This is a genomic window from Flindersiella endophytica (assembly GCF_054779015.1).
In genome coordinates, this window is record NZ_BAAGYY010000013.1 from 510,303 (window position 1) to 567,973 (window position 57,671).

Annotated in this window: 51 protein-coding genes (1 of these 51 only partly in view); 15 read left to right on the forward strand and 36 right to left on the reverse strand. The window is 68.8% G+C overall.

Features of this window, described 5'->3' with window-relative positions; translation table 11 throughout:
• Positions 1-29 precede the first annotated feature (29 nt).
• From ACYVF6_RS14685 to pdxT, 12 genes are all read right to left on the reverse strand, one after another.
• Positions 30-908: an aminoglycoside phosphotransferase family protein gene (locus tag ACYVF6_RS14685; RefSeq protein WP_460521320.1), complete on the reverse strand. Its 879-nt coding sequence runs from the start codon at positions 906-908 to the stop codon at positions 30-32.
• The gene (locus tag ACYVF6_RS14690; protein ID WP_460521642.1) at positions 908-3,148 is read right to left on the reverse strand and encodes a RelA/SpoT family protein; all 2,241 of its coding nucleotides are present in this window, start codon (positions 3,146-3,148) and stop codon (positions 908-910) included. Before ACYVF6_RS14690 ends, ACYVF6_RS14685 begins: the two co-directional genes overlap by 1 nt.
• 620 nt (positions 3,149-3,768) lie before the next feature.
• Positions 3,769-4,314, reverse strand: coding sequence for a purine phosphoribosyltransferase family protein (locus tag ACYVF6_RS14695; protein ID WP_460521323.1), 546 nt, complete (start codon positions 4,312-4,314; stop codon positions 3,769-3,771).
• Complete coding sequence (gene secF, locus ACYVF6_RS14700; protein WP_460521325.1) at positions 4,311-5,522, reverse strand: protein translocase subunit SecF; 1,212 nt, start codon at positions 5,520-5,522, stop codon at positions 4,311-4,313. The genes ACYVF6_RS14695 and secF overlap by 4 nt, the downstream gene beginning before the upstream one ends.
• 1 nt (position 5,523) lies before the next feature.
• Entirely contained in the window at positions 5,524-7,233 is a 1,710-nt protein-coding gene (gene secD, locus ACYVF6_RS14705; RefSeq protein ID WP_460521328.1) for a protein translocase subunit SecD, read from the reverse strand.
• A 47-nt stretch (positions 7,234-7,280) separates the two neighbouring features.
• Complete coding sequence (gene yajC, locus ACYVF6_RS14710; protein ID WP_460521330.1) at positions 7,281-7,703, reverse strand: preprotein translocase subunit YajC; 423 nt, start codon at positions 7,701-7,703, stop codon at positions 7,281-7,283.
• Positions 7,704-7,975: 272 nt separating this feature from the next.
• Positions 7,976-9,046, reverse strand: a complete 1,071-nt coding sequence (gene ruvB, locus ACYVF6_RS14715; protein WP_460521332.1) for a Holliday junction branch migration DNA helicase RuvB — start codon at positions 9,044-9,046, stop codon at positions 7,976-7,978.
• Positions 9,047-9,068: 22 nt separating this feature from the next.
• Positions 9,069-9,686: a Holliday junction branch migration protein RuvA gene (ruvA, locus tag ACYVF6_RS14720; protein WP_460521334.1), complete on the reverse strand. Its 618-nt coding sequence runs from the start codon at positions 9,684-9,686 to the stop codon at positions 9,069-9,071.
• A gap of 5 nt (positions 9,687-9,691) precedes the next feature.
• Positions 9,692-10,345 carry a crossover junction endodeoxyribonuclease RuvC gene (gene ruvC, locus ACYVF6_RS14725; RefSeq protein WP_460521336.1) on the reverse strand — a complete coding sequence of 218 codons (654 nt, stop codon included), beginning with the start codon at positions 10,343-10,345 and terminating at the stop codon, positions 9,692-9,694.
• 92 nt (positions 10,346-10,437) lie between these two features.
• Positions 10,438-12,231, reverse strand: coding sequence for a serine/threonine-protein kinase (locus ACYVF6_RS14730; RefSeq protein ID WP_460521338.1), 1,794 nt, complete (start codon positions 12,229-12,231; stop codon positions 10,438-10,440).
• 31 nt (positions 12,232-12,262) lie between these two features.
• A complete protein-coding gene (locus tag ACYVF6_RS14735) occupies positions 12,263-13,024 on the reverse strand; it encodes a YebC/PmpR family DNA-binding transcriptional regulator (protein ID WP_460521340.1) in 762 nt (253 codons plus the stop codon).
• 6 nt (positions 13,025-13,030) lie between these two features.
• Entirely contained in the window at positions 13,031-13,669 is a 639-nt protein-coding gene (gene pdxT, locus ACYVF6_RS14740) for a pyridoxal 5'-phosphate synthase glutaminase subunit PdxT (protein ID WP_460521342.1), read from the reverse strand.
• Between the two features lie 125 nt (positions 13,670-13,794).
• Between pdxT and ACYVF6_RS14745 the strand changes: the two genes are divergently transcribed.
• The gene (locus tag ACYVF6_RS14745) at positions 13,795-15,132 is read left to right on the forward strand and encodes a polysaccharide deacetylase family protein (protein ID WP_460521344.1); all 1,338 of its coding nucleotides are present in this window, start codon (positions 13,795-13,797) and stop codon (positions 15,130-15,132) included.
• Between the two features lie 84 nt (positions 15,133-15,216).
• On the opposite strand, the gene pdxS is transcribed toward ACYVF6_RS14745, so the two are convergent.
• A complete protein-coding gene (gene pdxS, locus ACYVF6_RS14750) occupies positions 15,217-16,158 on the reverse strand; it encodes a pyridoxal 5'-phosphate synthase subunit PdxS (protein WP_460521346.1) in 942 nt (313 codons plus the stop codon).
• Between the two features lie 66 nt (positions 16,159-16,224).
• Between pdxS and ACYVF6_RS14755 the strand changes: the two genes are divergently transcribed.
• Positions 16,225-16,869: a hypothetical protein gene (locus ACYVF6_RS14755; protein ID WP_460521348.1), complete on the forward strand. Its 645-nt coding sequence runs from the start codon at positions 16,225-16,227 to the stop codon at positions 16,867-16,869.
• 16 nt (positions 16,870-16,885) lie between these two features.
• Here ACYVF6_RS14755 and ACYVF6_RS14760 read toward each other — a convergent pair whose 3' ends face one another.
• The 4 genes from ACYVF6_RS14760 to dut are packed head-to-tail and all read right to left on the reverse strand — an operon-like array spanning position 16,886 to position 19,323.
• On the reverse strand, positions 16,886-17,689 hold the full coding sequence (locus ACYVF6_RS14760; RefSeq protein ID WP_460521350.1) for a DUF3159 domain-containing protein: 804 nt from the start codon (positions 17,687-17,689) through the stop codon (positions 16,886-16,888).
• A complete protein-coding gene (locus ACYVF6_RS14765; protein ID WP_460521352.1) occupies positions 17,686-18,111 on the reverse strand; it encodes an OB-fold nucleic acid binding domain-containing protein in 426 nt (141 codons plus the stop codon). The genes ACYVF6_RS14760 and ACYVF6_RS14765 overlap by 4 nt, the downstream gene beginning before the upstream one ends.
• A 1-nt stretch (position 18,112) precedes the next feature.
• On the reverse strand, positions 18,113-18,823 hold the full coding sequence (locus ACYVF6_RS14770; RefSeq protein ID WP_460521354.1) for a DUF3710 domain-containing protein: 711 nt from the start codon (positions 18,821-18,823) through the stop codon (positions 18,113-18,115).
• Entirely contained in the window at positions 18,820-19,323 is a 504-nt protein-coding gene (dut, locus tag ACYVF6_RS14775; protein ID WP_460521356.1) for a dUTP diphosphatase, read from the reverse strand. The genes ACYVF6_RS14770 and dut overlap by 4 nt, the downstream gene beginning before the upstream one ends.
• 124 nt (positions 19,324-19,447) lie before the next feature.
• Between dut and ACYVF6_RS14780 the strand changes: the two genes are divergently transcribed.
• Positions 19,448-19,837, forward strand: coding sequence for a DUF4235 domain-containing protein (locus tag ACYVF6_RS14780; protein WP_460521644.1), 390 nt, complete (start codon positions 19,448-19,450; stop codon positions 19,835-19,837).
• A gap of 179 nt (positions 19,838-20,016) precedes the next feature.
• On the opposite strand, the gene ACYVF6_RS14785 is transcribed toward ACYVF6_RS14780, so the two are convergent.
• The gene (locus tag ACYVF6_RS14785) at positions 20,017-20,316 is read right to left on the reverse strand and encodes a DUF4193 domain-containing protein (RefSeq protein ID WP_460521358.1); all 300 of its coding nucleotides are present in this window, start codon (positions 20,314-20,316) and stop codon (positions 20,017-20,019) included.
• 460 nt (positions 20,317-20,776) lie between these two features.
• Here ACYVF6_RS14785 and ACYVF6_RS14790 point away from each other — a divergent pair, with 460 nt between their 5' ends.
• The 4 genes from ACYVF6_RS14790 (at position 20,777) to ACYVF6_RS14805 (ending at position 24,811) form a co-directional block, all read left to right on the forward strand.
• Positions 20,777-21,625 carry an ABC transporter ATP-binding protein gene (locus ACYVF6_RS14790; protein ID WP_460521646.1) on the forward strand — a complete coding sequence of 283 codons (849 nt, stop codon included), beginning with the start codon at positions 20,777-20,779 and terminating at the stop codon, positions 21,623-21,625.
• Positions 21,622-22,764 carry an ABC transporter permease gene (locus tag ACYVF6_RS14795; protein WP_460521360.1) on the forward strand — a complete coding sequence of 381 codons (1,143 nt, stop codon included), beginning with the start codon at positions 21,622-21,624 and terminating at the stop codon, positions 22,762-22,764. Before ACYVF6_RS14790 ends, ACYVF6_RS14795 begins: the two co-directional genes overlap by 4 nt.
• Positions 22,765-22,838: 74 nt before the next feature.
• The gene (locus ACYVF6_RS14800; protein ID WP_460521362.1) at positions 22,839-23,663 is read left to right on the forward strand and encodes a hypothetical protein; all 825 of its coding nucleotides are present in this window, start codon (positions 22,839-22,841) and stop codon (positions 23,661-23,663) included.
• Positions 23,660-24,811 (forward strand): ligand-binding sensor domain-containing protein, encoded by a 1,152-nt coding sequence (locus ACYVF6_RS14805; RefSeq protein WP_460521364.1) that lies wholly within the window; start codon positions 23,660-23,662, stop codon positions 24,809-24,811. Before ACYVF6_RS14800 ends, ACYVF6_RS14805 begins: the two co-directional genes overlap by 4 nt.
• Positions 24,812-25,061: 250 nt before the next feature.
• On the opposite strand, the gene ACYVF6_RS14810 is transcribed toward ACYVF6_RS14805, so the two are convergent.
• The 8 genes from ACYVF6_RS14810 to ACYVF6_RS14845 all read right to left on the reverse strand — a co-directional run bounded on the left by ACYVF6_RS14810 (position 25,062) and on the right by ACYVF6_RS14845 (position 34,493).
• Positions 25,062-26,882: a periplasmic substrate-binding domain-containing protein gene (locus ACYVF6_RS14810; protein ID WP_460521366.1), complete on the reverse strand. Its 1,821-nt coding sequence runs from the start codon at positions 26,880-26,882 to the stop codon at positions 25,062-25,064.
• A gap of 62 nt (positions 26,883-26,944) precedes the next feature.
• Entirely contained in the window at positions 26,945-27,160 is a 216-nt protein-coding gene (locus tag ACYVF6_RS14815; protein ID WP_460521368.1) for a hypothetical protein, read from the reverse strand.
• Complete coding sequence (locus ACYVF6_RS14820; RefSeq protein ID WP_460521370.1) at positions 27,157-28,044, reverse strand: ABC transporter ATP-binding protein; 888 nt, start codon at positions 28,042-28,044, stop codon at positions 27,157-27,159. Before ACYVF6_RS14820 ends, ACYVF6_RS14815 begins: the two co-directional genes overlap by 4 nt.
• On the reverse strand, positions 28,037-28,924 hold the full coding sequence (locus ACYVF6_RS14825) for an ABC transporter ATP-binding protein (RefSeq protein ID WP_460521372.1): 888 nt from the start codon (positions 28,922-28,924) through the stop codon (positions 28,037-28,039). Before ACYVF6_RS14825 ends, ACYVF6_RS14820 begins: the two co-directional genes overlap by 8 nt.
• A 12-nt stretch (positions 28,925-28,936) precedes the next feature.
• Positions 28,937-29,866 (reverse strand): ABC transporter permease, encoded by a 930-nt coding sequence (locus ACYVF6_RS14830; protein ID WP_460521374.1) that lies wholly within the window; start codon positions 29,864-29,866, stop codon positions 28,937-28,939.
• Positions 29,867-29,869: 3 nt separating this feature from the next.
• Positions 29,870-30,967: an ABC transporter permease gene (locus tag ACYVF6_RS14835; protein WP_460521376.1), complete on the reverse strand. Its 1,098-nt coding sequence runs from the start codon at positions 30,965-30,967 to the stop codon at positions 29,870-29,872.
• Between the two features lie 420 nt (positions 30,968-31,387).
• Positions 31,388-33,430, reverse strand: a complete 2,043-nt coding sequence (locus tag ACYVF6_RS14840; protein ID WP_460521378.1) for a S9 family peptidase — start codon at positions 33,428-33,430, stop codon at positions 31,388-31,390.
• A gap of 88 nt (positions 33,431-33,518) precedes the next feature.
• Positions 33,519-34,493 carry a sugar-binding transcriptional regulator gene (locus ACYVF6_RS14845; RefSeq protein ID WP_460521380.1) on the reverse strand — a complete coding sequence of 325 codons (975 nt, stop codon included), beginning with the start codon at positions 34,491-34,493 and terminating at the stop codon, positions 33,519-33,521.
• Between the two features lie 126 nt (positions 34,494-34,619).
• Here ACYVF6_RS14845 and ACYVF6_RS14850 point away from each other — a divergent pair, with 126 nt between their 5' ends.
• Positions 34,620-35,960: an MFS transporter gene (locus ACYVF6_RS14850; RefSeq protein WP_460521382.1), complete on the forward strand. Its 1,341-nt coding sequence runs from the start codon at positions 34,620-34,622 to the stop codon at positions 35,958-35,960.
• A complete protein-coding gene (locus ACYVF6_RS14855; protein WP_460521384.1) occupies positions 35,957-37,399 on the forward strand; it encodes a sulfatase family protein in 1,443 nt (480 codons plus the stop codon). Before ACYVF6_RS14850 ends, ACYVF6_RS14855 begins: the two co-directional genes overlap by 4 nt.
• 339 nt (positions 37,400-37,738) lie before the next feature.
• Here ACYVF6_RS14855 and ACYVF6_RS14860 read toward each other — a convergent pair whose 3' ends face one another.
• Complete coding sequence (locus tag ACYVF6_RS14860; RefSeq protein WP_460521386.1) at positions 37,739-38,215, reverse strand: SRPBCC family protein; 477 nt, start codon at positions 38,213-38,215, stop codon at positions 37,739-37,741.
• An 83-nt stretch (positions 38,216-38,298) separates the two neighbouring features.
• Between ACYVF6_RS14860 and ACYVF6_RS14865 the strand changes: the two genes are divergently transcribed.
• Positions 38,299-39,000 carry a TetR family transcriptional regulator gene (locus ACYVF6_RS14865; RefSeq protein ID WP_460521388.1) on the forward strand — a complete coding sequence of 234 codons (702 nt, stop codon included), beginning with the start codon at positions 38,299-38,301 and terminating at the stop codon, positions 38,998-39,000.
• 463 nt (positions 39,001-39,463) lie between these two features.
• On the opposite strand, the gene ACYVF6_RS14870 is transcribed toward ACYVF6_RS14865, so the two are convergent.
• The gene (locus ACYVF6_RS14870) at positions 39,464-40,735 is read right to left on the reverse strand and encodes an MFS transporter (RefSeq protein ID WP_460521390.1); all 1,272 of its coding nucleotides are present in this window, start codon (positions 40,733-40,735) and stop codon (positions 39,464-39,466) included.
• 51 nt (positions 40,736-40,786) lie between these two features.
• Between ACYVF6_RS14870 and ACYVF6_RS14875 the strand changes: the two genes are divergently transcribed.
• From ACYVF6_RS14875 to ACYVF6_RS14885, 3 genes are read left to right on the forward strand one after another with little or no spacing between them, the layout of a single operon-like run.
• Positions 40,787-41,884 (forward strand): ferrochelatase, encoded by a 1,098-nt coding sequence (locus ACYVF6_RS14875; protein ID WP_460521392.1) that lies wholly within the window; start codon positions 40,787-40,789, stop codon positions 41,882-41,884.
• Positions 41,885-41,943: 59 nt separating this feature from the next.
• Complete coding sequence (locus tag ACYVF6_RS14880) at positions 41,944-45,039, forward strand: discoidin domain-containing protein (RefSeq protein WP_460521394.1); 3,096 nt, start codon at positions 41,944-41,946, stop codon at positions 45,037-45,039.
• Between the two features lie 13 nt (positions 45,040-45,052).
• Positions 45,053-45,853, forward strand: coding sequence for a hypothetical protein (locus tag ACYVF6_RS14885; RefSeq protein ID WP_460521396.1), 801 nt, complete (start codon positions 45,053-45,055; stop codon positions 45,851-45,853).
• A gap of 4 nt (positions 45,854-45,857) precedes the next feature.
• Here the strand turns inward: ACYVF6_RS14885 and ACYVF6_RS14890 are convergent, their stop codons facing one another.
• Positions 45,858-46,691, reverse strand: a complete 834-nt coding sequence (locus ACYVF6_RS14890) for an inositol monophosphatase family protein (protein WP_460521398.1) — start codon at positions 46,689-46,691, stop codon at positions 45,858-45,860.
• Positions 46,692-46,791: 100 nt separating this feature from the next.
• Here ACYVF6_RS14890 and ACYVF6_RS14895 point away from each other — a divergent pair, with 100 nt between their 5' ends.
• Positions 46,792-47,502 carry a hypothetical protein gene (locus tag ACYVF6_RS14895; RefSeq protein WP_460521400.1) on the forward strand — a complete coding sequence of 237 codons (711 nt, stop codon included), beginning with the start codon at positions 46,792-46,794 and terminating at the stop codon, positions 47,500-47,502.
• Here the strand turns inward: ACYVF6_RS14895 and ACYVF6_RS14900 are convergent.
• From ACYVF6_RS14900 to ACYVF6_RS14915, 4 genes are all read right to left on the reverse strand, one after another.
• The gene (locus tag ACYVF6_RS14900) at positions 47,499-47,846 is read right to left on the reverse strand and encodes a type II toxin-antitoxin system PemK/MazF family toxin (RefSeq protein ID WP_460521402.1); all 348 of its coding nucleotides are present in this window, start codon (positions 47,844-47,846) and stop codon (positions 47,499-47,501) included. The two genes, ACYVF6_RS14895 and ACYVF6_RS14900, sit on opposite strands and share 4 nt — an antisense overlap.
• Positions 47,818-48,087 (reverse strand): antitoxin, encoded by a 270-nt coding sequence (locus ACYVF6_RS14905; protein WP_460521404.1) that lies wholly within the window; start codon positions 48,085-48,087, stop codon positions 47,818-47,820. The genes ACYVF6_RS14900 and ACYVF6_RS14905 overlap by 29 nt, the downstream gene beginning before the upstream one ends.
• Positions 48,088-48,136: 49 nt before the next feature.
• Entirely contained in the window at positions 48,137-50,320 is a 2,184-nt protein-coding gene (locus ACYVF6_RS14910; RefSeq protein WP_460521406.1) for a HelD family protein, read from the reverse strand.
• Positions 50,321-50,444: 124 nt separating this feature from the next.
• Positions 50,445-51,875 (reverse strand): MFS transporter, encoded by a 1,431-nt coding sequence (locus ACYVF6_RS14915; protein ID WP_460521409.1) that lies wholly within the window; start codon positions 51,873-51,875, stop codon positions 50,445-50,447.
• A gap of 15 nt (positions 51,876-51,890) precedes the next feature.
• Between ACYVF6_RS14915 and ACYVF6_RS14920 the strand changes: the two genes are divergently transcribed.
• A complete protein-coding gene (locus tag ACYVF6_RS14920) occupies positions 51,891-52,772 on the forward strand; it encodes a LysR family transcriptional regulator (RefSeq protein ID WP_460521411.1) in 882 nt (293 codons plus the stop codon).
• Positions 52,773-52,778: 6 nt separating this feature from the next.
• Here ACYVF6_RS14920 and ACYVF6_RS14925 read toward each other — a convergent pair whose 3' ends face one another.
• The 3 genes from ACYVF6_RS14925 to ACYVF6_RS14935 all read right to left on the reverse strand — a co-directional run.
• Complete coding sequence (locus tag ACYVF6_RS14925) at positions 52,779-56,324, reverse strand: discoidin domain-containing protein (RefSeq protein ID WP_460521413.1); 3,546 nt, start codon at positions 56,322-56,324, stop codon at positions 52,779-52,781.
• Positions 56,325-56,346: 22 nt separating this feature from the next.
• Positions 56,347-57,402 carry a glycoside hydrolase family 43 protein gene (locus ACYVF6_RS14930; RefSeq protein ID WP_460521415.1) on the reverse strand — a complete coding sequence of 352 codons (1,056 nt, stop codon included), beginning with the start codon at positions 57,400-57,402 and terminating at the stop codon, positions 56,347-56,349.
• A gap of 104 nt (positions 57,403-57,506) precedes the next feature.
• A protein-coding gene (locus tag ACYVF6_RS14935; protein WP_460521417.1) for an alpha-ketoacid dehydrogenase subunit beta crosses the window boundary here: on the reverse strand, positions 57,507-57,671 show its 3' end. The gene runs 819 nt beyond the window's last position; 165 of the gene's 984 nt are visible here — the last part of the coding sequence; its start codon lies off the right edge, out of view — the gene reads right to left on this strand; its stop codon occupies positions 57,507-57,509.

Consider the following 57,671-nt stretch of genomic DNA (forward strand, 5'->3'; position numbering starts at 1 on the left):
GCGAAACAACCCAAGCCCCGTGCTCCGACTCAGGGCCGGTTGGCCCAGATGAAGTCGACGTAGCCGTCGGGCACTCGGATGCCTTCCCTGTGCATCCAGTGAACCCGGCTCGCGCCCACGAGGGCGAGAGTCGCGCGATACCCCAGGTCCGCCGCATGCCTGTCGAACCGGCCGTCGAGGCCCGAGAGGTACGCGGTGAGCAGGTCCTGCTGTGCGCTGAGTGCGAGGTAGGCCAGGTCGGAGCCCAGTGGAGCCCGCCCGAGCGTCCCCCAGTCCAGCGCGACGATGCCGCCGGTTTGGTCGAGGCGCAGGTTGCCCAGGTGGAAGTCGCCGTGGGAAAGCACGTGGGGCATGCCGGCCAGACGGTCGAGCAGGGTGGCACGGCTGCTCCACAGCTGTTCAGCTCGTGAGTCGGCGTCGACGGCTGACCAGTCGAGGTTCGAGACCTCGACGCGCTGCGCGAGCTGATGGCCACTCAGCCACGGGACGACCGGCAGAGTGCTGCTGGTGTGCCAAGCAGCCAACTGCCCAGCAGCCTCCTCAGGATCGGGTGAGGCGGGCCCGGCGTCTTCGAGGTAGACGGTGTCGTCGACGATGGCGTGGCAGCGTGGGGCACGCAGGCCCGGGCCGGCGGGCAGCAGGCCGGACTCGTACGCCAGCAGTTCTCGCTTCCAATATGCCCAGTGGGCCGGGTCCTCGGCGCCGTGCTGGTGTGGGCCGCCGCGGAGGGGGTGGAACTCCTTGCGGATCAGCGTCAGCACGGTCGCGGCGTCGAGAGTGAGGGTGAGGTGGGTGATCGCCCGGGTGGCCGCGCCGGTCGAGCCGGACAGGGAGCGCTCGGTGATCCGGGCAGCTGACGACACCGGACCGCCGGGCAGGCTTGCCAGGACCTGGGGTGGCAGACCCACTAGTTGGTGACGCGGTAGGCGTCGAAGACGCCGTCGACACCGCGGACGGCGCGGAGGACGTGGCCGAGGTGTTTCGGGTCGCCCATTTCGAAGGTGAAGCGGCTCTTGGCCACGCGGTCGCGGGTGGTGACGACGGATGCCGACAGGATGTTGACGTGCTGGTCGGACAGCACGCGCGTGATGTCCGACAGCAGCCGTGCCCTGTCGAGCGCCTCGACCTGGATCTGGACCAGGAACAGGCTCTGCGCCGTCGGGGACCAGTGGACCTCGACGATGCGTTCGGGCTGCTCGGCAAGGTGGCCGATGTTGTGGCAGTCACGGCGGTGCACCGACACACCGTCGCCGCGGGTGACGAAGCCGACGATCGGGTCGCCTGGGACCGGGGTGCAGCAGCGGGCGAGCTTGACCCAGACGTCGCCGGCGTCCTTGACCTCGACGCCGGGGGTGCCACGCGGCAGGTCGCGGCGCTTGAGCTCCTGCGCCAGCATCGTGTTGTCGACGCCCTCGTCGTCGACTTCCTCGGCTTCGGTGCCGGTGCCCAGCGACTCCACAAGGCGGCGCAGCACTGACTGGACGGTGATGTTGCCCTCGCCCAGCGCGGCGTACAGCGCTTGTACGTCGGGCAGGTTGAGCTCGGATGCCACGCCGGTGATGGAGTCCTGCGACAGCGCGCGCTGCAACGGCAGACCTTCCTTGCGGACCATCCGGGTCAGGAGGTCCTTGCCGTGCTCGATGGCCTCCTCGCGGCGCTCCTTGGTGAACCACTGCCGGATCTTGTTCTTCGCCTTCGGGCTCTGAACGATCTCCTGCCAGTCGCGGCTCGGCCCGGCGTTCTCGGCCTTGGAGGTGAGCACGTCGACCATGTCGCCGTTCTCGAGCGTGCTCTCCAGCGGCACCAGCCGGCCGTTGACCCGGGCGCCGATACAGCGGTGACCCACATCGGTGTGAATGGCGTAGGCGAAGTCGATCGGCGTCGAGCCGGACGGCAGGTCGAGCACGTCGCCCTTCGGGGTGAAGACGTAGACCTGGTTGGCCGACATCTCGAACTGCAGCGACTCGAGGAACTCCTTGGGGTCCTCGGTCTCCTTCTGCCAGTCGAGCAGCTGCCGCAGCCACGACATGTCGTTGGGCCCGGAGCCGGCGGACCGTTCGGTGTCGCGGCCGACAACGGAGTCTTCCTTGTACTTCCAGTGCGCGGCCACACCGTATTCGGCACGGCGGTGCATGCTCTTGGTGCGGATCTGGATCTCGACCGGCTTGCCTTCCAGCCCGATCACCGTCGTGTGCAACGACTGGTACATGTTGAACTTCGGCATCGCGATGTAGTCCTTGAACCGCCCCGGCACGGGGTTCCAGACACCGTGCAGCACGCCTAACGCGGCATAGCAGTCGCGCACGGAGTCGGTCAGGACGCGGATGCCCACCAGGTCGTAGATGTCGCCGAACTCGCGGCCACGCACGATCATCTTCTGGTAGATGGAGTAGTAGTGCTTGGGCCGGCCGGTCACGGTGGCGCGGATCTTGGAGCCGAGCAGGTTGCGGTCGACCTCGTCGATCACCTTCTGCAGGTATTCGTCCCGCGACGGCGCCCGCTCGGCGACCAGCCGCACGATCTCGTCGTAGAGCTTGGGCTGCAGGGTCGCGAACGCGAGGTCCTCGATCTCCCACTTCAGCGTGTTCATGCCGAGCCGGTGGGCCAGTGAGGCATAGATGTCGAGGGTCTCCTGCGCGATCCGCTCCTGCTTGGCCTGCTTGAGGTAGCGCAGCGTGCGCATGTTGTGGAGCCGGTCGGCGAGCTTGATCACCAGGACCCGGATGTCGCGGGCCATCGCGATGACCATCTTGCGGATGGTCTCGGCCTGGGCGTGCTGGCCGTACTTGACCTTGTCGAGCTTGGTCACGCCGTCGACGAGGTAGGCGATCTCCTCACCGAAGTCGCCGCGCAGCTCCTCCAGGGTGTACGGAGTGTCCTCGACGGTGTCGTGCAGCAACGCGGCACACAGCGTGGGCGGCGTCATGCCGAGCTCGGCGAGGATCGTCGCGACCGCGACCGGGTGGGTGATGAACGGGTCGCCGCTCTTGCGGGTCTGACCCTTGTGCCACTTCTCGGCGGTGCGGTAGGCCTTCTCGATCAGGACGAGGTCGGCCTTGGGGTGGGTGGCCCGGACGATCCGCAGCAGCGGCTCGAGAACGGGGTTGGAGTGGGACGAACGACCCAGGCGGGCCAGCCGCTCGCGCATGCTGCGCGGCGCCCGCCGGCCGTTGCCGACCCGAGGTTTGCTCGGTTTGGTGCCTTTGTCGTCAGCGGGCGACTTGGCCGGCTTCGGCGAGACCACGCCAGTGCCGTTGCCGTTGCTGCTGCTCACACCGTTGTCATGGCGGGCCGGTGCCGGCTCGGCGGCCGGTTCGGGCGACGAAGCCGCAGAGGCCTGGGAGCCGTCAACCTGGGTTGGCGGCAACGGGGCATTGCCCGACGGCCGCTGCTCGGCCGTCTCGACCTGGGCACGCTGGACGACCCCGGCAATAGGAAGCCTGTTGTCCGCCACCACGCACCTCTCGGTCCGGGGGGTTTCCCCGAAGTTCAGACAGCAGTAACGCGAGACTCCAGTCTACGGGCCGCTTGACCGCTTCGCCCGATCTGCGTCTCACGTTGTGCTGCGTCGTCGAAAGATCCCTTGCCCATCCTGCTCTCTGTCGCGCAGTTCGCACTGCTCGGCCACCCTGAGCATCAGGGTATCGGCTTCCACGCCGGTACGCCCAAGGAGTGACGGCGACAGTGGGTAATCAGGGAGCAAAAATGGGCGGTGGGAACGGGTGGGTGTGATCGGGTCCCTGCCGGAACTGGCCTCGGAGCCCTGGTTCAGACGCTGAGCAGGATCTGGAGGTTCCTGCCCGGCAGCCGCTCGCGGCCGGGCAGGAAGGTCAACTCCATCAGCAGGCTGACGCCCGCGACCTCGGCGCCGCACGACTCCACCAGCTCAGCGGTGGCCGCGACCGTGCCGCCGGTGGCCAGCACGTCGTCGATGATCAGCACGCGCTCCCCCGGCTCCAGCGCGTCCTTGTGCATCTCGAGCGTGGCCTCGCCGTACTCCAGGGCGTACGACCGGCTGTAGGTCTCGGCCGGCAGCTTGCCCTGCTTACGGACTGGTACGAAGCCGGCCCGAAGGTCGAGCGCGAGCGGCGCGGCCAGGATGAAGCCGCGCGCCTCGACACCCACCACCTTGGTGATGCCGGCGTCCCGCCACGGCTCGGCCATCACCCGCACGGTGGCCTCGAAGGCCGCCGGGTCGGCCAGCACGGGCGTGATGTCCTTGAACAGGATGCCGGGCTTGGGATAGTCCGGCACGTCGCGTACCAGCGACCGCAGCAGGTCGACGACCTGCTCGCGGTCGAGCGCCTGGCTCACCGGCGTCCCTTCGGCCGGCGCGACGAACGCGACTTGCGCTGCGGCTGGCTGCGGCCACCCGGACCGGGTGCCGAACGCCGGGCGGCGGCTCCCGTGCTCACCTTCGCGTCGGATGGGGCGTCGGATCCTGCGCCGGAGGTGCCGTTGGAGGCCTTCGCGGCCACCGGCTCGGCGAGCTCGTCGTCGCCGGCCACCGCGGCCGCCTTGTTGGCCTCGGAGGTCCGCCGCTGCTCCACCCGCCTGCTCAGCGCCTGCATCGCCGGCTCGCGTTCCTTCAGGCTGCACAGGAACGGAGTCGCGATGAAGATCGAGGAGTAGGTGCCGGCCGCGATACCGATGAACAGCGCAAGCGCCAGGTCCTTCAGCGTGCCCGCGCCCAGCAGGCCGGCACCGACGAACAAGATGCCCGCGACCGGCAGCAGCGCGATCACGGAGGTGTTGATCGAACGGACCAGTGTCTGGTTCAGCGCGAGGTTGGCGGCCTCGCTGTAGGTGCGCCGGCTGGTCGCGGAGATGCCGTTGGTGTTCTCCCGTACCTTGTCGAACACGACCACCGTGTCGTACAGAGAGTAACCGAGAATCGTGAGCACACCGATGATCGTCGCCGGTGTGACCTCGAATCCGACCAGGGCGTAGATACCGACCGTGATCAGCAGGTCGTGCGCGAGCGCGACGAGGCCGGACACCGACATCCGCCATTCCCGGAAGTAGAGCCAGATCACGATCATCACGAGGACGAGGAACACGCCGAGGCCGACCAGCGCCCGCTGGGTGATCTGCCCACCCCAGGTCGGGCCGATGGCGGAGTAGTTGACCTGCGTCTCGTTGATGCCGAGTTGGTCCGCGATCGCCTTGCGTACCTGCGACGTCTCGTCGACGCTCAGCGGCGGCGCCTCGATCCGGACCCGGTCGTTGCCGATCGCCGTGACGATCGGCTCTGCGCTCTCGGTGGTGCCGGTGTTCTCCACCGCCGTTCGGACGTCGGGGATGACGGACTTCCCAGTGCCTACCGACGCGGGTACCGGCGCGGTGAAGTCGACGCCGCCGCGGAACTCGATGGAGAAGTTGAGCCCGCGCACCGCGATCGCGCCGATCGCGATCACGATGATCGCGGCCGAGATGGCGTACCACAGCCGCTTCTTGCCGACGAAGTTGTAGGAGGCCTCGCCGGTGTAGAGCTTGTGGCCGAGTCTGCCGAGCCGGGACATCTCAGGCTCCCTTCGTCGCCGCGGCGGGCCGGCGGGTCCGAGTCGTGGCGGTGGTGGGTGCCAACTGCTTCGCCGTTACACCCAGCCGCTCCGGGTTGAGACCGGACAACCGATGGCCCTGGCCGAAGAACTTGGTTCTGGCCAGCACAGTCATCAACGGCTTGGTGAACAGGAACACGATCACGAGGTCGATCAGCGTGGTCAGGCCGAGCGCGTAGGCGAAGCCGCGGACGTTGCCGACCGACAGGAAGTAGAGCACCACGGCGGCCAGCAGCGAGATCGAGTCGGCCGCGAGGATCGTACGCCTGGCGCGGTTCCACCCGGTCTCGACAGCTGTGCGCAGGCTCTTGCCGTCGCGTACCTCGTCACGTAGCCGTTCGAAATAGACCACGAACGAGTCGGCCGTGATGCCGACCGCGACGATCAGGCCCGCGATGCCGGCGAGCGTCAGCGTGAAGCCCTGCGCCTTGCCGAGCAGCACCGCCGCCTCGTAGGTCATCCCGGCGGCGATTGCCAGCGACAGCACGACCACGATGCCGAGGCCGCGGTAGTAGAAGAAGGAGTACAGCACGACCAGGGCGAGGCCGATCGCGCCGGCCAGCAGGCCGCCGCTCAGCTGGTCACTGCCGAGCGTCGGCGAGACGGTCTCGACCGAGGACGTCTCGAACGACAGCGGCAGCGCGCCGTACTTCAGGACGTTCGCCAGGTCGGTGGCCGACTGCTGGGTGAACTGACCCTCGATCGAGGACCGGCCGTCGGAGATCACCGCCTGCATCACGGGAGCCGAGACGACCTTGCCGTCCAGCACGATCGCGAACTGGTCGATCGGCGTCTTGTCGTGCAGGTTGACCAGCTGAGCGCTGGCTTTGGCGAAGTTCTTGGTGCCCTGGCCCTTCAGCTCCAGGTTGACGATCCACTGCGTCTGGTACTGATCCATACCAGGAGTGGCGCCGCCGATCTGATTGCCGAGCACGATCGCCGGGCCGAGGAGGTACTTCGTACCGCCGGACTCGTCACAAACCATCACCGGCTTGTCGGGGTCGTCCTTGGAGCGGTCGTAGTCCTTGCACTCGAACCCCGCCAGCGCCGCCTGTTGCTCGGCCGTGGCAGGGGTCGTGCTGACCTTGATGTCGCCGGTGGCCGCGCCGGGCTTCTTGCCGGACGTCGTGGGCGTCGGGGAAGGACTGGGCTTGTCGCCGCGAACGGCCGCGCTGCCGGCCTGGCCGGCGTCGTCGGTCGGGGTGGCGGAAGGCTTGGCGGTCTGCTTCGGCGTCTCCGTGGCCCCAGGGGTGGGGGTTCCGGTCGTCGTCGGAGTCGGCGTCACCTGCGGCTGGCCGGCGGCGGCTTGCGCGAGCACCTGCCGGAACCGCATCTCGGCCGTCGTGCCGACCCGCTTGACGATCTCGTCCTGGTTGACGCCCGGGACCGCGACCACGATGTGGTTGCTGCCCTGAGTCGTCACCTCGGCCTCGGCGATGTCACCCACACGGTTGCGGATGATGTTGACCGCCTCGTCGAGCTGCTCCGTGGTCACCTGACCCTGCCCGGCCGCCGGCCGGGCGGTCAGCGTGATCGAGGTGCCCCCGGACAGGTCCAGCCCGAGCTTCGGTTTCCAGCTCTGCAGCAACGCCATCGTGCCCGCGCCGATCGCGAGCGCGAGCACCAGGACGGCGAGTGCCAGCCCTGGGCGCGACCGCTTGGGCGAACTCATGCTTCTCGCCACGTGTACTCAGCTCCCTCTAAGCCCGCGGTACGCGATCAGCGGTCGGTCTTGTCTGCCTTGTCGGCTGTGTCAGCCTGGTCGGGACTGTCGGCCGTCGGGTCGGTGACCTCGTCGACCGAACCGTCGGTCGTCGTCGCCTCGGACTCGTCGGCACTCTGGTCGACCGGGGTGACGACCTGCACGATCGCACGCCGGGTGTAGCGCTGGGTCACGCCAGGCGACGTCTCGAGCACAACGACGTCCTCATCGACGGACTCGATGGTCCCGTAGAGGCCGGCCGCGGTCATGACCTCCTGGCCCGGCTGCAGGTCGTTCTGCATCCGGGCAGCTTCCTGCTGCCGCTTGCGCTGCGGCCGGATCATCACGAACCAGAAGAACACGAGGAGGAGAATGGGCAGGGCGAGCGTCAGCGGGTTGAACCCCGCCTGCCCCCCTTGAGCGGCGGCTTGCAGCAACATCGTCGGGTCGATTCCTTCCCCGGCGGGGACGCCTGCGCGCTGGTCCCGCCATCATGATTTTGGGCCCCGGCCCCATTGTCGACCGCGACCGGTCGGATCGCGTGTGATCACGTGATCACGTGGCCACCGGCGGAGTCTAGCCGTGCGTGCCCGGCCGCGCACCACACGGCCTCGGTGTGGCCCGTCTGTGACCAAGGTTTGGTCAGGGCACGCATCGGAACCGGGGAACCGGCTCCCACCACGCTACCCGGCGAATCGCCAGGTGCCGGCGCCTAATCCTGAGGATTGTCGAACAATGTGGGATCGCCGAACACCGAGCCGGGCATGCCGGCCGGCACGGCCAGCCCGAGCTGGTTCCAGGCAGCAGGAGTGGCAACCCGGCCGCGGGGCGTGCGGACGAGGTAGCCGGAACGCACCAGGAACGGCTCGGCGACCTCCTCGACCGTCTCGCGCTCCTCGCCGACCGCGACCGCGAGGGTCGCGAGGCCGACTGGTCCCCCACCGAACCGGCGGCAGAGCGCGTCGAGCACCGCCCGGTCGAGGCGGTCCAGGCCCTGCTCGTCGACTTCGTAGAGAGTGAGCGCGGCCTGCGCGACGTCGGTGCGTACGGTGCCGTCGCCGCGGACCTGGGCGTAGTCGCGGACCCGCCGGAGCAGTCGGTTGGCGATCCGGGCGGTGCCACGCGAACGGGAGGCGACCTCGCGGGCGCCACCGTCGGTGACCGGAACGTCGAGCAGCCGGGCCGAGCGGCGGACGATCTGCTCCAGGTCGTCGACCTCGTAGTAGCCCAGGTGCGCGGTGAACCCGAACCGGTCGCGCAACGGTCCCGGCAGCAGGCCGGAACGCGTGGTCGCGCCGACGAGCGTGAACGGCGGCAGCTCCAGCGGGATCGCGGTCGCTCCCGGCCCTTTGCCGACGATCACGTCGACCCGGAAGTCCTCCATCGCCATGTAGAGCATCTCCTCGGCGGGCCGGCTCATCCGGTGGATCTCGTCGAGGAACAACACCTCGCCCTCGGTGAGCGAGGACAGGATCGCGGCCAGGTCGCCGGCGTGCTGGATCGCGGGACCGCTGGTGATGCGTAACGGCGCGGCCAGCTCGTTGGCGATGATCATGGCGAGCGTGGTCTTGCCGAGTCCGGGAGGACCGGACAGCAGAACGTGGTCGGGCGCCTTGCCGCGGCTGCGGGCCGCCTCGAGCACGAGGCTGAGCTGCTCGCGTACGCGGTGCTGGCCGATCAGCTCGGCCAGCGTGCGCGGGCGTAACGCGCTTTCGACGGCACGCTCGTCGCCGCTGGCCTCGGCTTCGACCAGTGCCCGGCCGATCGCAGTGTCGTCGGTCATGAGCTCCCTAGCTTACGAAGGCCTACGAGCGCGAGAGCGACTGCAACGCCGCGCGCAGCAGTGCGGGTACGTCGGTCACGCCCTGCTCCGCCTGCTGTTCCTCGGCGAGGTCGGCCACCTTGTCGAGCGCGCCGTCGGCCTCCTTCGCCGACCAGCCGAGACCGAGCAGCGCCGGCCGGACCTGCTCGCGCCACGGCGCCGAGGTGGCCGCGGAACCGTTGCTGAGCACCGCACTCGCCGGCGGGCCGAGCCGGTCCTTCAGCTCCAGCACGATGCGCTGGGCGCCCTTCTTGCCGATGCCGGGCACCTTGGTCAGCGCCACCAGGTCGTCGGCGGCGACCGCGCGGCGCAGCTCGTCGGGCCGGTGCACGGCGAGCATCGCCTGAGCCAGCCGCGGGCCGACGCCGCTGGCGGTCTGCAGCAACTGGAAGACCATGCGCTCGTCGTCGTCGGCGAAGCCGTAGAGCGTCAGCGACTCCTCGCGTACGACCAAGCTCGTCGGCAGCGTCGCGGCCGTGCCGACGCGCAGATCGGCAAGCGTGCCGGGCGTCGCCAGCACCTCGATGCCGATCCCGCCGACATCGACGACGGCCGAGTCGAGCCCGACCGCGGTGACCTTGCCACGTACGAAAGCGATCACGCGACCTACTCTCCTATCGACGTCGATCCGCGCTTTGCCCCGGGGATCCGGGAGTCGCCACCCGGTGTAGATGAGCCGAGCAGCGGTGGCTCGGCCCGCGCGGCGGAGCCGCCGGATCGAGTACCGCGGCGAGCAGACTCCTGCCTCCTCGGCTGTGCGGCCAGCGCCGCGGCGATCCGTCCGTTGGCCGGGCCGCGCCACAGCTGGCAGATCGCCAGCGCCAGCGCGTCGGCCGCGTCGGCGGGGCTCGGCCTGGCCGGCAGCGCCAGGATGCGGGTCACCATCGCGGTCACCTGTGCCTTGTCGGCCCGGCCGTTGCCGGTGACCGCCGCCTTGGCCTCGCTCGGCGTGTGCAGGTGGACGGGGATGCTCCGGCGCGCGGCCGCCGCGATGATCACGCCGCTGACCTGCGCGGTGCCCATCACCGTGCGGACGTTGTGCTGGCTGAACACGCGCTCGATCGCCACACAGTCGGGCTTGTGCTCGTCGAGCCAGGAATCGACCGCGCGCTCGACGGCGAGCAGTCGCTGCCCGAGCTCCCAGTCGGGACTGGTGCGCACGACGTCGACCTCGACCAGCGCGAGCCGGCGCGCCGGGCCGCCGTCGACCAGGCCGAGCCCGCACCGGGTCAGCCCAGGGTCGACTCCCAGCACCCGCACAGCCGCCTCCTACCGATTTACGAACGTTTGTTCGGAACGCTATCGGCTCAGCCGGCCGATTCGGCGGTACGACACGCGAGTGGGCGACAGAGCTAGCGATCCCAGTGGTTCAGGATCTGGTCGAGGGGTTCCGGCAGGTTGGGCAGCATGTCCTCGCTGAGCGGCCACCAGTAGATGGCGCCCTCGCTGTTGAACGCGGTCAGCGCCAACATCGCCAGCACGACCGACACGAACACGCCGACGACCAGCATCGTCGTGTTGGGCATCGCCCAGCGGATGATCCGCCGGCTGCCGTCGCGCACACTCCCGCCATCGATGCCCCACCAGGCGAGCACGGCCGTGCACAGCATGGCGAGTGCGAGATAGGCGTCGAGGCGACGCGGCAGCACCCCGGCGTAGGCGAGCAGCGCCGCCAGCCCGACCAGGCACACCGCACCGATCAGCATGACCGGCGCGGTCAGCGCCGTCAGCAGGCCGCCCCGGAGCGCGTGCCAGGGCAGCGTCGTCACCGCGACCAGCGAGTCGCTCTTGGTCCGGCCGCCGCGACGGTCACGCCTGGCTTCGACGTGCCGCCCGGCCCGATCGACGGTGCGGGCGAGCACCAGCCAGCCGAGCATCGCGGCGAGCGCCACGATCGGCACGACGCCGCCGAACCCACCAAGCGCGACGAACAACGCGCCGACCGAGATCGCGTGCCACATCGTCCAGCGCGGCTTGGTGTCGGGCGGTGGCTCGACAGGCGGAGCCTCGGCGGTGTCGTCGAGCGGCATGGCAGCCGTCGCCGGCCCGGGCTGCTGGTGCCCGTGGCCGTCGTAGGGCGCGCCGTTGTATGGAAGCTGCTGGTGGTAGGGCGGCTGGTTGAACGGCTGCTCGTAGGGCGGCTGCGGATAGGCCTGCGGCTGCTCCTGTGGCAGCGGCGGGGCGTAGGCCACCGCCTGCGGATAGCCGACCGGCGCCTCGAGGCCAGGCGAGTCGTAGGCCGAAGGCTCCTGCCGGGTCGGTGACGAGTCGCTCGGTGGCACCGCACCGGCCGGGGTGCCGAGGTTGATCGCCGGAGGCGGCGGCACCTTGCCGAGCTCCAGCCAGTCGAGCAGTTCCTTGGCGTTCGGCCGCACCGCCGGGTCCTTGGAGAGGCAGCGCTCGATCACCGGGCGCAGCCAGGGCGGGCAGTCGTCGAGCCGGGGCTCGTCGTGGAGAACGCGGTAGGCGACCGCTTCCAGCGGCCCGGAGCCGAACGGCGAGTGGCCGGTCGCCGCGAACGCGACGGTGGCCGCCCACGCGTGGATGTCTGCCGCCGCGCTCACGTCTCCCCCACTGAGCACCTCCGGAGAGACGTATCCCGGTGTGCCGTAGACCATGCCGGTGCGGGTCCAGCGGGTCTCGTCGACGAACTGCGCGATGCCGAAGTCGATGACGACCGCGATGCCGTCCTGGATCAGCACGTTGCCGGGCTTGAGGTCGCGGTGCACGATGCCGGCGCCGTGGATGGAGTTGAGCGCGTCGGCGAGGTCGCCGGCCAGGTCGGCCAGGTCGCCGCCGCGCAACGGGCCACCGTGCGTGATGACGTCGTAGAGTGCCGGCCCGTTGACGTAGCGCGTGACGACGTACGGCGTCTCGGCCAGCACGTCGGCGTCGAGTACCTCGGCGATGTGGTTGCCGCGTACGCGCGACAGCACGCGCGCCTCCCGCGCGAACCGCCGGCGGATCTCCGGGTCGGCCGCGATGTGCGGCTTCATCAGCTTGATCGCGACGGTCCGGCCATGCGGGTCGTCGGCCTTGTAGACCACGCCCATGCCGCCCTCGCCCACGCGTTCACGCAGCACGTAGCCGTCGAGCCGCAACAGCTCGACGGTCGCGCTGGCGACGTCCTGAGCCTCCCCGTGCATGGACCTACCGTAGCCCTCCACGCGGTGGGAGCTAGCCCACCTTTTCCAGGATCTCGTCGGAGACATCGAAGTTGGCGTAGACGTTCTGCACGTCGTCGCTGTCTTCGAGCGCCTCGATCAGCCGGAAGACCTTACGGGCGTTGTCCTCGTCGAGCGGCACGGTCATGCTCGGCACGAAGCTCGACTCCGCCGAGTCGTAGTCGATGCCGGCGTCCTGCAGGGCGGAGCGGACGGCCACCAGGTCGGTCGGCTCGCAGACGACCTCGAACGACTCACCGAGGTTGTTGACCTCCTCGGCGCCCGCGTCGAGCACCGCGCCGAGTACGTCGTCCTCGCCGAGCGGCTTGCCCTCCTGCTCCAGCGGAACGACCACGACGCCCTTGCGCGTGAACATGTAGGACACGCTGCCGGCGTCGGCCATGTTGCCGCCGTTGCGGGTCATCGCCGTGCGCACCTCGCCGGCGGCGCGGTTGCGGTTGTCGGTGAGGCACTCGACCAGAACCGCCACGCCACCCGCGGCATAACCTTCGTACATCTGAGTCTGGTAGTCGGCGCCGCCTGCTTCGAGGCCCGCACCACGCTTGACGGCACGGTCGATGTTGTCGTTGGGCACCGAGCTCTTCTTCGCCTTCTGGATGGCGTCGAACAGCGTGGGGTTGCCGGCGGGGTCAGCTCCGCCGACGCGGGCCGCGACCTCGACGTTCTTGATCAGCTTGGCGAAGAGCTTTCCCCGCTTGGCGTCGATCACGGCCTTCTTGTGCTTTGTGGTCGCCCACTTGGAGTGGCCGGACATGACGGACTAGACCTCCTTGGCAAGCTGAACGAAGTACTCGTGCACTCTTGCGTCGCCGGTCAGCTCCGGGTGGAATGCCGTCGCGAGCAGATGACCCTGGCGAACGGCGACCACCCTACCGTGAGCTGGGCCGGAGCTCACTGGGCCACTGATGTGAGCGAGTGCTTGCGCATTGGCACCAACCGACTCGACCCAGGGCGCACGGATGAAGACCGCGTGGAACGCGGGGTCGTCGGCGGCTCCCGCGAGGGCCGGGAAGTCGAGGTCGGCCTCGAACGAGTCGACCTGACGGCCGAACGCGTTGCGCCGCACCGTGACGTCGATGCCGCCGATCGTCTGCTGGCCCGCGATGCCGTCCTCGATCCGGTCGGCCAGCATGATCATGCCCGCGCAGGTGCCGAACGCCGGCATGCCGTCGCCGATCCGCTTGCGCAGCGGCTCGAGCAGCTCGAACGCCTCGGCCAGCTTGATCATCGTGGTCGACTCGCCGCCGGGGATGACGAGGCCGTCGACGGCGAACAGCTCCTCGAGCCGGCGTACGGGGATCGCACGTGCGCCAGAGGCCTCGAGCATGCGCAGGTGCTCGCGGACGTCACCCTGCAGGGCGAGGACACCGATGGTCAGGTTGGAAGGGTTGGAAGGCACCCTCCCAGCGTACGGATCCGAGCCATTTGCTCACGAACGCATGGCTTTGTGTAACCACCCCGCCCTCGCAGCAGTCTGGTTGCCAACGGGTTGTTCACATTCGCACAGACCTGCAGGGGCACTCCATGTACACATCCGGCCCACGAAGGGGGCGCCGCCGGCTCGGGTTGCTGGCCGCCGGCCTCGCCGTGGCGGCGCTCACGCTGACGCTTCTTCAGGCGCCAGCCAACGCGCTGATCCTCCCACGGACCTATGTCTCGTTCACCTTCGACGACGGTCTCGCCGACAACATGACGGCGATCCCGATGTTCGATCGGTACAACATGGACGCGACGTTCTATATCAACTCGGCACTGATCGGGCAGTCCGGCTACATGACCCGCGCCAACCTCGACACCCTGAAGAGCAAGGGTCACGAGATCGGCGGGCACACGGTCACCCACCAGAGCCTGATCACGCTGTCGCCTGCCGAAGCCAATCGGCAGGTCTGTACCGACCGCAACACCTTGACTTCGTGGGGCTACCGCGTCACGTCGTTCGCCTATCCGTTCGCCGACGTCAACGACACGGCCAAGTCGATCGTCCAGCAGTGCGGCTACAACACCGGCCGCGCGGTCGGCGACATCTGGTCGCCGGAGACCTGCACGGACTGCCCGAACGCCGAGTCGGTCCACCCGCTCGACCCGTACGCGCTGCGGACGCCCGACGACATCGACACCACCTGGTCGCTGGCCGAGCTGAAGCAGTCGGTACAGCGCGCCGAGCGCAACGGCGGCTGGCTGGTCTACAACCTGCACCACGTCTGTGACGGCTGCAACCCACTCGCGATCAGCCCGACCGTGCTGAACCAGTTCCTCTCCTGGTTGTCCTCGCGGTGGCTGATCCAGGGCACGTACGTGCGTACGGTCGACCAGGTCGTGGGCGGAACTGTCAAGCCGACCGTGACACCGGCCGCGCCGCCCGCGCCCCAGGGACCGGGTGTGAACGTCGCACGCAACCCCAGCCTCGAGACACCCGGCGACGGCTCGGGCAACCCCGAATGCTGGAGCCCGAGCGGCTACGGCACCAACACGCCGTCGTTCGCCCGGGTGCCCGACGCGCACACGTCCAGCTGGGCGGAGCGGGTCACGATCAGCAGCCTGACCGACGGCGATGCGAAGCTCGTTCCGAGGTTCGACCTGGGTGAGTGCTCACCGCTGGTCCAGACGGGCCATTCGTACACCGTGAAGGTTTGGTACAAGTCGAGTGCCGAGGTCTTCTTCACGATGTACCAGCGCAACGCGATCGGGCAGTGGGCGTACTGGACACAGAGCCCGCGGCTGCCGGCCGCGGCCGACTGGACCGAGGCGACCTGGACCACGCCGGCCGTGCCGAGCGGCATGGTGGCGACCAGCTTCGGGCTGACACTCGACAGCGTCGGGACGCTCACGACCGACGACTACTCGTTCGCCGACGCCGGCTGACGAGCTCTCCAGGGGGTACGCGAACGCGCCGGTCACACGGGTCCGTGGCCGGCGCGTTCGCCTTCTTTACATACGGCCTTGCGGTTACCAGCCGCGGGTGGCCAGCCGCTGGTCGTCGTTGAGGTCGGTGAGGTTGATGCCGACCATCGCCTCGCCGAGCCCGCGCGAGACCTTGGCGATCACGTCGGGGTCGTCGTGGAACGTCGTCGCCTTGACGATCGCGGCGGCCCGCCGGGCGGGGTCGCCGGACTTGAAGATGCCGGAGCCGACGAAAACGCCCTCGGCGCCGAGCTGCATCATCATCGCCGCGTCGGCGGGCGTGGCGATGCCGCCGGCGGTGAACAGCACCACGGGCAGCTTGCCGGCGGCGGCGACCTCTGCCACCAGGTCGTACGGCGCGCGCAGCTCCTTGGCGGCGGCGTACAGCTCTTCCGGGGCGAGTGTGGTCAGACGGCCGATCTCCGTACGGATCGACCGCATGTGACGGGTCGCCTCGACGACGTTGCCCGTGCCGGCCTCGCCCTTGGAACGGATCATCGCCGCGCCCTCGGAGATCCGGCGCAGCGCCTCACCGAGGTTGGTCGCGCCGCAGACGAACGGAACGTCGAACGCGAACTTGTCGATGTGGTGCGCCTCGTCGGCGGGCGTGAGCACCTCGGACTCGTCGACGTAGTCGACGCCGATCGCCTGCAGGACCCGGGCCTCGACGAAGTGGCCGATCCGGGCCTTGGCCATCACCGGGATCGATACCGCCTGGATGATCCCGTCGACCATGTCGGGGTCGCTCATCCGGGCCACGCCGCCCTGCGCGCGGATGTCGGCGGGTACGCGCTCCAGTGCCATCACCGCGACCGCACCGGCGTCCTCGGCGATCTTCGCCTGCTCGGGGGTCACGACGTCCATGATCACGCCGCCTTTGAGCATCTCCGCCATGCCGCGCTTGACCCGCGCGGTGCCGGTGGCGGGGCCGTTGGGAGAAACCGCCTGGTTGCTGCTGGCAGCGGAAGTGTCGGTCTGATCAGTCACGTCAACCATCGTAAGCGCAGGCCAGATGGCGGCAACTGGCTGTTACGGGCGCCTATCGTGGTGCTCATGAGCCGCCGGCCACGCAAGCATCACCTCGTTCCGTACGCCCTGGCCGAGTGCCCGGCCGTGCCGGACCAGGGCATGGTCGAAGCCTGGATCAGCCGGCGCGGGCGGCCCGTGCTCTGCTGCGACGTCTGCCACACCACGTGGTACGACCCGCGCGACCTCGACCCCCTTTCGGAGCTCGTCGTCGGGCCTGACGGCAAGTGGAGGGATGGCGACCAGGAGGACGAGCTCGACCGGCCGGCCCGCCGCGAGGAGCTGGAGGCACTCGGCTGGTGGCCGCTCGTCCATCCGCTGTCGCTGCGGGCGCATGGTGAGGAGCCGGGCCGGCAACCTCCGCTCGCGCCGGGTACGTGGAGCCCGCCGCATCCCGCGGCGTACTGGCTCTCCGAGTGCCCGGCCGGCGACGACGGGCGGCTGGTCACCTGGACGACTTGGGCCGGGCGAACCGTGCTGTTCTGCGACCTGTGCTTCCGCACCTGGGACGACCCACACGGGCGGGAGCCGGCCGGACGTCTGCCGGAGTCCGGAAGCTGGCCGGACGGCGACCGGCTGCGCCGGCCCGCGACGCGCGAGCAGCTCGCGGAGATCGGCTGGTGGGAGCTGGTGTCTCCGCAGTCCCTGCAGGCGCGGGGTGAGCAGGCGTAGAAGCGGCGGGACGCGCTCAGCGATCGCGCTTGGCGGCCGCGGCCTCGGCCGACTTCTTGACCTCGGTCCACTTGCTGGGCGGCACGGAAGCCTTGATCACGAGGTAGGTCAGCCACATCAGCACGAGGAAGAGCGGCCAGCCCATCGCGACCCGGGCGATGCCGAGCGCGTCGACCTGACCGGCGAGGTAGAGCGGCAGCTGGACGGCGATCCGCAGCGCGAACACACCGACCCACAACCAGCCCGCACGTACGAACGCGCGGACCAGCACGGGATCCTGCCGCCAGGTCAGACCCCAGCCCGCGCCGAGGCCCACCACGAGACCGATCGGCGGCCAGCGCAGCAGGTTGGCGACGAGGTAGACCAGGGCGTACCCGGCGTTGATGAACAGTCCGGGAAGATAGAAGTTCTTCGCGTCGCCGGTCTTGTGGGCGATCCACGCTGCCAGCGCGAGGGCGAGGAAGCCGCCGATCACGTTCTGCAGCGGGTCGCGGCGAACCAGCCGGGCCGCGGTGAGCAGCACGCCGACCCCGATCGAGATGATCAGGGCGAGGCGGAGGTCGCGACCGGACACGGGATAGCTGATCAGGAACGCGATCGTCGGCAGGCCGGCGTCGAGCAGGCCACCCCAGCCACCGAACGCCTTGATCAGCGAGAACGCCTCACCGGAGCCGGAGGTGGGCTGCCCCGGCTCGGCGGGCTGATCAGGGCCCGGCGGTGGCTGCGTCGCCTCGGTTGTCTCGGTCGCTTCAGTCGCCTCGGTCGCCTCAGGACGAGCGGCGGGCGTCCACCCACCCTGGGCCGGCGGCTGCTGACTCATGAGGCCCCCATCGGACAGAGCTCGTAGCTCGGGTTGTACATGATGCGCCGGTTGTCGTGGATCGCGATCCGGCCGGAGACCATGATGTCGCGCCCGGGTTCGACGCCGACGATCCGGCGCCGGCCGAGCCAGACCAGGGTGACCGTGCCGGAACCGTCGTACAGCTCGGCCTCGAGCGTCGGCGTGCCGGCCCTGGGCGACAGCGTGACGGTACGCAGCGTGCCGCGCAGCTTCACCCGCTGCCTGTCCGCACAGCGGCCGACGGGGTTGTATCCGGACTTCTGGACGGTCTCCTGCAGCTCGGCCGCCACCTGCTCCTCGTGGCTGCTGGCGAACCGGGACAGTGCCCGCCGCCACAGCCCGGGCTTGCCGGCCTTGTCGGCCGGGTCAGCGTTGCCGGCCTTGTCGCTCGTCTGCGCCATCTCAGGCTCCCTGGGCTCCCTGCTCCGGTAGTCGAAGCGGAATCATGTCGCGCGGGGCCATCGGTGCCTTGCCGCGTACGACGACGACCTGTGCCAGCGCCTGCAGCAGCGGACCGGCGACCTGCGGCTCTCCCGCGGCCCTGCCGATCAGCGTGCCACGCAGGAACCAGCGCGGCCCGTCGATTCCCATGATCCTTGATACCTGGCTAGCCTGGGAGCCGTCGGGCGCGCGAACCGGGACGATCACCTTCAGCTCGGTGCCGTACGGCCCGCGGTTCTCGGTGACGACGCCGTTGCGGCGGCTGGTCTCCGACGAGATCTCCTTGCGGAGCTCGTCCCACAGTCCCGAGCTGCGCGGGGCGGCGAACGCCCGCAGCTCCAGCGCCGAGTCGTCCATCACCAGCAGCGCGGCGACGACGGTCTGGCTCGCCTCGTCGATCTGCAGCCGCAGTTCCATGCCCGGCAGTGGCGTGATCACGAGCCCACCGAGGTCGATCCGGTGCTGCGACTCGTCGGAGATGTCGATCTCCGAGACGTCGTAGGGGCCGGGGTGGTCGGGCTGCTTCGGCGGGCGCGGACGGTCGTGGCCGCCGCCAGTCAGATGAGCGTACGGGTCGGCCTCCTCGCGCTCGCGCCGCCGGCGGCCGCGCTTGCGGTACTGCTCCTCGAGCTGTTCGGAGTACTCCGGCTTCTCAGACTTGCGGAAGATCACGACCGCGCCCCCTCTGGCTTCGCCTGTGCTTCCTTGGTACCAAATCCCCCGCTGCTCCCAAAGCCGTTGGCACCCCGGATGGATCCGGGCAGCGTGTCGACCTCGACGAACCGGGCGTGTTCGACGCGCTGGACGACCAGCTGCGCGATCCGGTCGCCGGGATGCAGCTCGACCGGCGTCTTCGGGTCGAGGTTGACCAGGATGATCTTCAGCTCGCCGCGGTAGCCGGCATCGACGGTGCCGGGCGTGTTGACGATCGAGACGCCACAGCGGGCGGCCAGGCCGGAACGCGGGTGGACGAACGCGGCATAGCCGTTCGGAAGCGCGATGGCGATGCCGGTCGGCACCACGGCTCGCTCACCGGGCTGCAGGGTCACCTCGATCGTCGACACCAGGTCCGCGCCCGCGTCACCTGGATGGGCATAGCTCGGAATCGGGACGTCCGGATCGAGGCGGTTGAACAGCACCGGAACGTCGTCGTGGTCACTACCGCTGGTCACGGGGTCCGACCTTATCTCTAGAGAATATTTGCGCGCTGAGTGCCACATCTGGAGCTTGAGGGTAGGGCAAGGTAGATCCAAGCTGAGGAGGTTGTCGATGTCTGCTGCGGGCAAGGTCGGCTGGATGGTCGTGCGTACCGTGAGCACCGTAGTCGCTGTGACGCTGACCAAGAAGGCATTGGACGGCAGCTGGCGATTCGTCACGGGCAAGGAGCCGCCGGAGAAGAAGCCGGCCGGAAATCCGGATGCGCACCTGGCGGAAACTCTCGTCTGGGTCGGCGCCAGCGCCATTGGGATCGCCGCGGCGCAGCTTGTCGCCACGAAGGTGGCCGCCAACCGCTGGCAGGCCTGGACCGGCGAGCTGCCGCCCGGGCCCAAGGAGTCCAAGGAGTCCAAGCCGAAGAACACCAAGCCGGGCAACTCGCTGGTGCTCGCCGGAGAAAAAGGCAAGGCGAAGGCCGGCAAGGCGGGCAAAGCCGTCAAGCGCAAGGCCCGCAAGCTCGCCAAGCACTAGAGGTGCCCCGGCGCGCATCCGCCTCGGGCATGCCAAACGCGCCCACCGCATGGAGGTGGCGGCAGGGTCGCCCCTGCTGTCAACCTCCACGTGCGATGGACGCGTTGTTCTTGTTCGTCCGGACCCCGCCCCTGGGCCCTTTCACCCGCATGCCACGAAGATCGTGGTACGGAAAGCTTTCAGGCGGCGCAGTCCATGCAGACCAACTGACCGTTCTTCTCACTGGCGAGCTGGCTGCGGTGGTGAACAAGGAAACAGCGCGAGCACGTGAACTCATCGGCCTGGCGGGGTAGCACTCGTACCGAGAGTTCCTCATTGGACAAGTCGGCACCGGGCAGCTCGAACGTCTCGGCCACTTCGGCCTCGTCGACGTCGACCTTTCCGGAATTCTTGTCCATCCGCCGCGCCTTGAGCTCCTCGATACTGTCCTCGGAGAGCTCTTCCTCGGTTTTGCGAGGCGCGTCGTAGTCGGTGGCCATCGTCCCTCTTCCCCTGGCTTACGCGGTATCGCGGTCGCACAACTTTGTGCGGGTCGTGCTGGCTGCAGGTGGTTCGCCGACCTTGGCCGCCCCATGGCCCTCAACCGGCCGCACACGCCTGCTGTCGTGCACCTAACGCTCAACGAAGCGAACTTGTGCCCGATCCAGCGGGCAGATTTTGCCCTATCCGATCGCGCGATGCCGCAACCTTGCCCGCGTGTCGCGTGGGTAACCCCGGATCTACGCAGACGGGAGGTTTTCGACCTCGCGGAACCGGCCTCCACCAGGTGTCGAGCCCAGGTCCTCCCCCCGAGCGAGGCTGAACTGTACCCGAGGAGGACAAATCTGCCCAGTCGGCTCTGCGAAACTACTGAGCGTGCTGGAACTTCGAGGCGTGACCAAGCGGTACGGCGACCTGCTCGCCGTCGACGGGCTCGATCTGACGATCGAACCCGGTCAGATGTTCGGCTTCGTCGGTACGAACGGTGCCGGCAAGACCACCACCATGCGGATCATCATGGGCGTGCTCGCCCAGGACGCCGGAACGATCACCTGGCAGGGCCGCCGGGCGGGTTCCGATGCAAGGCGCGGCTTCGGCTACATGCCGGAGGAACGCGGCCTCTATCCCAAGATGCGGATTCGCGACCAGTTGATCTACCTCGCCGAACTGCGAGGCGCGCCCGCCAGGGCCGCCGAGCAGGCCACCGACGAGCTGCTCGGCGAGTTCGGCCTGTCGGACCGGGCCCGTGACCGGGTGGAGCAGCTCTCGCTCGGCAACCAGCAGCGGGTCCAGCTGGCGGCCGCCCTCGTCCACGACCCGACGTTCCTGGTGCTCGACGAGCCGTTCTCCGGCCTCGACCCGGTGGGCGTCGACGCGCTGGCCCACATCCTCGACCAGCGCGTACGGCGAGGCGTCGGCGTGCTGTTCTCCAGTCACCAGCTCGACCTGGTGGAGCGGCTCTGCGACGCCGTCGGCATCATCCGCGCCGGCCGGATCGTCGCGACCGGCACAGTGGAGGAGCTGCGGACCAAGGACCGGCCGCGGCAGTACCGCGTGGTGCTCGACGCACCCGCCTGGACCGTCGACGTACCGGGCGTGCACGTGCTCGACCAGAGCCGCAACAACGGCTCCGGGCTGATCACGATCACCGAGCTGACCGAGGCCGCCGACGAGCAGGTGCTGCTGGACGCCGCACGTACGGCGGGCCGGGTCGCGGAGTTCCGGCCGATCCAGCCGACGCTGGCCGAGCTGTTCCGTTCGGTCGTCTCCGAAGAGAACGTTCCGGCTCCGGAAAGGACCGTCGCATGAGTGCCCCACTGTCCCAGGGCGCGGCGATCCGCCTGGTCGCCCGCCGCGAGCTGCGGGAGCGCCTGCGCGACCGGTCGTTCGTCGTCTCGACGCTGATCACGGTGGCGATCCTCGCGGCCGTGCTGTTCCTGCCGAGGCTGTTCGGCGGCGACGACACGTACCAGGTCGCCTACGCCGGCCCGCGGGCCGACACGATGCAGACGGTCGCCGACGCGGCCGCGAAGCAGTCGGGCATCACGCTCGAGCGCACCCGCCTGGAGGACGAGGCACAGGCGCGTACGGCGCTGGAGAGCGGCGACCTCGACGCCTACATCACGAGCGACAAGGTCGTGGTGAAGAAGGACCTCGACACCGACCTCGGCCTGGTACTGCAGACCGCGCACCAGCAGGTCATGACCGGCGGACAGCAGGTCAAGCCGCTGGCCGTCGAGAGCGTCGACCCCGTCGACCCGGCGGCCGAGCAGCGCGGTCAGGTGGCGTTCGTCGGCGCGATCCTGCTCTACGGCCAGATCCTCGGCTACTGCATGTGGGTCGCGTTCGGCGTGGTCGAGGAGAAGTCGTCGCGGGTCGTCGAGCTCATCCTCTCGGCGGTGCCGACCAAGGCGCTGCTCGCCGGCAAGATTCTCGGCATCGGCCTGCTCGGGCTGCTGCAGTTGGTCATCATCGCGGCGTTCGGCCTCACGATCGGCGACGTGACCGGCATGCTCACCGTCGACACCAACCTGCTGATACCTGTCGGGTACGTCTTCGCGTGGTTCGTCCTGGGCTACGCGTTCTACAGCTCGGTGTTCGCCGCCACAGCGGCGCGGGTGTCGCGTCAGGAGGAGCTGCAGAACGTCATCGGGCCGCTGAACATGCTCGTGATGGTCTCGTTCTTCGCGACGTTCTACGTCAACTCCAACCCCGACAGCTGGGTCTCCCGCCTCCTCGGCGTCGTGCCGCCGTTCTCGGCGCTGGCCTCCCCCGTCCGGATGGCCCGCGGTTCGGCGCCCTGGTGGGAGCTGCTTCTTGCGATGGGCCTGATGATCGCCGCGATCGCCGCACTGATCACGATCGGCGGCCGGATCTACGAAGGCGCGGTCCTGCGGATGGGCGCCAAGGTCAGCGTCAAGGACGCCTGGCGCACTGCCCGTACGTAATCCAGACACCACGCATCGCTGCCGGAAGTGCCGGATGGGACTGGTCCCAGCCGGCGCTTCCTACTCTCCAGTACGTGTTGGCGGACAAGGTGCGTGAGATCGACAACGTGCGGGCGCGGGTGGTGCTGGCACTCGAGGACTACATCGCGCTGTCGGACCGGATGCGGAGGCTCGAGGCCGCGTTCAGCGTTCAGGTGCTGCACACCGCCGCGCGGTTGCACGAGACGATCGCGCGGCGGAGGACGTTGGAGGCGGAGTACGAGCGGATCCGCGGCAAGCTGGAGCGCGGTGGCTATGCGAGCGCCGAGGCGCTCTATGAAGAGGTGTGCGAGGCCCTGGTCACGGTCGAGACCGAGCATCCCGACGGCGACGAAGCCGGAGCCGAGCCGCAATCTGGAGCCGAAGGCGACGCCGCCGCGCCGGACACCTCCGGCGCGTTCGACCGGTCCGCGCTCGCAGAGGACGAGAAGGAGCTGGACGCGGCCGTCAAGGCACGGATCGTCCGCGACTTCAAGCGGATCGTGCTGCCGAACGTCCACGCCGACACCTCCGACACGCCCTACGCCGTCTTCGACGTCGCGCACTCCGCCTACAAGGCCAGGGACTACACGCTGATGGAGGCGTTCGTCATCCGGTTCCGGATCCTGCCGGATCAGGAGGTGTGCTCGCACCTCGCGCAGTACCTCGCCGCCGAACGCAGGCTCGACCGGCGGCTGCGCACGCTTCGGCAGGCGGCGACGTTCGACGAGCTCAACGACACCGAGGAGGCCGCCAACCAGCGGATGCGGCAGCAGAGCGAGGAGTTCCGCCGCGCCATCGACGAGGAGTGCGAGCGGCTCGCCGAGGTCCGCGGTGCACTGCGGGCGCTGCTCCACGGCCAGGACGGAGCCCGTCGATGACCGAGCCGGACGACTCGTCCCGCCGGCCGGCGGCGTCGGCCCCGGTCCCGTCCCCGGCCTCGCCGGCTCCCGGCCGTCAGACCGTACGCGACCTGATGCGGCGGTTCCTGGAGCAGGCCGACCAGGACGAGACGCTCGAGTGGGAGTCGTTCACAACGGCCGACGGCCTGCCACACAACTGGATCTACGACCTGTTCCAGGACTCCGCCGGCCGGATCTGGGTCGGCACCTGGGGCGGCGGCCTCGCGAAGTACGAGCCGAACAAGGGGCACGGCGGCTGGACCACCTACAACCGGCGGCACGGCCTGGCCAGCAACGCGGTGACCTGCATCCGCGAGGACGCCGCGAACCGGATCTGGGTCGCCACGGACGCGGGCCTGAACCGGCTGGAGGGCGAGCGGTTCGTCGACGCCGGCCTGAAGGGCACGAGCATCCTCAACATCCACTTCGACCAGTCGCAGCGGCTGTGGGCGGGCTGCTGGCGCGCGGCCTGGTCCGGCGGTGGGCTGCACCGGTTCGACGGTACGGACTGGCGGTCGTTCAGCAAGCGGGACGGCCTGCCGAGCCGCGAGATCCTGAAGGTGTTCGAGGACTCCCGCGGCCGGATCTGGGTCGGGACGTACGAGCACGGCCAGGGCGCCGGCGTCGGCTGCTGGGACGGCTCGCGCTGGCGCCGCTACACCCGCGACGACGGCCTGATCGACGACTGCGTCTACTCGATGTTCGAGGACCCCGACGGCCGGATGTGGTTCGGCACGATCAACGGCGTCTCGATCCTCGACGGCGACACGTGGTACCGCCTGACGACGCTGGACGGCCTGGTCAACGAGCGCGTCTACGCCATGCTGATCGACGCGAGCAAGACCATGTGGTTCGGCACGGAGGGCGGCGTCAGCCGCTACGACGGGACGACGTGGCAGTCGTACACGAAACAGAACGGTCTGGTCGAGGACCTGGTGCGCGCGATCATGCAGGACCGGGACGGCGACCTGTGGTTCGGCACGTACCCGTACGCCAACGGCAGGGGCGGCATCAGCCGGGCCGGCAAGCCCACCGCCCGGCTCAGCATCGAGGACCGTGCCCGCCGCTACCTCTCCCCCGGCGAAGGCGCCGGCCGCGAGCTCAACCCTCCGCCGGACGCAACGTAGCGGCGTACGACTCCACGACCTCGGCCAGCTCGGGGAACGCCAGCACAGTCTGGTTCCGGGAAGCCCCCGGTTCCGAGCCCTGAGTGTCCGACCCGCCGGAGGCAACCCACAACGGCAACGCGCCGCGAGACAACACGAGCTCCGACTCAGGGCCGGTTGGCCCTTGAAATATAGCGATGCCCGCCCCGTGGCGCCTTCGTCCACGGGAGCGGGCATCGACCATCGACCGCTAACGGTCTGGTCCGGTGGATCAGACCGCTTCGAGCTTGCCCTGCAGCATCAGCAGGATGGTGAAGTTGTCGGCGTACGGCGAGTTCATCAGGATCGGGTCGCCGTCCTTCGGCCACGACTTGACCCGTACGCCTTCGACGCACGCGTTGTTGCCGTAGCGCTCGAACAGCGGCAGGATCGGCAGCGTCTCGTTGAAGATCACGCCGAGCTGGCTGATCTTCGCCTTCTGCGCCGCCTCGTCGAGCCCTTCACCGGAGCTGACGACCAGCTTCTCGATGTCCACGTCACCGAAGGCCTGGGTGGAGGTCTGCAACGGGAAGTTGATGCCCTTGCCACCCTGGTTCTTGGCGATGATGTAGTTGTAGGTGAAGAAGTCGGCCGAGAACGCGAAGAACGGGTGCGGGTTGCCCGCGCCCCACGGGTGGATCGCCAGCTCGAAGTTGCCCTTGTAGACATCCGGGTCGAGCTGGGTCGACACCACGCCGCGCTGCGAGATCTCGATACCGAACTTCGTGAGCTGTTCCGCGACGTTCTTGCCGGCCGGTGCCCAGTCGGCGTAGTCGCTCGGGAACCCGAGGGTGTACTTCGCCGGCTTGCCGTCCGGCTTCGTCCACTTGCCGCCGCTCTGCTTCCAGCCCGCCTGGGTCAGCAGGTCGGTCGCCTTGGCGGTGTCGACGGGGTACTTGTTGAGCTTGGCGATGTCCCCGGCCGACATCCAGTCCTCGACCTGCAGGTCGGAGAAACCGGTCATGTTGACGACGCCCTTGCCGGACTCGCCGAGCGAGACCTTGCCGTTGGCGTTGCGGTCGATGACGTACGCCAGGGCCTGCCGCGCCCGGACGTCCTTGAACTCCGGAACCTTGTCGAGGCTGAAGAACAGCGCGGGACCGGAGTAGACCGGAGGCCGGATGATCCGGATGCCCACGCTCTCGAAGCCGCGCTCCTGCGCGATCGCGAAGCCGTGCGTCGCGTAGTCGACGGACTTGTTCTTCACCAGCGGCGCGATGTCGTTCGTCTCGCCCTTGAAGATGACGACCTTGTCGAACTTCACCTCGCCGGCGGCGTAGCCGGTCTTGTTCTTCACCAGGTCGAGCCGGCCGCTGGTGATCGACTTGGTGTCGATGTTGAACGGACCGCTGGCGATGATGCCGTCCGGACGCGCCTTCTGCAGGTCCTCGTTGAGCTTGGTGCCCTCGTCGCTGTCCATGTCCTTGCCGGACTTCTTCAGCGCCTTGGCCCGCTTGGCGAACTCGCCATAGGTCGCGTCGCTGTAGATGCCCTGCCGGATGATGTAGCGCTCGAGCACCGTGGCCGGGTTGCTCAGCTTGAAGACGACGGTCTGTCCGTCCTTGACCTCGATGTCGTCGACGTAGTTCCACTCGATCTGGCGCATGACCCAGCGGCACCAGAACGTCGTCTCGACATCCTTGCTGGTGATCTCCTTACCATCGGACCACTTCAGGCCCTTCTTGATGGTGTAGGTGAACGTCTTGGCCGCCTCGTCGAAGGCGAAGTTGTCGGCGAGGAGGTTGTACCACTTCTTCTCCTCCCACAGCCACATGCCGCCGGGGATGAGGAAGAGGTCCTGGAAAGCGGTCCCACCAAGGATGGAGTCGAGCACACCGCTCATCACGTTGAAGTGACCCTTGGGCGGGATCTCGTACGGCCACGCGCCGTGGAACTCCTTGGCGCCGCCTTTGTCGTTGCCTCCCGGCTTCCCGGTGCCGCCAGGCGAACCGCAGGCCGCGAGGACGACAGTGCCCGCGGCACCGAGCCCGAAGATCTCGAGAACTCGCCGGCGGGAGATCTCCCGCGCCGACGAGTCAGGTGTGGTGTTCATTCCTTTGTCGTCCTACCTAATAGAGGTCGGTGGTTTGTACTTAGCTTCTTCAGCTCTTTCCGCTACTTGGGTAGTTCGCGGTCTTTCCTGCGTTGAGACAGCTTGACCGAAATCAGTATCGCGGCGGCAAAGCCGACCCCCAGGGCTAGCGTAGCCACAGTGATGACGAATTCCGGTGTGCCAGGGCTTGGCCGTGTCCACAGCAGCAGCAAGCCGGCCACGACGGCGATGAACACCGCCATCTTGAACATGGCCTGGCCGGCGTGCTGTGGAATCACGAGGCCACCGTCTCCCCTGCCCTGGCCGCGATCCGGGCCGCCCGCTTACGCCGAGCCAGGTCCGGGTCGGCTTCGGGAACGGCTTCCAGCAACGCCTGGGTGTAGGCGTCCTGGGGGTTCTGAATGACGTCCAGCGTCGGTCCGTACTCGACGATCTTTCCGAGGTGCATCACTGCCATGTCGCCGTCGCGGCCGAAGTACTTGGCCATCGCGAGGTCGTGGGTGATGTAGAGGAATCCCACCCCCAGCTCGGTACGCAGCTTCCCGAGCATGCTGAGCAGGTTGATCCGGATCGACACGTCGAGCATCGAGGTCGCCTCGTCGGCGATGATCAGCTGCGGGTTGAGCGTGAGCGCACGGGCCACCGCGACCCGCTGGCGCTGGCCACCGGACAGCTGGTGAGGGAACTTCGAGAGGTACGTCTCGGGCGGAGTGAGTCCGACCTGGGTCAGCAGCTCCCCGCACCGCCTCCACGCCTCCGACCGGCTCTTGACCAGACCGTGCTTGCGCAGCGGCGCCGACAGGGTGCCGAAGATGTCGCGGATCGGGCTGAGCGAGGCGTACGGATCCTGGTGGACGTACTGCACGGACCTGCGGAACGTCTTGAACGCCCGCTTGTGCCCGGAGCCCCGGCCGAAGATGTCCCTGCCCTGGAACCGGACGCTGCCCTCGGTCGGCTTGAGCAGCCCGCACGCGATCTTGGCGGTCGTGCTCTTGCCGGAGCCGCTCTGCCCGACGAGGCAGAGTACGTCGCCGGCGCCGAGCTTCAACGTCACGTCGTCGACGGCCCTGATCTCGCCACGCCGGGTCTTGAAGACCTGCGTGATGTTGTCGAGCTCCAGCAGGTTCTCACCCTTGCCGGCCGGCTTGGTCGAGTCAGCCATTGGCGGACACCTCCTTGCTGTCAGCGCCCTTACCGTTGGACGCGCCGGACTCCTCGCGCTCCGCCGTCACCGTGGGAACCGCGTTGATCAGGCTCTGGGTGTAGGGATGCTGCGGCCGGTAGAAGATCTCCCGTACGTCGTCCATCTCGACGATCTCGCCGTCGTACATCGTCGCGACCCGGGTGGCGAGCTCGGCGGCCACCGCGAGGTCGTGCGACACGAAGATCATCGCGAAGTCGAGCTTCTCGTGCAGGTCGTGGATCAGGTCGACGATCCGGCGCTGGGTCAGGATGTCGAGGGCCGTCGTCGGCTCGTCCAGCAAGAGCACCTGCGGCTTCAACAGCATCGCCATCGCGATCAGCACGCGCTGGCGCATGCCGCCGGAGAGCTCGTGGGGATACGACCGCAGCACGCGATCCGGGTCGAGCTCCACCTCACGCAGCACGTCCTCGCTGCGTTCCCGGATCGAGCGCGCGGACGCCGTGCGGTCGTGCGCGCGCACCGTGTCGACCATCTGGTCCCAGACCCGCAACACGGGGTTGAAGGAGTTCATCGCGCCCTGGAACACCATCGCGCACTCGCTCCAGCGGTACTTGCGCAGCTGCGACTCCGACAGGCTCAACACGTCGGTGAGGTCGCCGCCCCGGGAGCGGTACTCGATCGTGCCCTGCGGAATCGACCCGAGCTTCGGCAGCAACCGCAGCAGGGCGAGCGCCAGCGTGGTCTTGCCGCAGCCGCTCTCGCCGATCAGCGCGATGCTCTCGCCGGGATGCAGGTCGAAGCTCACGCCCTTGACCGCGCGGTGGACGGTGCTGTTGGCGGCCTGGCCGGTGCGATACTCGACGGCCAGGTCGCGAACCTTGAGTACAGGCTCTGGCATCTCCGTCCCTCCTTAGTTGTTCCGCAGCCGCGGGTTGAGGATTTCCTCGAACGACCTCGACATCGTCACCAGGGACAGCTGCAGCAGGCAGATCGCGAGCACCGGACCCAGGGCGTAGAAGAAGCTGCTCGAGTCGTAGATCGCGCCGGTGGTGTTGGCCCAGTTGAGCATGATGCCCCAGTTCTGGCCCTCCATCGGGGCCAGGCCCAGGAGGTAGAGGCCGGCCAGGCCGTAGATCGCGCTCGTCATGCCGATCACGAAGTTCATCAGGATGAAGCTCGCCATGTTCGGCACGATCTCGGTGAGGACGATGCGGGCCGTGCCGAGGTCGAGCAGACGCGCTGCCTCGATGTACTCGCGTTCCTTCAGCGAGAACACCTGCGCTCGCACCGCTCGCAGCAGGCCGGGCCAGCCGAGCAGGCCGATGATGATGGCGAGTGCCCAGGCACTGCCGACCTGGTAGAACGCGGCCAGCACCGCCAGAAGGACGATGTGCGGAACGGTCAGCACGATGTCGGTGATCGTCACGATGACCGAGTCGAGGCGGCCGCCGACGTAGGCCGCGAGCGCACCGAAGAAGACCGCGATGGCGGTCGAGACGACCGCGGCCAGCAGCCCGATCAGGATCATCGCGCGCCCGCCGTCGATGACCTGGATCAGGATGTCCTTGCCCTCGAAGTCGGACCCGAGCGGATGCGCCAGGCTGGGCGACGCGAAGATCATGTCGGGGTTCGACGACAGGTCGGGTGTGAAGAACGGTCCGATCAGGCTGACCAGGACGATGAACGCGAACACCAGGAAGCCGATGAAACCGGTGCGGCTGCGCATCATCGAGCGCACGAAGACCCGGAAGGCCCCCGCGCTCCCCTGCTTGCCATCGGCCTCGGTGTCGGGAGTGGGCGGCTCGAACTCGGTCTGACCAGTCTGCAAAATCTGTGTCACGGCCTAGTTCTCCTTGCCTGCGATCCGGATCCGCGGGTCGACCTTGCTGTAGAGCAGGTCCGCGGCCAGGTTGGCGATGACGACCGAGATCGTGATCAGCAACAGGATTCCCTGCAGCATGGGGTAGTCGCGCCGTTGCACAGACTGCTGCAGGAGATATCCGACTCCTTGGTACTGCGTGACGGTCTCGACCAGGATCGAGCCGCCGACGACGAAGCCGAGCGACAGCACGAAGCTGGTGAACAACGGCAACATCGCGTTGCGGCCGACGTACTGGAACTGGATCCGGCGGTCGGTGAGGCCACGCGCCCGGGCAACTGTCACGTAGTCCTCACCGATCGTCTCGATCGTCGACGACTTCATCACCAGCATCCAGCCACCGAGCGAGGTCAGGATGTAGACGAAGATCGGCAGCTGCGCGTGGAACAGCGCGTCGCTGAAGAACTCGAGGTTGAACCCGACGACGACGCCCTGGGAGTAGGAGCCGCGCATCTGGTCGATCGGCAGCCAGCCGAGCTGAACGCCGAAGAACATGATGATCATGAGCGCGAGCAGGAAGTTCGGGATCGAGTGCGTCAGCGATCCGAGGAACGTCATGACGTGGTCGAAGATCCCGCCGCGCCGGTAGGCCATCGCCATGCCGATGCCGATGCCGAGCACGAAGCTGATGATCAGGGCGGTGCCGACGCTGAACAGCGTCCAGGGCAGGTACGCGCCGATCTGGTCCAGCACGGACGAGCCCGGCGAGTAGAGCGAGCTACCGAGGTCGCCGCGGACGAGACCCGTGAGGTACTCCCAGTACTGCAACAGCAGCGGCTCGTTCGGGTCGAACGAGAACAGCGCCGCGGCCTGGCCGGCGGCCTCCTGATAGGAGATGCCCTGCTCCGCGATCAACTTGTTGATATACGACTGAACGGGGTTGCCGGGTAGCAGCCGGACAAGAAAGAACGTCGCGGTCGCGACGACGTAGATGGTGAAAAGTGCCTTGAGGATGCGCCAGATCACATAGCGGACTCCGGCGGAAAGCACCGGATCTCTTCGCTGTTTGCGACCCTGCTCGCGCAGTTCCTCGGGCTCGGCCTCGATATCAGTTGCGGCCACGCTCACCTCCGAACCGCCTACGCGAATCACCGCGCGCTGCTACCTGGAAGAACAATGTCAGCACTTTCCGTATTGTTCAGCCCCGACTGGCTCGCTCAACTCCACGCCCGACGTTGTAGCGCGCAATCGAGTTGCCCGGGAACATACCTGCGGAGACCCGCTCGGGGGAAGTAGTTGGGCAAGAATGTAACCCAAACTTTCTGCCGAAAGGTGATCGGATTCTCAAGGCTGCAACCTCTTTCAATCATCGAGGCGCAACAATACGTCACTCTTGTCCGCTTTGCCCCAACCTGGCGACGTGACACGCAACAATCGCACTGCGCGCTCGAACAGGCCCCAGACGCTGGTTCGCGCAAGTGCACTGTTCGATTACGCCACGTCGTCGTCGGGCGTCTCGGGCCGAAGTATCGCTCGCGGATGTCAAAGCAGCTCGGGCCGCTCCCAGGGTTCGTCGTGTACGTGCCAGGCGAGGAACGCGAACACCGTGTCGTACCAGACCTTGGCCTGCTGGGGAGCGAGGATCCAGTGGTTCTCGTCCGGGAAGTAGAGGAACCGGTGCGGCAGGTCCGCGGGATCGCCGTCGAATCCGCGCACGAGGTCCCACCACAGCCGCAGGCCCTCGCCGATCGGAACGCGATAGTCCTTGTCGCCATGGATGACCAGCATCGGCGTCCGGATCTCACCGGCCGAAGCGTGCGGCGAGTTGCGCGCCGCGCGTTCCGGCGTGAGCTCGCGGAACCAGTGCCCCGCCAGGTCGGTCGTCGGGCCGAACTGGTCGAGCGCCCACAGGCTCGCGTGGGTGACGATCGCCTTGAACCGATCGGTGTGGCCGGCGACCCAGTTGGCCATGTAGCCGCCGAACGAGCCGCCGAGTGCCGCGGTCTTCGTCTGGTCGAGGTCGGGCCGCGCGCACGCGGTGTCGGTGATCGTCATGAGGTCGGTGTAGGGCGCGCCGCCCCACTCGCCCCAGCCCCGGGCGATGAAGCGCTCGCCATAGCCGGTTGACAGTGCGGGATCCGGGAGCAGCACGGCGTAGCCGCGCGCTGCTGCCAGCCATGGGTTCCAGCGCCAGTGCCAGCCGTTCCACGAGCTGTACGGGCCGCCGTGGATCCACAGCAGCAGCGGTGCGGGTGTCTCGGGCTTGGCAGAGTCGGGCAGAACCAGCCAGGCGCGCAGCGGAGAGCCGTCCTGCGCGGTGGCGGTGACCTCCTCGAGCCGGCCGGGCAGCTGCGGACGCTCGACCGGCGCTTGCAGGAAGACCGGCTCCTGATCCGTCTTCGTGGTGTCGAGCCGGACCGGGAGGGCCGGCGAGTCGACGGCGTTGCGCAGCGCGTAGAGATACTGCCCGCTGGGGTCGACCGCGAGGTCGGTGTAGGTGGCGTCGGCGACCAGCCGGCGAGCCTGCCCGGACGCCACGTCGACGGCGAACACCGGGTGCCGGCCGTTCTGGTCGGTGCTGAAGTAGATGGTCCGGCCGTCGCGCGACCACAGCGGCGCGCCCGGCCAGAGGTCGAGATCGGCGGCGAGCTGACGCTCCTCGGCTGGTGCGGCCGGATCGGCGTCGAGGCTGGTGAGCCACAGCGAGGTCGCGAGCGGAATGTCGTCGCGGCCGATCCGGTGGCGAAGATAGGCGACCTGGCGGCCGTCCGGCGAGATCGCCGGCGTGTCAGCGTCGTAGTCCTCGGACGTCACGAGCGTCCGGCGGTCGCCGCTCTCGGTGTCGATGGCCACCAGGTCGGCGACCAGCTCGCCACCGCGCCTGCGCCTCCTCCACGCGGTGACCACGACGCGGCCATCAGCGCTCACGTCGTACGAGACGGGAACGTCGAAGCCTGCGCGCGGGTCGGGCGTGAGGTCGCGCGGCTCGAGCCTGGGGTCGCCGGCGGCAGGGTCCGGTGCGTTCGCACTGAACAGGCGTACCTGGTCAGGGCCGAGGTCGTGGTCCCAGAAGCGGATCGGATAGGCGTCGTGCAGGATCGCGGCGACCTTGGAGTCCTTGCGCGCCTTGCGGCGTTCGGCATCGTCGTCGGCGGTCTTGGCGCCGGGCATGGTGGCCGAGGTGAAGACGATCGTCCCGCTGTCGTGGGCGACCTTCACACCGCCGATGCCGCCGGGCCGGTCGGCCAGCTCACGCGCCTCGCCGGCGCCGGCGGGCAGCAGCCAGAGGGCCGGCTTGCTGTCGTCGTCCGGCTTGCTGTCGGGGTCCGGGCGTTTGGAGATGAAGAGCAGATCGCCGCCCGGCAGGAACGCCGGGGCGCTCTCCCCCTCGGCCGAGCGGGTCAGCCGGCGCGCGGGTCCTTCGCCGGTGGGGTCGACCTCCCAGAGTGCGGTGAGGTACTTGGTGCCCTCCGGGTCGAGCTGCTGCACGGCGGTGACCAGACGCGTGCCGTCGGGAGAGAGGGCCAGGGCGGCGAGTCGCTTGATGGCGACGAAACTGTCGAGCTCGTCGAAAGGTGTCTCCACCCTCGCGAGCCTATGCGAGGTTGGCCGGATTTCAGCGCTTACAGCGCACGCCTGGCCGGTGGTGGCAGGCCGGCCGGACGACGACAGCTCACGCCGTCAGCAACGCGGTCGCGAGCTCCTCGTCGACGACGAGCGTGTGGACGAGTCCGGCGTGAACCGCGGCCAGCGTCGCCTCGGCGCGGAACGCACCAACGCTGGATGTGATGAGGTGGGGTACGCGTTTCAGCTGGGCGGCCGTGACCCCGATCACCCGGTCGTCCAACGGCGTACGCAGCGGTCGTCCAGAGGCGTCGAACAGCCGGGCCGAGACCTCGCCGCTCGCTCCGGCGGCCGCCACCGCCGCTTGCTCCTCGGCCGGGAGCAGGTCGTAGACAGCCGACGCGGACGGACGCCAGGCGCCGACCGACACCACGGCCAGGTCGATTGCAGGGCTGCGCCCGAGGACGTCCGCGATCTCGGGCTGCCGGCGCAGTCCGGCGGCGGTGCCGGCGTCGGTGACCACGAGCGGTGCGTAGATCGGATGCGCGTCGCCGCCGGCCGCCTGCGCGACCAGGCGGCTCACCTCCACCGATCCGGGCACGCCGGCCGGTGGGTAGAGCGCACCGGCGAGTTGGACGATCGTGCAGCGTGGCAGCCGGTCCAGCGCCTGCGCCATCACCGCGATGGCGGCACTCCAGGCCAGCCCGACCACCGCACCTTCGCGGACGGCTGCCGTGAGCTCGTCGGCCAGCGCCCGGCCGACGTACTCGAGCGTGGCGTGCGGCGTCGACGGCTTCGAGGCGACCACGACGACCTTGCGCAGGCCGAGCTTCTCCTGCAGCGCGGCCGACAGCTCGCGATCGCGACGTCCGGGTGCACCGATCTCGATCCGGACCAGCCCGTCGCGGCGGGCGTCCTGCAGCATCCGGGCGACCTGGAAACGGCTCAGGCCGAACGCCTTCCCGATGCTCACCTTGGCCTGGTCGCCGAGGTAGTAGCGGCGTGCCACGGCGATCCGGACTGCCACGTCGTCGCCTGACTCGACAGCTGCGCGCTCGGCTTCGGACAGCTCCTCGGCGCTCACGTCTTCCTCCCCACGTTCTTCCCGTGTTCCTGTCCACGTTCCTGCCGATGTCATGGCCGATGTCATGGCCGGTGCCGGTCACCAGCGGTTGACCTGCACGGTCGGATGAGCTTTACCATATCTCATATGAGCGAGCTGAAACGCTCAAACGAGCGCACTGCAGAGCCGGCGGTACGGCGTGCCCTCCTCGCCTCCGCGTCCGGATCGTTCCTCGAGTGGTACGACTTCTACCTGTTCGGTACGGCAGCGGGACTGATCTTTCCGCAGCTGTTCTTCCCCGAGTCGTCGCAGACCGCGGCGTTCCTGCAGTCGTTCGGCGCGTTCGCGGCAGGCTTCGTGATGCGGCCGATCGGAGCGCTGCTGTTCGGCCACTTCGGCGACCGGCTCGGCCGGCGGCGGATGCTGCTGATCACGGTCGTGCTGATGGGCGGATGCACGTTCCTGATCGGCGCGCTGCCCGACTTCGAAGCGGTCGACGTGGCCGCGCCCGCGTTGCTGATCCTGCTGCGCCTGGTGCAGGGCATCGGAATCGGCGGCGAGTTCGGCGGCGGTGCGCTGGTGGCTCTCGAGAACGCTCCGCCGGCCCGGCGCGGTGTGCTGGGCAGCGTCCACCAGATGGGCACGCCGACCGGCCTGCTGGTGGCGACCGGCGCGTTCTCGCTGGTGCAGCTGCTGCCGGCGCCCGACCTGGAGAGCTGGGGCTGGCGGGTTCCGTTCCTGCTCAGCGGCGCGTTCCTCGTGCTGGCGTTCTACATCCGGCGAAGCCTGCCCGAGACCGAGGTCTTCTGTTCGGATGCCGACCGCACGCGGAGGTTCCCGATCGTCGCGCTGCTTCGTGAGCACCCGAAGAACATCCTGCTCGCCACGGGCGCGCGGATGGCCGACGCGGTGACGTTCAACGTCATCAACGTGTTCGGAATCGCCTACGCCACAACGCAGCTCGGCCTGAGCAAGGCCATGATGCTGAACGGCTTCGTGATCGCGGCGGCCGTCGAGATCGTCGCCGTGCCGGTGATCGGGCACATCTCCGACCGGATCGGCCGGCGGCCGGTGTACATGTTCGGGATCGTCGTCTGCCTGATCACGGCGTTCGCGTACTTCCCGTTGCTGTCGACCGGGCGCACGCTCGTCGTGTGGCTGACGATCGTCGTCGCGCTGGCCGTCGGCACCGGCGCCATGTTCGCGATCCAGGGCACGTTGTTCTCGGAGCTGTTCGGCACCCGCACCCGCTACACCGGGCTCGGCGTCGCGTACCAGACCTCGGCCCTGCTCGGCGGCGCGCCGACCCCGGCGATCGCCACGCTGCTCGCGGCGGCGTTCGCCCAGTCGTACTGGCCGGTGGCCATCTACATGGCGGCGATCTGCCTGCTGAGTCTGGTCTGCGTGGCGCTGGCGGCCGAGACCTACCGCGACCATCTCACCGCTGACACCACCGGCACCGCTGGAGAGGCAGTCCGTACCGCATGACCCGCCCGACCCGCCCGAATATCGTTTTCGTCATCACCGACCAGCAGCGCTACGACACGATCGCCGCACTCGGACACGGCCACGTCGACACGCCCAACCTGGATCGCCTCGTCCGCGAAGGCACGGCGTTCACCCAGGCCTACGTGACCGCGCCGTCCTGCTCGCCGTCGCGGGCCAGCCTGTTCACCGGCGTCTATCCCCACACGTCCGGCGTGCTTCGCAACGAGGCGCTGTGGCGGCACTCGTGGGTGGAGCGCCTGGCCGACGCCGGCTACCACTGCGTCAACGTCGGCAAGATGCACACGCATCCGTGGGAGACGCCGCTCGGTTTTCACGAACGAACCGTCGTGGAGAACAAGGACCGCGACCATCCGAACGTGCCGTTCTTCCACGACCAGTGGGACAAGGCACTCTGGATCCGCGGCGAGCGCCGGCCCACTCGTACGCTCTACCGGCAACGCGCCGACTACCGCGAACGGCTGGGCGCGTTCGAGTGGTCGCTGGACGAAGACCTGCACCCGGACGTCTTCGTGGCCAACCACGCACGCTGGTGGCTCTCCAGCTATCCGGGTGACGAACCGTTCTTCCTCCAGATCGGCTTCCCCGGTCCGCATCCGCCGTACGATCCGGTGGCCCGGCACCTCGACGCCTACCGCGATCGTCCGGTCCCGCTCCCCCTGCGGTCGCCGGAGGACCTCGCCGCCCAGCCCGACGTCCTGCGCGAGCTTCGAGAACACCATCAGGCCAACGACCACGACTCCGTTGTGCACTTGGCCGATCCCACCGACGAGCAGGCCGCGCTGCAACGACGGCACTACTACGCCAACATCTCGATGATCGACGAGCAGCTCGGCCGGATCGTGCAGGCGCTGGAGGAACGCGGTGTCCTGGACAACACCGTCATCGTGTTCACCTCCGACCACGGCGACTGCCTGGGCGACCACGGGCACAGCCAGAAGTGGAACATGTACGAGGGCAGCGTCCACGTACCGGCGATCGTGTGGGGGCCGGGCCTGGTCAGGGCCGGGCAGCGGATCGACGCGCTGACTTCGATGATGGACCTCGGGCCGACCGTGCTCGAGCTCGCCGGCATCCGGCCGCCGGACTGGATGGAGGCCGAGTCCCTGCTGCCTGCCCTACGCGGCGAGCCCTGGAGCGGCCGCGAGTACGTGTTCTCCGAACACGCCCGCGACATGATCCTCACCGGCACCGAGCTGATGACGATGGTCCGGGACGCTCGCTGGAAGCTCGTGGAGTTCGTGGACTCCGAGCAGGGGCAGCTGTTCGACCTGCGGAACGACCCGCACGAGCTGACCAACCTCTGGTCCTCGGACGCGCCCTCGCCGGCGGCGGCGAAGCGGACCCTGCTCGACGTACTGTCGCACTGGCGGGCTCGAAGCGCCATTCGAACGGCGGAGATGATGCGCGCGCATCGCTGAGTCGAGCCCGCCGATCTCGTCCCGGGCGGCTGGTTCGAGCTCAGCTCGACTCGACGGCCCGCCGGACGGGATACATCTTCGTCAGGTCGCTCGGATCGCGCAGTCCGGGGATCTCGGACGCTCGCAGCAGGCGCAGCTTCTGGTCCACGGCCACGCCCAGCAGTCCGCTGCCACGGGCGTACCCGGCTCGAGATCGGTGAACAGGATCGCCCGCCGTTGCCCTTTCGGGTAACGGCCTCCCGGCTCGGTTCCAGAGGTGATGGTCAGCGGTGGCAGCGGCGCGCGCAAGCTCCCATTCGGAAGGACTGGGGAAGGAATGCGGGATGCTCGCCGTCGAGCTCAGGTCGGTCGCAGTGGTGTGTCCGGGCGTAGGGCGCCGGCCTCGTCCAGCTCGGCAAGGAGGGCGGGCACGCCGACTGTGAGCATCCTGGTCCGGACCGAGCCGAGCAGTTTGGCCATGGCGAACCCGCCGATTCCGGTGAACCCGGTGTGGTGGTAGGTGAAGCGGGTTCCCTCGGGTATGGGCTCCAGCTGGTAAAGGACGTGGCTGGGTGTCTCGCCCTCCGCGCCGGCCCAGGTGTAGCGAAGCAGCTCCCGCTCGCGTACGTCCAGCACCTCGCAGTCGACGATCCCACTCCAGCCGGGCATCGGCTTGGCGACGAACTGGAACCGGTTGCCGACCACGGGCTGGAACCCGACGGCGCGAGCGCCTTTCCCCGTCGAGGTCCAGTACGGGATCAGGTCCGGGTCGGTCATCGCCCGCCAGACCTTCACAGGCGAGTGCGGGTAGTCGCGAACGATGTGGATCTCTGCCATGGCGGCCTCCCCAACAGCCAGGATTCTGCTACTGTAAAATTACAGTAGCAGAATTTTTCTGGTGACTGAAGTAGGATGCTCACGTGGCGACAAAGGAAGCCGCTCGACCGACAGCCGTCGAAGGGTTGCGCGAGCGAAAGAAGCGCGCGATGCGCCAGCAACTGTCCGACACCGCCGCGCGGATGTTCCTCGAGCGCGGCTTCGACGCCGTCCGGGTAGCCGACGTCGGCGAGGCGTGCGGGGTGTCGGAGAAGACCGTGTTCAACTACTTCCCGAGCAAGGAGGCGCTGCTCCTGGACCGCCTCGAGGCAACGGCCGACGCGTTGCGCACGCATCTCTCGAACCCAGCGCTCCCCCCGGTCACCGCGATGCTGACGATCCTCGACCACGAACTGCGCAGCCTCGCCGCGACTCTTGCCGCCGACGCCGACCAGGACCGTGCGCTGGCGCAATACCGGAAGTTCGGCGACCTGATCCGGGACACCCCTTCGCTGCGGGCCTACCAGAGTGACACCGCGGACCGGTTCGTCGACATCGCCGCCGACGTACTCGCCACCCGGACCGGACTGCGACCCCACGACCCCGAACCCCAGATCGCCGCCGCCACCCTCCTCGGCCTGTGGCGGGTCCAGTTCCGAGCCCTCCGCACCCACGTGCGCCCCGGCCACCCACTCCCAGCCGCGATCGACGCCGTGACTCAGGAGGTCCGCCGCGCTGCGCGGCTGGTCGAGGAAGGACTGACCAACTTTCCGAAACCCCGCGAGACCACGCCGAACCACGACTGACATACGAAACCGTGGCGCGGGCCGACGAAACAGGCCACAGCAGAGGCCGATGGAAATGGGCCGTGGGCTGAAGCTCAATGAGGGCGAGCCGTGGTGCGGCCCGATGAAAGCGGGCCGTGGTGGGGACCGCGACGCAGGTGTGAGTGGCCGGTGGATTGGTGGCGGCGGCGGTTAGGACAAGGGCAGGCTCTGCCTGCCCACAAGGCAACGCAGGTGGGCGGCAGAGGCTCCAAAGTCAAGATGCTGTCTCACGGCGGCACCCGAACCCCAGCAAAGCCGAGCAAGCCTTAAGACGATGCGGTCGCCGCCGTGAGACAGCGTCTTGAGCTTGGAGGGGCCGCCCACACACAATCCGCCGCCGCCACCAATCCACCGGCCACGCCCGACAAAAGCAAACCGCAACCCTTGGGACAGGCCCCCGACAAAGACCGACCCCAGCCACTGGGACAGCTCCAAGAACCGCCTATCGCTCCCGGACGACAGTCGCTGGGGTCGGTTCGGCGAGTTCCGGCGCCGCGGCTGCAGGTTCTGGCCCTTCCGTCGCGTGGAGGAGTGGGGTTGTCGATGGCTTACGGCTCAGCCAGGCCACCAGCGCCCCCAGCGCGCCGGCCGCCAACGGGACGTAGAAGCCAGGATGTCCGCCGAAGCGGTCGATCACCTGACCGACCACCGCCGCTCCCAGCGCCACACCGCCGGCCAGGCCGGTCGTCGTCCAGGCGATCCCTTCCGACAACCGCGCTGTCGGCGTGGTCTGCTCCACGATCCCCACCGAGGCGACCAGCGTCGGTGAGATGGCGAAGCCGGCCAGGAACATGAAGACGGCCAGCACTCCGAGGTTGCCGAGGAACGGCAACGGCACCATGGTCAGGGTCATCGCGGTCAGACCGAGGCGGAAGCGGGTAAACGGCGAGCTCTTCAGCTTCATCGTGCCGGTGATCAGTGCCGACAGCATGGACCCGGTCGCCCATCCGGCGATCAGCCAGCCCGCCAGCGCCCGCTCCCCCGCCTCCGACGCGACAGCCACCACGACGATCTCCGCGGAACCGAACAGCACGCCGAGCCCGAAGCAGGCCGCCGTCGCCGGCATCAGGGTTGACCAGTCGAGGGCGGGCTTGGGCCCGCTGTCGTTGGAGCGCGGCTGCACCGGCGGCTGTGTCCGCCGCTGACCGGCGAACACCAGCCCGCCGACCAGTCCGAACACCAGGGCCGATCCCAGCCCGGCCGCCGGGTGGATGCCGGTGGCCAGGAACGTGACCAGCGGCGGCCCCACCATGAACACGACCTCGTCGAACAGCGCCTCGAGCGAGTAGGCCGTGTGCAGCTCGGGCTTCCCCTTCAGCCGGTAGGTCCAGCGCGCACGTACGTAGGACCCGATCTGCGGTGCCGCCGCCCCGGCCAACGCCGCCAGCAGCTGAGGCACGGGTGTCGGAACGCCCGTCTGGATCGCCACCACCAGGAGGCCGAGCGCCACCGACGAACCCACCTGCAGCCCCGGCAGCGCCCGGGCCTGGCCGTAACGGTCGACCAGCCGGGCCTGCAGCGGCCCGAACACAGCCATCGCGATGACGTAGGCCGCGGTGACGGTGCCCGCGATGCCGTAGGAGCCGGTGATGCCGGACACGAGCAGGACGATGCCGAGGCCGATCATCGACATGGGCATCCGGGCCAGCAGCCCGGTCAGTGTGAACGCGAGGCTGCCTGGCAGGTTGAGGATCGTGCGGTACGGCTTGAACACAACTTTGACCCTAGCTTTGAGCACCGACATACGGCCTGCGAATATTGGGCCATGCCCGACAACTACAACGCGTCGTATGACGCCTTGTTGCTGGTTTCGTTCGGTGGTCCGGAAAAACCGGAAGATGTCGTTCCGTTCCTCGAGAACGTCACGCGCGGCCGGGGCATTCCCAAGGAACGCCTGGTCGAGGTCGGCAAGCACTACTACGAGTTCGGCGGCCGCAGCCCGATCAACGACCAGTGCCGGGAGCTGAAGGCCGCGATCGAGGGCGACTTCGCGGCCAACGGCGTCGACCTGCCGGTCTACTGGGGCAACCGCAACTGGGAGCCCTACCTCCCCGACACGTTGCGCCGGCTCCAGGCCGACGGCAAGCAGCGCGTGCTGTGCTTCATCACCTCGGCGTACGCGTCGTACTCCGGCTGCCGCCAGTACCGCGAGAACCTCGCCGCCGCGCTGGAAGAGGTCGGGGGCAGTGCCTCTTACCCAGACCTTCACCTGACCAGGCTTCCCCACTACTTCAACCGCCCCGGCTTCGTCGACCCGTTCGCCGACGGTACGGTCGCCGCGCTCGCGGAGCTGCCGGCCGGGTCGCAGGTCGCGTTCGTCACGCACTCCATCCCGACCGGGATGAACGAGGTCAGCGGCCCGCCCGCGCTCGGCGGTGGCAGGTACGTCGCCGAGCACCTGGACGCGGCCAAGGCGATCGCGGAACGGGTGGAAGCAGCCCGCGGCGAGCCGCTCACGTGGGAGCTGACCTACTGCAGCCGCTCCGGTCCGCCGGCCCAGCCCTGGCTCGAGCCGGACATCAACGACCACCTCGAGGAGCTCGCCAAGCGCGATGTGCCGGGTGTCGCCGTGGTGCCGATCGGGTTCATCTCCGACCACATGGAGGTGATCTACGACCTCGACACCGAGGCGAAGGCGACCGCGGCCGACCTCGGGCTGCCGTACGTCCGCGTGCCCACGCCAGGCGTCGACCCGCGCTTCGTCGCGACCGTATGCGAGCTCGTCCTGGAGGCCGACGCGGCGGCGGCAGGGAACGAGCAGGAGCCGGCCGTGGTCGGTGAGCTCGGGCCGATCTGGTTCAACTGCGTGCCCGGCTGCTGCAAGAACCTCCGGCAGGACCTGCCGACAGCCTGCGACGCCTGACAGGAACCGGCCAGCACAGCGCCTGACACCGCACCACGCCAGCTCGTATTGTCATACAAATGAGACGGCTTGCCAGCGTTGTCATCGGTGTCGTGATCGCTGTTTCGTCCGCCTTGGCGGGACTTTCGGGAGCCGCACCAGCTGGTGCGGCTCCCGCGCTCCCCCGCGGCTCGGAAGACGCACTGGCCAAGGGCTACTACCGCCTCCTGCTGCAGAACACCCGCTTCCAGGAGACGCTCTGGAACGAGGCCGAGGGCACGTACGGCATCGCCAACTGGGACGTGGTCGGTGTGCTCGGCAACGCCGTCCTGCTCGAGTTCGGCACGTACGACGCGGCGATCGCGGGCGTCGACGAGCAGACGCTGCGCGACCACACGATCCGCAGCATCGCCAAGGCAGCCGCCCAGAACCGCTTCGTCGATCCCGGGCACGGCACCTGGGGCGCCTACGTCTACTGGGACGCGGCGTTCGAGGCCTACCTCGTCGCGGCCGCGAAGCTGGTCTGGGACGACCTCGACGCGCAGACCCACGCGAACATCGAGACGATCCTCCGCGGTGAGGCCGACTACCTCGTCCAGGCCGGCGCGAACCCACCGGACCCGAGCCGGGAGGGCGGCACCACCAACGGCCTCATCGGTGGCTATCGGGGGGACACCAAGGCCGAGGAGATGGGCAACCGCACGATGATGCTCGCCGCGGCCGACGCGTACCTCCCGGCCGATCCGAGCGCGGCCGCCCGGCGCGACTGGCTGGACCGCTGGACCGTCAACATGACCGGCCTGCCCGTCGCGGACCAGGTGAACCCGACCGAGATCTCCGGCAAGCCCATCTCGGAGTGGGCGACCGCGCAGAACATCTTCGACACCTACACCAGCGAGAACCACGACACGTGGAACGGCATGTACCAGCAGTCGGCCGGCGCGTATCCCGGCCGCAACCTAGTGCACTACCTGATCTCCGGCCGGCCGGTTCCGACGAGCCAGCTAGCGACGCCGAGCAACGACGAGATGTTCCGCGTGCTCGACCAGCTCGGCACGTCGTCGGGCGTTCCGGCGGAGCACATGATCGGCGATCGCGCGCACCTGTACGGCCGCAGCCTGCTGCCGTTGACGTATCGCGCCGTGGCGTTGGGCGACCGGATGTCGGCGCGCGCGGAGCAGATGCTCGCCGGCGCGCTCGTGCCGTACGTCGAACACCCGCCGGCCGGGCGCCTGATCAAGTTCCAGGCCGGCACGAAGTACGAGACGGAGGCGCGCGCCGAGGTCGCGATGTCGTACCTCCTGCACTACTGGCGCGGCCGGCTCGCCGGTGACGTTTCGCCGGTGTCTGAGCGGGAGTACTTCGCCCGGGCTTCGGGCGTCACCGACTACGGCGAGGTGCCGGGCCTGCTCAACCACCAGACCGCCACCGCGCTGGCGTCCACGATCACCAAGCCGGGTTACGTGAAGTTCGCGTTCCTGCCGCAGCACGACGACTGGTTCGTCAACGCGATCGGCAAGTCGCCGGTGCTGCTGCCGTCGGTCGTCGGCGTGGACGGTGCCAACCGCCGCGCGTACAGCAAGCTGCGCGACGGCATCGACGCCACGGCGACGGTCGTCCGCAGGGGTGACGGCTACGCGGGCTTCACGACGTTGCCGGACGGCTCGGTCGTGTACGCGACCACGGGCACCGGCGACGACGAGGGCTGGCTGCGGCTGTTCAACTTCGAGATGAACGGAGTGCCCGGCCTGGACGGCGACCGCACGTACTACACGAGCGACGGGCAGGTGACGCTCGCCGCCGACGGGCTCGGCGACGGCGGATCCGAGGAGCTGACGTTCCCAGCGACGCAGGCCCGGTACGTACGGATGCAGGGACTGCAGGCGCAGTCGCAGTGGGGCTACTCGATCTACGAGTTCGAGGCTCGCGACGGCGCCGCCGGGGCGAACCTGGCGCTCGGCAAGCCGGCCACCGCCTCGACGTACTTCGGCGACGCGTCGGTGCCGGCCAAGGCGGTCGACGGTGATCGGACGACGCGATGGGCGAACTCCGCCGCCGAACGGACGACCATGAAGGGCTGGTTCGCCGTCGACCTCGGTGCGTCGCGGCGGCTGGACCGGGTGCTGATCCACTGGCAGGAGGACGCCTGGCCGCTCAACTACCGGATCGAGGTCTCCGACGACGGGACCGACTGGCGTACGGTCGCGAGCGTTCCGGACTGGCAGTCGACGTCCGGCACCTGGCTCAACATCGACGGGCGGACCGGTTTCACGATCGCCGGCAGCACGAACCCGATCGGCGTTTCGCCAACCGTGGTGTCGATGTCGCACGGTCCGGCCGCGGGTGCGAACGGCATGGTGGTGCGCGGCTTCCCGGTCCAGACGCCGGCGCAGACCGCGGCGGCCGCCCGGTCGCCCCAGCCGTCCGGCGGGCCCGTACAGGTGCGGTCGGCGCTGAACGGAGACGTGCTGAGCCTGTTCAACCTGTCCGGCTCGGAGGTCGCGAACGCGGCGATCTCCGTTCCACAGCAGGGATCCAGCCGTCGTGTCTACCTCGGCTCGCAGACCACGACGGCGGCCGGAACCACCTACCAGGCAACCCTCGCGGCCGGGTCGGCTGCTGTCGAGGCACCGCGATTCGTGGTCGGTGCCGACGGTTCGATCGCCGGGCTCGGGGTCGACGTGGCCGACTCGCGTACGGTCACCGTCACCAACCGGTCCAACGCGGACCGGGCCCGCGTCACCCTGACGTCGGCGGCGACCGGTGAGCGGCGTACGGTCTCGGTCGCGCGTGGTACGTCGGTCCAGGTGCCTTTCTCCCAAGGCCTTCGGACGCCGGCGAACGACCTGGCGCTCGGCCGGACCACCTATCCGTCGTCTCCTCTGCCGCCGGGCATGAGCGACCCCGACCGCGCGGTCGACGGGAATCCGGAGACGGCCTGGACGCCCGGAGGGGCCGATCGCAGGCTGGTCGTCAACCTCGGCACCGCCCGAGCCGTCGAACGGGTCGATCCAGTCTGGTCCGACGGCCGCAAGGCCGCGTACACGATCGAAACCTCGACCGACGGCGTGACCTGGATCCCGTTCACCGCTGGGGCAACGGCGAAGTACGTCTCCGTCCGGGTCACGGGGTGGAAGGCCGGCGCCGCTTCGCTCGGCGAACTCAGCGCGCACTAGTTAGGCTGCGCCGGTGCGAAAGTCGACCGGTGTGTCCATCGTCGTGGGGCTGGTAGCCGCCTCCCTTGCGGGCTGCCAGCACGCGGACTCGCACGAGCCGGCTCCGAGCCCGACCTCGCGTGTCTCCGTGTCGGATCCGAACGTCGTGGTGCTCCGGGCCATCCGGACCGGTGGCGACTTCGGCGTCCGGAGCGCCGGCGAGGTGCCCGACTTCTCGTTGTACGCCGACCGGCTCTTCATCACGCACGACGAGGATGGTGTGCCGTTGTCGGTACGCCTCGAGCCGGCGGAGTTCGACAACCTGATCTCCGCGGCGGACGCGGCCGGCCTGGGCAAGCCGCGCCGGCTGGCCAAACCGTCAGGTGAGCCCGCGATCCCCGATGCCACAGACCTCTCGTTCGTGTTCGCGCCGGATGGAAAGGCCCGCGACACCTTTGTTCAGGGCATCGAATACGAAGGCACCGACCGGGATCGGTTGGCGGACCTCTACGACGAGTTGCTGGACAACGCGCCGAGCGATGACGAGACGTACGAAACGGATCGTGTGACGCTGCTGAGCGAGCAGCTGATTCCGCCGGAGGAGGATCCCGGGATCCCGTGGCCGCTGCGCGTTCAGCCGGTCCGGCCGAGCTCCTACCGTCCGACCTGCCAGCGCCTCGATCCGAAGGACACCGAAACCCTCACCGATCTCCTTGCCGGCAACCCGGAGGCGCTGCTGTGGGCTCACCGGATCGGCCAGTTCCAGGTCCGGATGCGTCCACTCCTTCCGGACGAACGTGGCTGCGAGGACCTGTTCGACGTCGAGCCGGTGTGACGCGCTAGCGGTGCAGGTCGGCCGCGCCGGCCTCGAGCAGCAGGGCGTAGAGCTCGTCGAACACGCCGGGAGCGGCGGCGACGGCCAACCGTCCGTCGGCGGGCTCGCCGGGGAGGCCTGCGGTGCGTACGCCTGCTTCTTCGGCGATCAGCAGGCCGGCCGCGAGGTCCCACGGCTTCAGGCCGACTTCGTAGAACGCGTCCAGCCGGCCGCACGCCACGCCGCACAGGTCGATCGCGGCGGCGCCGATCCGTCGGATGTCGCGCACGGTCGGCAGGACGCGCGTCAGCAGCTGAGCCTGCCGGGCTCGCAACGCGGCGTCGTACCAGAAGCCTGTGCCCACGAGGGTCTGGCCGAGGTCGGTGACGGGGTTCGCCGACACGCTCCGGCCGTTGAGGAACGCGCCACCACCGCGTACGGCCGTCCAGGCCTCGCCGGTCGGCGGGCAGAACACGACGCCCGCGACCGTCTGGCCGGAGACCGTGGCGGCGATGCTCACGCCGTAGGCCGGGATGCCGTAGAGGTAGTTGACCGTGCCGTCGAGCGGATCGACCACCCAGGTCACTCCCGACGTACCGGACACGTCGTCGCCTTCTTCGCCGAGGAACGCGTCGTCGGGACGAACGGCCCGCAGGCGTTGCCGGATGAGGCTTTCGGACGCGGTGTCGGCAGCCGTCACGACGTCGGTCGGGCTGGACTTGACCGCGGCTACCGGGATGCGTTCGCTCTTGCTCGCGTACGCCACCAGCAACTCGCCGGCCTCGTGAGCGATTTCCTCGGCAAGTGGCAGTAACTCCGAAGCCGATTGGGAGTTAGTTGGGATATCCGTTCCACTCATGCCTTCCATGATTCCCGGACAATTCAAGATCAAGGTGACGCATAACGGAACGGACCGTGTCTGATCGACCGGGTCGCGTAACGCAACGTTTTGTACCATCATGGATGTCGTCCGTAACCGTAGGGCCGGGGAGGACACCATCACTGGCAGGCAACACGGCGGTGCGCATCTGCCGCCCCAGGACAGCCCGGGCAAGGGCGCCAGAGTAGGCATGGGCGTGCTCGGGGGCTGTGGCGTGGCCACAGCCGTCGTGTTCGCGCTGATCGGCGTGTTCGGCAGCAACCACAACGGCACCGTGCCTCAGGCAGCCGCCACCGGCCCCGAAGAGGAACGGCAGAGCCAGCCCGTCGCACGCAAGACGCGAACCAGCCAGGCGACCCAGCCCGACGGCAGCACGCTGAAGTCACCGGCACCCAACGGTCCCGCGATGACCGAGCTCTGGTCCGGCGACTACAAGCTCCGCATGGGCAGCAACTTCGAGCTCGACAAGGGCGACCAACCGGTCCAGAGCAAAGGCTCCACCAACGAGCTCTGGGTCGACAACCTCGGCGATGCCGGCTACGTCGTGTTCACCGAAGCCGCCATCGCCCCCTGGGATCTCATCGGCCGAGACCCCACCCCTCAGCAATGCCAGCGCACCGTCCAGTCCGGCGGCACCACCCAGATGGACGTCACCATCGGCGACGCCGGCCGGGGCATCTGCGTCCGCAGCAGCGACGGCAACCGATACGCCTACTTCAGCCTCACCACCGTCAACCGCTCCGCCATCTCCGGAACCCTCACCCTCTGGACCACCGGCGACCAACCCTAGAGCGAAAGATGCCGCCGCAGGGCGTCGTCGAGTTCGGACAGGGTCTCGGGTGGGACGCTACCCAGCCGGCGGCTGAACCGGCGGACGGAGATGGTGCGGACCTGCTCGGCCTGCGCCTTGGAGTCGGAGGCCAGGCCGCAGTCGGCGGCCGGCAGCAGGACGTGAAACGGATAGATCCGGGCGATGTTGGACGTGACCGGCACGACCGTGAGGACGCCCTTGCCGGAACGCTCGGCCGCCCGGTTGGCAGCGTTGTTGCTCACGATGACAGCCGGCCTGGTCTTGTTGGCTTCCGAGCCGCGGACCGGCTCGAGGTCAACGAGGTAGACGTCGCCGCGGCGCATCGGCTGGTTCTGAGACAGCGGCGGGCAGGCCGTCGGCGACCGTGGACTCCCAGCCGGAGGACTCCGGGCTGTCGTCCCACTCCTGCCAGGCCTCGGCGTAGTCGGCCTCGAGCTGCGACTCGCGCAGCAACGCGATCGCGTCGTGGATGGCAGCAGAACGCGACTCGACGCCCGGGTGCTTGTGCGCGTATTCGTCGAGGAAGCCGACGTCAGTCACGGTCAGACTGACACTGATCTTCATACCGACGATGCTACCACCGGTCGTACCACCGATGCCACCCAAGTAGTCCTCAGAACAGAGTGTCCGCCTCAGGCTCCGGCTCCGGCTCGGGCTCCGGAGCCGCCGAGCCGAGCCAGGTGCCGCTGGTGCCGACCGTCAGCAGCCGCTGGGTCGCCCGGGTCAGTACGACATAGAGCGTCCGCCTGCCCACCGGGCTCTCGCCCGCGATCGCACCCGGCTCGACGACGACCACCGCGTCGAACTCCAGACCCTTGCTCGCCAGGCCGGACAGCACCGCCACCCGGTCGCCGCGTTCCGAGGCCTCGAGCTTGGCCAGCCACTCCTCGACCTCCGCCTGCCGCGAGCCGGTCGTGATCACGCCGATCGTCCCCTCGACGGCCGGCAGCAACTCACGGACGGCCGCCAGGACCGCACCGGGCAGCTCGCCTTCACCACCGACGACGACGTGCTCCGGCGACTGGCCGGTACGCCGCACCGCGGTCGGCAGCTTCACTTCCGGGAACTCCCGCTCGATCACCGACCCCGCCAGCTCGAAGATCTCGGCGGAGTTGCGGTAGTTGGTGCTGAGGGTGAACGTCCGCCGGGGTCGCTTGCCGAGCGCCACCTCCTGCGCCTTCGCGGCTTCGGCGGCATCCGGCCACGAGCTCTGCGCCGGATCGCCCACGATCGTCCAGCTGGCCCGGGCGCCACGCCGCCCCAGCATGCGCCACTGCATCGGCGAGAGGTCCTGCGCCTCGTCGATGAGCACGTGCGCGTAGCCGTCGTACTGTTCCGCCGGCTCCGCCCGCCGTGCCGGCCCGCGGTCGCCGTAGGTCCGCAGCTCCATCACGTTGTACTCGTCGAAGATGTCCTCGGGATCCTCCACCCGCGGCGGAGGCGGCGGATCGCCCAGCAGGAAGTGCAGCTCGTCGAGCAACGGCACGTCCTGTACGGAGTAGCTAGCGCTCCCCGCCCACGACCGGGCCAGCCGGTCGGCCTCTGCCGAACGCAGCACGCCCTTGGCGTAAGCCGCCAGCTTCGCCGGATCGCGCAGCCACTCGAAGACCTCGACCGCGGTCAACGGCGGCCACCAGGCGTCGACGAAGTCGGTGAACTCGTCGCGGTCGAGCAGGTCGGCGTCGAACTCCTCGCGCTCGACACCGATCCCGGACTCCCCCGCGGCGGCGTTCGCCTTGCGCCACAAGGCGTTCTGCAGCGAGCGTACGGCATCGCGGCGAGCGGGGTTGGGCTTGGCCGAGCCGCGCAGCACGTTGTGGCGCAGGTTCGCCAGCTCGCCGGCATTGAGCCGGAGGATCCGGCCGGTGAGGTAGATCCGCAGCTCGTGCGGCGTGCCCGGCGGGGTGTCGCGGACCGCGCGGGCCAGCACGGTGCGCATCCGCAAGGAGCCCTTGACGACACCGAGGTCGTACGGGTCGGTCCGGTCGGCCGTCACGCCGTCCATCACCTCACCGATCGACCGCAGCGTCGCCTCGGTCTCGCCGAGCGACGGCAGCACGCGCTCGATGTAGTTCATGAAGACGCCCGACGGCCCGACGATCAGCACGCCACCGTTGCTGATCCGCCGCCGGTCGGTGTAGAGGAGGTACGCGGCCCGGTGCAGCGCGACGACGGTCTTGCCGGTGCCCGGCCCGCCGCTGATCAGCGTCGCGCCCTTGCCAGGCGCACGGATGATCTCGTCCTGCTCGCGCTGGATCGTCGACACGATGTCGCGCATCTGCCGGCCGCGAGCAGCCGTGAGCGCGGCCATCAGCGCGCCGTCGCCGAGCACCACCAGCTCGTCGCCCGCGGCGTCGGCGTCGAGCAGGTCGTCCTCGAGCCCGATCACCTGCTGGCCTCGGGTGCGCAGCACCCGGCGGCGGATCACGCCCATCGGACGGACAGGCGTCGCCTGGTAGAAGACGGCCGCGGCCGGCGCGCGCCAGTCGACGACGAGCGGCTCCTGGTCCTCGTCGCGGATGCCGATCCGCCCGACGTAACGCACCACGCCGCTGGTCTGGTCGAGCCGGCCGAACACCAGCCCTTCGCGCTGGGCGTCGAGCACCGCCAGCCGGCGGACGGCGTTGTCGACCATCACGTCGCGCTCGTACAGCGTGCGGTAGTCGTCTTCCTTGATCTCGCCGGTGTAGTCGAGCTGCCCGCGCTCGCGACCGGCCCGCTCAGCATCGGAGGCGCGCTCGACCAGCTCGTCGAGCCGCTTGTAGACACGGTCGACGTAGTTCTGCTCGTGCTCCATCTCGGCCTGCTGAACCGACGCGTGGTCAGCGGCCGAGGCCGAAGAGGAAGAGGTCGTACGACCCACGAAGGAATACCCCCGCTCGCCATGAAACCGTCCGGGAAACGGTCCATTCTACGGCGGATCACACATCGGCTCGACTCAGGCGGACAAAAGAGGCGAGAAAGCCCAGCGCGCAGGCAACGGCCGCGGCGACCAGCGGCACCGCGTTCCACGACCCGCCGGTCCGGGCCACGAGGACAGCGCTCGCGACCGCGGCACCGAACGTCGCGCCAGACTGGCGGGCGGCGTTGAACAGGCCCCCGACCGCACCGGCGACGCCTGCCGGAGCGTGGCCGAGGGCGTACGCCGTGAGCGCCGGCAGCGTCCAGGAGACTCCGAGTCCGCAGCCCAGCAACGCGACTTCGAGCAGGTACGGCTGCTCGCCGGCGAGCGCGCAGGCCACGCCCCCGAGGCCGAGTGCCGACGCGGCCAGGCCGAGCCGGATCGGTACGAGCGCACCGAAGCGGTTCACCAGGAGCCCGGTGGCCAGCGGGTTGAGCGCCATCAGCAGCGTCATCGGAAGCAGCGTGAGTCCCGTCGTCAGGGCGTCAGCATGCGACGACAGCGGAACGACGAACAGGATCGTGAGGAGGGCGTAGTTGACGACCGCGCCCCAGGCGAACGCCGTCCAGACGGGCCGATTGCGCCGCAGTGTGCCGGGTACGAGCGGGCTGCTGGACCGGCTGTCGGCCCGCACAGTCACCAGGCCGAGCAGGAGAGCCGCGAAGCCGGCCAGGCCGCTCGTCGTCCAGTGCAGCCGGCCGGCCTCTGTCACCGCGAGGGTCAGCGTGGCCAGCACCGCCACCAGCCCCAGATGAGGCGCCAGGTCGAGCGCACGCGCCTGTGCCGGCGTGGCGATCCGGCCCCGGCACAGGAGCAGCACGACGACCGACAGCGGCAGGTTCACCACGAACACCGCCCGCCAGCCCGCGAGCTCGACCAGCCAGCCGCCGAGTACCGGACCGGCCGCCATCGCGGCTCCGCTGACCGACGCCCACACGCTGATCGCTCGCGTCCTGGCAGAGGAGTCCGGATAGAGGTGGGTCAGGATCGCCATCGAACTGGGAATGATCGCCGCGGCCAGCAACCCCAGGACAGCCCGGCTCACCAGCAGCGCCGGAAGGCCGGGCGCGAGGGCACAGGCGAGCGACCCGATCCCGAACCCGGCGCTGCCGATGCCGAACACCCGCCCGGCGCCGAAGCGGCCGGCCAGGCTGCCGCCGGCGACGAGAGCGGATGCCAGCGCCATCGTGTACGCCGTGGTCGCCCAGCCGACGCCGATCACGTCAGTGTGCAAAGAGGCGATCAGGTCCGGCTCGGCCACGGCGAGCACGGTCGTGTCGAGCAGAACCATGAAGTACGCCAGGGAGACGCCGGCCAACGCGGGCCGGGCGCCGCGGGCTTGGCGCGGTCTCGTCAGGGTGGGTTCCACGCCGTCAGGTTCGTACACGACCGCCGGCTGACTCGACCGGCTGAGCCGGATCCGGCGTTCGGAAACTCCGAACACCCTCACGTACGCTCGTTCGGCGTGAACCTCGATCACCTGCGTACCGCGATCGCGCTGGTCCGGCACGGCTCTGTCAACCGGACCGCGGCAGCGGAGGGTTTGGCACCGTCGTCGGTCTCCGACCGCGTACGCCGGCTCGAGAGCGATCTCGGTGCGCGCCTGTTCAGCCGCGACCACCGCGGCATGCATCCGACCGCGGCCGGACGGGCCTTCCTCGCCGAAGCGGAGACCGCGCTGGCCGGACTGGAGGCGGCGACGCGGCACCTGTCCGGATCGACCGTGGCTGTCACCGTCGGCGCCCAGGCCAGCGTCGCCGACTCGCTCCTGCCAGCCGTACTCGACGGCTTCGCCGCCCGGCAACCCGGCCTGCACGCGACGATCCGGCCGGAAACCGACCGGTCCCGGCTGCTCGCCGCCCTCGTACGCGACGAGGTGGACGCCGCGGTCCTGCTCGACACCGGGCCGGACCTCGGCGACCTCGGATACCCCACCCCGGACGCACCGCTGGAGTTCCTCGACCTCCGCGAGGTTCCCATGGTCGCGGTCGCCTGTCCGGGCCACTCGCTCGCCGGGCGGCCGGTCACGGTCGCCGACCTGCGCGACGGCGCCGAGCTGATCGGCCGGGAGTCCCGCTGCTCGTTCTGGATGGCGACCCGGCGCTGGCTCGGGCCGGACATCGATCTCACCGCGGTCGGCGGTCTCGCACAGGTACGCGAGTGGGTCGCCGACGGGCGAGGCGTCGCCGTCCTGCCGGACTTCGCCGTCCTCGGCGACCTCGAACGCGGCCGGCTCGTCGCGCTCGACGTCGTCCCACCATCGCTTCGGCTACGCCTGGCCTGGCGCGAGTCTCGTGGCGACCGGGAGCCCGTGCGATCACTGCTGTACGCCGTCTCGCAGGCGTGAGCGCGCCTACGAGTTCACCCTCCACTCCAAGATCCCGACCGATCCGGCACCACTCGTCAGCGCGGCCCGCAGCCGCGTGGTGTTCACAGCCGGGAACGTCACGTGGTTGAAGGCGTTGAGCGCGCGGTTGAACGCGCTCGCGCCCGGCACGTCGGCGTAGGCGCTGCCGTTCCAGTACTGCAGCCGCCAGGCCGACGGGATCCGCACGCCCCCGCCGTCGTCGAAGAAGTAGACGTCGGCGGCGCTGATCGACTGCGCGGACGGCCAGGTCAGCTCCGCCCACTGCGCACCGGTGTTCGGCCAGGTGCCCCAGCGCGGATTCGCGGTGTCGTTGGAGCTCGATGGCGTGAACCCGTCGTTGAGCGCGGCCACCGACTCCCATGGCGAGGTGTACGACGCCGACGGCGTGGCAGAGCCCGCGATGTTCAGTGGCCCGCCGACCTGGGTGACCGCCACCACGACGTCGGACGTCGCGGACTGGGCGCCGTCGGAGGCGGTGAGGCGCAGCGTGTACGTGCCGACGGCCGAGAACGTGGCGACGGACGTGCTCGCGTTCGGCGCGCTGAACGACACCGAGCCGGGCCCGCTCACCGCCGACCAGGTGCTGGAGAGCGTCGCGTTCGGCAGCGCGTCGTCCTTGACGGTGCCGAGCAGGCGAACCTGGCCGGGCTGGTTGTACGCCGGGTCGCGGCGGGCCAGCGCGTACGGCGCCTGGTTGACCGACGCGGGCGGCGTGCCGGAGGTGTTGTAGACCTTCAGCTCGGTCAGGCCGGTCTTGAAACCAGGCCGGTGTGTCATCAGGATCCGCACTCGTTGCGCGGTGACCGACGGGAACCGCACCCGGTTGTAGTTCGACCTGGGTGCCGCAGGGCTCCTTGCCTGGTTCGGAATCGTCACCCAGGTGCTGCCGTCGAAGTACTGGATCTGGTACATCGCCGGCTCGGCGTAGCCGTTCGTCGCGCGGTTGTCGCGGAAGTGCGCACGAACGTCGTCGAACGTCTGCGGCGAGCCGAGGTTCACCTCGTACCAGTCCTGCGCGTTCGGCGACCCCAGGCTCCCCCAGAACGGCTCGTTGATCGTGAAGCCGTCGACCGCACCGGCGAGGCTCGTGCTGCTCGCGGTGAACGACGCCGTGGCAGTACGCCCGGCCGCCAGGTTGGCCGGCGGGGTCCCGGCCGTCAGGTCCACCCCGGCTTTGGCGAACAGGTCCACGACCCGCGGCTCGGACCGCACGACCTGCGCAGGTGCCTGCAGGCCCGGCATCGCGACGTTGAACGCGACCGTGCCTGTCGTCGTCACCGCTCCGGTGTCGGGGTTCCAGGTCAACGGGACGAGGGAGTTCACGGTCACCGCGCGGTTGCCGTTGACGTAGATCGAGTAGCCCTGCGGCACGCCGGGATAGCGCACAACGCCGTCCGCCGGGTCGTCCCACACGATCGTCAGGTCGCTGTTGCGGTAACGCAGGTTGTCGACCGTGAAGTGCGACCAGCCGATGTCGATCGGCGACAGCTCGACCTGGTTGTCGTTGCGTGGCCGCAGGCCCGCGACGTCCTCGATCACGGTCCAGTTGCTGCTGCCGAGGATCGTGTGGTGGATGAACGAGCGGTAGCCGATCGACGAGCCGTTCCAGTTCGCCCAGTACTCGTTGGCGTCCGGCCACGCGGTGTTGCCTCCGACGAACTGCGCCCAGGCGTTCCAGTACAGCAGCTTCTTGTAGTTCTCGTTGGTGATGTACGGGCTCGGGTAGTTGCGCAGCGCCGAGGAGTACAGGCGGAACTGCACAGTCGAGTTGATCTGCGAGAAGTTGTTGGTGCCCGGGTTTCCGGCCGCCGCCTTGTCGCGCTGGTTCGCGGTGTAGAACGGGAAGAGCGGGTACTCGGCCGGGTCGTTCATCAGCCGCAGTGCCTCACGGTAGGTCGCGGTGTTCGGCATCAACCCGACGCTGTACGGATAGAAGTTGTTGATCTCCTTCCAGGGAACGAGCGCGTTGGTCGCGACGTGCCGGTGCTGCGGCACCTGTGCGATCGGGTTCCAGAGCACGTTGACGACGGCGTTGCGCACGTTGTTCGCGATCGTGCGCATCTCGTTCGCCTTGGCGGTGTTGCCGACCGCTTCGTACGCCTGCGCCGATGCCAGCGCGTTGCTGTAGACGTAGGCCGATTCGGTGCGGTCCAGCCGGCCGGCACGCCAGTCGAACGACACGGCGTCGGCGTCGTTGCCGGTCAGCGCTCCCGAGTCGTACTCGATCAGGTTGTTGTGGTCCTCGTCGTAGAAGCTGAGCTGGCCCTTGACGTCCTGCTCGGCGTAGTGGGCGAGGTTGCCGGCGATCGCGGGCTGGCCGCCGTGGATCTGGTAGCTGCGCCAGGCCGCCTCCGAGATGTACTGCGTGTAGCTGTTGGACCAGTTCTCCGGGTCACCGGGATTGTCCACGTAGCGGCCGTTCTTCGACACCTCGCCGGCCGAGACCCATGGGCCGTAGGAGTACATCGGGTCGCGCAGGTACTTCAGGTCGTCGATGAACATCGGCACCGTGAGCACGATCGCGTTGTTGTAGCCGAGCGCTCCCTCCACCGATGTCGGCCACTGGTAGTCCTGGCCGGGGATGTCGGCGTCGAGGTAGTTGAAGCGCGTCAGCCACCAGCGGTAGTAGATCTGCTTCTTGATGGCGGGTTCGGGAACGTCGATGTACGGCAGGTTTCTCGCCCACCAGAGGTTGTAGGCACGTACGTGGGTGGCGAACGCGTTCGCCGGAGTCATCCCGCGATAGGAGTTGTACTCCGTCAGCGAGTCGGGGATCTCCTCGGTGACGAAGCCCATCGTCACCTTGGTCTGGACGGTCCCGCCCGCGGCGACCGTGACCGAGCGGGTCAGGTCGGTGCCACTGACCGCGAACCCGTCGCCGGACAGCCGCGGGAACACCGTGGTGAGCCGGTTCTTCGCGTCGACGGTGCCGGTGAGTTCGTTGCCCGCGGGCGTCTTGGTGTACGGCGAGGTCGCGCGCAACGTAAGCGTCTGCGAGCTGGACCCGGTGTTCACGACGTTGAGGTTGGTGACCGCGACGTTGTTGTTGGTGATGAACTTGGTCACCTCGAGGCGGATCGAACCGCTGGTGTAGACGCCCTTCCAGTGGCTGGGTGCCTGCCAGCGCGAGGCGACCTGCTCGGTGAACGTGCCGGGCGAGACCGTCACGGCGTAGGCGTTCTCGTTGCTGATGCTCTCCCAGTAGGCGACCTGGCCGCCGAAGCCGATGACCGACGGCGAGTGGGTCTTCATGAACAACGCGCGCCCGCGCGTCATCAGCCAGGTGCCGGCCGGGTCGTTGCCGGATCGCGCCAGCAGCCGGTCCATCCAGAAGTCGGTGCCCGCGCTCTCGGCGTCGTAGATGGCCTGCATCATGTTGCCGGTCGTGTAGCTCACGGGCGGAGCCGGAACCGCGGGCCCGCTGAACGTGGGATACCCGATGGTCTGTGCGGCGGCGGCCGGCGGTGCGGAGATCGCGAGGGTGCCCGCGACCAGCAGCGCGGCGGCCGTGCCACGCGCGAACGTACGCATGGTTCGTCGCCCCTCTGAGGGTCTATGGCGTCTGCAGTGCCAACCACTCCAGGACTCCGGTGGAGAAGCCGGACCTGGAGGTGAGGGAGAGCCGCAGGCGGGTGGTGGGCGGTTGCGTGCCGCCGCCGCTGGTCTGCACGACCTTCTGCATGGTGCCGTCGGCGTTCCAGTAGAGCTTGTCGAGCGTCACCGAGCGCCGGAAGTTACCGCCGCCGGGTGCGTTGGCGTTGTGGTAGACCATGTACCACTGGCCGTTGAACTCGATGATGGCCGGATGGTTGGTGGTCGAGCTCACCTGGTCCAGCACGATGCCGCGATGCGTCCACGGGCCCATCGGGTTGCTCGCGGTGGCGTAGCGGATGCAGGCGTAGCCGGGCGCGGAGCACGCCGAGTCGTTGGCGGAGTAGGCCAGGTAGTACACCCCGTTGCGCTTGAACAGCCACGGCGCCTCCCAGAAGGTGCTGACGCCCTGAGGTGTGACGACCGGGCCGTTCAGCGAGATCATGTCGGAGTTGAGCCGGGCAGCGCGCAGGCCGTAGTACGAGCCCCAGTAGATGTAGGCCTGGCCGTCGTCGTCGACGAAGACGGTCGGGTCGATGGTGAGCGGCGAGGAGTTCGGCGTGCTGTCGGAGATCATCGGGCTGCCCTTGGCATCGGTGAACGGGCCGGTCGGGCTGTTGCCGACAGCTACGCCGATGTCCATCCAGCCGGCGCCGTTGCCGTTCACGGGGATGTACCAGTAGTAGCGGCCGTCGCGTGGCTCGACCTCGCCGGCCCAGGCGTCGGCGCCGGCCCAGGAGAAGGTGGAGATCGACAGCCGCGCTCCCTGGTCGGTCCAGGTGGTCGCCTCGGTGGAGCTGAACACGTGCCAGTCGCGCATCACGAAGTTCGATCCGTTCGGTGGCGCCTCATCGTGGCCGGTGTAGAGATAGAGCGAGTTGCCCACCACGAGCGCTGCGGGATCCGCGGTGTAGATCGCGGCGGTGATCGGGCTGCCCGCTCGCACCGGCGAGGCGGACGCGATCAGCACTGCGAACGCGAGGCTTCCGGCAGCAGCCAAGGTCGTACGTCGTGCCATGGCTGTCGCTCCTGACACGCCCGGCCGGGCTCCTTGCTTTCCTACGTGTAACCGGCCGGCCTCGTGTCGTCAAAGAGTTTCGACAGATTCGACGGCAAAGGTTTTCACGAGTTTCCTTGGGCCCTGACCTCCGCCACGATCCGGTCGACGGACGGCAGGTAGGCGGTCTCGAGCGGGTACGCGTACGGGACCGGAGTGTCGTCGGCGGAGATCAGCAGCGGAGGCGCGTCGAACAGGAAGAAATGGTGCTCGAGCAGCCGCGCGATCAG

Bases quoted from the DNA above. Each gene is read 5' to 3' on its own strand.
- ruvB (WP_460521332.1), bottom strand. From the start codon at position 9,046: ATGACCGACGACACTGCGATCGGCCGGGCACTGGTCGAAGCCGAGGCC.
- ACYVF6_RS14790 (WP_460521646.1), top strand. From the start codon at position 20,777: ATGTTCGGCTTCGTCGGTACGAACGGTGCCGGCAAGACCACCACCATG.
- ACYVF6_RS14925 (WP_460521413.1), bottom strand. From the start codon at position 56,324: ATGCGTACGTTCGCGCGTGGCACGGCCGCCGCGCTGCTGGTCGCGGGC.
- ACYVF6_RS14755 (WP_460521348.1), top strand. From the start codon at position 16,225: ATGAGCCGCCGGCCACGCAAGCATCACCTCGTTCCGTACGCCCTGGCC.
- ACYVF6_RS14855 (WP_460521384.1), top strand. From the start codon at position 35,957: ATGACCCGCCCGACCCGCCCGAATATCGTTTTCGTCATCACCGACCAG.
- ACYVF6_RS14730 (WP_460521338.1), bottom strand. From the start codon at position 12,231: ATGCACGGGGAGGCTCAGGACGTCGCCAGCGCGACCGTCGAGCTGTTG.
- ACYVF6_RS14880 (WP_460521394.1), top strand. From the start codon at position 41,944: ATGAGACGGCTTGCCAGCGTTGTCATCGGTGTCGTGATCGCTGTTTCG.
- ACYVF6_RS14810 (WP_460521366.1), bottom strand. From the start codon at position 26,882: ATGAACACCACACCTGACTCGTCGGCGCGGGAGATCTCCCGCCGGCGA.
- ACYVF6_RS14735 (WP_460521340.1), bottom strand. From the start codon at position 13,024: ATGTCCGGCCACTCCAAGTGGGCGACCACAAAGCACAAGAAGGCCGTG.
- ACYVF6_RS14875 (WP_460521392.1), top strand. From the start codon at position 40,787: ATGCCCGACAACTACAACGCGTCGTATGACGCCTTGTTGCTGGTTTCG.
- yajC (WP_460521330.1), bottom strand. From the start codon at position 7,703: ATGTTGCTGCAAGCCGCCGCTCAAGGGGGGCAGGCGGGGTTCAACCCG.
- ACYVF6_RS14905 (WP_460521404.1), bottom strand. From the start codon at position 48,087: ATGAAGATCAGTGTCAGTCTGACCGTGACTGACGTCGGCTTCCTCGAC.
- ACYVF6_RS14825 (WP_460521372.1), bottom strand. From the start codon at position 28,924: ATGCCAGAGCCTGTACTCAAGGTTCGCGACCTGGCCGTCGAGTATCGC.
- ACYVF6_RS14895 (WP_460521400.1), top strand. From the start codon at position 46,792: ATGGATGTCGTCCGTAACCGTAGGGCCGGGGAGGACACCATCACTGGC.
- ACYVF6_RS14860 (WP_460521386.1), bottom strand. From the start codon at position 38,215: ATGGCAGAGATCCACATCGTTCGCGACTACCCGCACTCGCCTGTGAAG.
- ACYVF6_RS14890 (WP_460521398.1), bottom strand. From the start codon at position 46,691: ATGAGTGGAACGGATATCCCAACTAACTCCCAATCGGCTTCGGAGTTA.
- ACYVF6_RS14910 (WP_460521406.1), bottom strand. From the start codon at position 50,320: ATGGAGCACGAGCAGAACTACGTCGACCGTGTCTACAAGCGGCTCGAC.
- ACYVF6_RS14805 (WP_460521364.1), top strand. From the start codon at position 23,660: ATGACCGAGCCGGACGACTCGTCCCGCCGGCCGGCGGCGTCGGCCCCG.
- ACYVF6_RS14795 (WP_460521360.1), top strand. From the start codon at position 21,622: ATGAGTGCCCCACTGTCCCAGGGCGCGGCGATCCGCCTGGTCGCCCGC.
- ACYVF6_RS14820 (WP_460521370.1), bottom strand. From the start codon at position 28,044: ATGGCTGACTCGACCAAGCCGGCCGGCAAGGGTGAGAACCTGCTGGAG.
- ACYVF6_RS14745 (WP_460521344.1), top strand. From the start codon at position 13,795: ATGTACACATCCGGCCCACGAAGGGGGCGCCGCCGGCTCGGGTTGCTG.
- ACYVF6_RS14900 (WP_460521402.1), bottom strand. From the start codon at position 47,846: ATGCGCCGCGGCGACGTCTACCTCGTTGACCTCGAGCCGGTCCGCGGC.
- ACYVF6_RS14765 (WP_460521352.1), bottom strand. From the start codon at position 18,111: ATGGCGCAGACGAGCGACAAGGCCGGCAACGCTGACCCGGCCGACAAG.
- secF (WP_460521325.1), bottom strand. From the start codon at position 5,522: ATGTCCCGGCTCGGCAGACTCGGCCACAAGCTCTACACCGGCGAGGCC.
- ACYVF6_RS14785 (WP_460521358.1), bottom strand. From the start codon at position 20,316: ATGGCCACCGACTACGACGCGCCTCGCAAAACCGAGGAAGAGCTCTCC.
- ACYVF6_RS14780 (WP_460521644.1), top strand. From the start codon at position 19,448: ATGGTCGTGCGTACCGTGAGCACCGTAGTCGCTGTGACGCTGACCAAG.
- secD (WP_460521328.1), bottom strand. From the start codon at position 7,233: ATGAGTTCGCCCAAGCGGTCGCGCCCAGGGCTGGCACTCGCCGTCCTG.
- ACYVF6_RS14930 (WP_460521415.1), bottom strand. From the start codon at position 57,402: ATGGCACGACGTACGACCTTGGCTGCTGCCGGAAGCCTCGCGTTCGCA.
- ACYVF6_RS14760 (WP_460521350.1), bottom strand. From the start codon at position 17,689: ATGAGTCAGCAGCCGCCGGCCCAGGGTGGGTGGACGCCCGCCGCTCGT.
- ACYVF6_RS14850 (WP_460521382.1), top strand. From the start codon at position 34,620: ATGAGCGAGCTGAAACGCTCAAACGAGCGCACTGCAGAGCCGGCGGTA.
- ACYVF6_RS14690 (WP_460521642.1), bottom strand. From the start codon at position 3,148: ATGCGCGAGCGGCTGGCCCGCCTGGGTCGTTCGTCCCACTCCAACCCC.